The organism is Agrobacterium sp. ICMP 6402 (assembly GCF_009498615.1).
Taxonomy (GTDB): Bacteria; Pseudomonadota; Alphaproteobacteria; order Rhizobiales; family Rhizobiaceae; genus Agrobacterium; species Agrobacterium burrii.
Genome location: NZ_QSNV01000001.1, coordinates 1 through 57,671 on the forward strand (window position 1 = coordinate 1; position 57,671 = coordinate 57,671).

The 57,671-nt window shown below is 58.7% G+C and carries 53 protein-coding genes and 1 tRNA gene (1 of these 54 running past the window's edge); 35 read left to right on the forward strand and 19 right to left on the reverse strand.

Annotation, left to right across the window (positions count from 1 at the left end; genetic code table 11):
• The first annotated feature begins 322 nt into the window (after positions 1-322).
• The 6 genes from DXT96_RS00005 to DXT96_RS00030 all read left to right on the forward strand — a co-directional run bounded on the left by DXT96_RS00005 (position 323) and on the right by DXT96_RS00030 (position 5,905).
• Positions 323-1,354 carry a glycosyltransferase family 2 protein gene (locus tag DXT96_RS00005; protein ID WP_336510817.1) on the forward strand — a complete coding sequence of 344 codons (1,032 nt, stop codon included), beginning with the start codon at positions 323-325 and terminating at the stop codon, positions 1,352-1,354.
• Positions 1,323-2,057, forward strand: a complete 735-nt coding sequence (locus tag DXT96_RS00010) for a class I SAM-dependent methyltransferase (protein WP_153513131.1) — start codon at positions 1,323-1,325, stop codon at positions 2,055-2,057. Before DXT96_RS00005 ends, DXT96_RS00010 begins: the two co-directional genes overlap by 32 nt.
• Positions 2,054-2,443: a GtrA family protein gene (locus DXT96_RS00015; protein WP_174375266.1), complete on the forward strand. Its 390-nt coding sequence runs from the start codon at positions 2,054-2,056 to the stop codon at positions 2,441-2,443. The genes DXT96_RS00010 and DXT96_RS00015 overlap by 4 nt, the downstream gene beginning before the upstream one ends.
• A gap of 179 nt (positions 2,444-2,622) precedes the next feature.
• Entirely contained in the window at positions 2,623-4,422 is a 1,800-nt protein-coding gene (locus tag DXT96_RS00020; RefSeq protein WP_153513133.1) for a hypothetical protein, read from the forward strand.
• 412 nt (positions 4,423-4,834) lie between these two features.
• The gene (aqpZ, locus tag DXT96_RS00025; RefSeq protein WP_149898510.1) at positions 4,835-5,521 is read left to right on the forward strand and encodes an aquaporin Z; all 687 of its coding nucleotides are present in this window, start codon (positions 4,835-4,837) and stop codon (positions 5,519-5,521) included.
• 90 nt (positions 5,522-5,611) lie between these two features.
• A complete protein-coding gene (locus DXT96_RS00030; protein WP_174375265.1) occupies positions 5,612-5,905 on the forward strand; it encodes a hypothetical protein in 294 nt (97 codons plus the stop codon).
• A gap of 222 nt (positions 5,906-6,127) precedes the next feature.
• Here DXT96_RS00030 and DXT96_RS00035 read toward each other — a convergent pair whose 3' ends face one another.
• Positions 6,128-8,068 (reverse strand): glycosyltransferase family 2 protein, encoded by a 1,941-nt coding sequence (locus tag DXT96_RS00035; protein WP_194287508.1) that lies wholly within the window; start codon positions 8,066-8,068, stop codon positions 6,128-6,130.
• 170 nt (positions 8,069-8,238) lie between these two features.
• Here DXT96_RS00035 and DXT96_RS00040 point away from each other — a divergent pair, with 170 nt between their 5' ends.
• On the forward strand, positions 8,239-9,000 hold the full coding sequence (locus DXT96_RS00040) for a transporter substrate-binding domain-containing protein (protein WP_153513134.1): 762 nt from the start codon (positions 8,239-8,241) through the stop codon (positions 8,998-9,000).
• A 99-nt stretch (positions 9,001-9,099) separates the two neighbouring features.
• Here DXT96_RS00040 and uppX read toward each other — a convergent pair whose 3' ends face one another.
• Positions 9,100-10,392, reverse strand: a complete 1,293-nt coding sequence (gene uppX / locus DXT96_RS00045; RefSeq protein ID WP_174375263.1) for a Wzx-type polysaccharide biosynthesis protein UppX — start codon at positions 10,390-10,392, stop codon at positions 9,100-9,102.
• A gap of 289 nt (positions 10,393-10,681) precedes the next feature.
• Between uppX and uppY the strand changes: the two genes are divergently transcribed.
• Together uppY and DXT96_RS00055 are read left to right on the forward strand one after the other, a co-directional pair.
• Entirely contained in the window at positions 10,682-11,977 is a 1,296-nt protein-coding gene (gene uppY, locus DXT96_RS00050; RefSeq protein WP_153513135.1) for a Wzy-type polysaccharide biosynthesis protein UppY, read from the forward strand.
• A gap of 26 nt (positions 11,978-12,003) precedes the next feature.
• Complete coding sequence (locus tag DXT96_RS00055) at positions 12,004-12,756, forward strand: polysaccharide deacetylase family protein (RefSeq protein WP_153513136.1); 753 nt, start codon at positions 12,004-12,006, stop codon at positions 12,754-12,756.
• A gap of 47 nt (positions 12,757-12,803) precedes the next feature.
• Here DXT96_RS00055 and DXT96_RS00060 read toward each other — a convergent pair whose 3' ends face one another.
• On the reverse strand, positions 12,804-13,454 hold the full coding sequence (locus DXT96_RS00060) for a helix-turn-helix transcriptional regulator (protein ID WP_046800522.1): 651 nt from the start codon (positions 13,452-13,454) through the stop codon (positions 12,804-12,806).
• A 113-nt stretch (positions 13,455-13,567) separates the two neighbouring features.
• Positions 13,568-14,218, reverse strand: coding sequence for a response regulator transcription factor (locus DXT96_RS00065; protein ID WP_153513137.1), 651 nt, complete (start codon positions 14,216-14,218; stop codon positions 13,568-13,570).
• Positions 14,219-14,459: 241 nt separating this feature from the next.
• On the opposite strand from DXT96_RS00065, the gene DXT96_RS00070 reads away from it, so the two are divergent.
• Together DXT96_RS00070 and DXT96_RS00075 are read left to right on the forward strand one after the other, a co-directional pair.
• The gene (locus DXT96_RS00070) at positions 14,460-14,813 is read left to right on the forward strand and encodes a DUF952 domain-containing protein (protein ID WP_153513138.1); all 354 of its coding nucleotides are present in this window, start codon (positions 14,460-14,462) and stop codon (positions 14,811-14,813) included.
• The gene (locus tag DXT96_RS00075; RefSeq protein ID WP_153513139.1) at positions 14,813-15,904 is read left to right on the forward strand and encodes a quinone-dependent dihydroorotate dehydrogenase; all 1,092 of its coding nucleotides are present in this window, start codon (positions 14,813-14,815) and stop codon (positions 15,902-15,904) included. Before DXT96_RS00070 ends, DXT96_RS00075 begins: the two co-directional genes overlap by 1 nt.
• Positions 15,905-15,969: 65 nt before the next feature.
• On the opposite strand, the gene DXT96_RS00080 is transcribed toward DXT96_RS00075, so the two are convergent.
• Complete coding sequence (locus DXT96_RS00080) at positions 15,970-16,467, reverse strand: CAP domain-containing protein (RefSeq protein WP_153513140.1); 498 nt, start codon at positions 16,465-16,467, stop codon at positions 15,970-15,972.
• Position 16,468: 1 nt separating this feature from the next.
• A complete protein-coding gene (locus tag DXT96_RS00085) occupies positions 16,469-16,735 on the reverse strand; it encodes a DUF6460 domain-containing protein (protein WP_045022252.1) in 267 nt (88 codons plus the stop codon).
• Between the two features lie 167 nt (positions 16,736-16,902).
• Here DXT96_RS00085 and DXT96_RS00090 point away from each other — a divergent pair, with 167 nt between their 5' ends.
• The 3 genes from DXT96_RS00090 (at position 16,903) to DXT96_RS00100 (ending at position 19,314) form a co-directional block, all read left to right on the forward strand.
• Positions 16,903-17,844 carry a class I SAM-dependent methyltransferase gene (locus DXT96_RS00090; RefSeq protein WP_194287509.1) on the forward strand — a complete coding sequence of 314 codons (942 nt, stop codon included), beginning with the start codon at positions 16,903-16,905 and terminating at the stop codon, positions 17,842-17,844.
• A gap of 135 nt (positions 17,845-17,979) precedes the next feature.
• Entirely contained in the window at positions 17,980-18,591 is a 612-nt protein-coding gene (locus DXT96_RS00095) for a YitT family protein (protein ID WP_153514106.1), read from the forward strand.
• Between the two features lie 81 nt (positions 18,592-18,672).
• On the forward strand, positions 18,673-19,314 hold the full coding sequence (locus DXT96_RS00100) for a YitT family protein (protein WP_153513141.1): 642 nt from the start codon (positions 18,673-18,675) through the stop codon (positions 19,312-19,314).
• A 25-nt stretch (positions 19,315-19,339) separates the two neighbouring features.
• On the opposite strand, the gene DXT96_RS00105 is transcribed toward DXT96_RS00100, so the two are convergent.
• Both DXT96_RS00105 and DXT96_RS00110 read right to left on the reverse strand, forming a co-directional pair.
• On the reverse strand, positions 19,340-19,801 hold the full coding sequence (locus DXT96_RS00105) for a carboxymuconolactone decarboxylase family protein (RefSeq protein WP_153513142.1): 462 nt from the start codon (positions 19,799-19,801) through the stop codon (positions 19,340-19,342).
• Positions 19,802-19,915: 114 nt separating this feature from the next.
• Positions 19,916-20,419 (reverse strand): Rrf2 family transcriptional regulator, encoded by a 504-nt coding sequence (locus tag DXT96_RS00110; protein WP_153513143.1) that lies wholly within the window; start codon positions 20,417-20,419, stop codon positions 19,916-19,918.
• Between the two features lie 49 nt (positions 20,420-20,468).
• Here DXT96_RS00110 and DXT96_RS00115 point away from each other — a divergent pair, with 49 nt between their 5' ends.
• Both DXT96_RS00115 and pdeM read left to right on the forward strand, forming a co-directional pair.
• Complete coding sequence (locus tag DXT96_RS00115) at positions 20,469-23,060, forward strand: ligase-associated DNA damage response DEXH box helicase (protein WP_246670511.1); 2,592 nt, start codon at positions 20,469-20,471, stop codon at positions 23,058-23,060.
• A 22-nt stretch (positions 23,061-23,082) separates the two neighbouring features.
• Positions 23,083-23,811, forward strand: coding sequence for a ligase-associated DNA damage response endonuclease PdeM (gene pdeM / locus DXT96_RS00120; protein WP_207134815.1), 729 nt, complete (start codon positions 23,083-23,085; stop codon positions 23,809-23,811).
• A gap of 78 nt (positions 23,812-23,889) precedes the next feature.
• Here pdeM and DXT96_RS00125 read toward each other — a convergent pair whose 3' ends face one another.
• From DXT96_RS00125 to podJ, 4 genes are all read right to left on the reverse strand, one after another.
• On the reverse strand, positions 23,890-24,327 hold the full coding sequence (locus tag DXT96_RS00125) for a universal stress protein (RefSeq protein WP_149898523.1): 438 nt from the start codon (positions 24,325-24,327) through the stop codon (positions 23,890-23,892).
• A 159-nt stretch (positions 24,328-24,486) separates the two neighbouring features.
• Positions 24,487-25,314 carry a TIGR02186 family protein gene (locus tag DXT96_RS00130; protein ID WP_153513144.1) on the reverse strand — a complete coding sequence of 276 codons (828 nt, stop codon included), beginning with the start codon at positions 25,312-25,314 and terminating at the stop codon, positions 24,487-24,489.
• Positions 25,311-26,237 carry a sulfite exporter TauE/SafE family protein gene (locus DXT96_RS00135; RefSeq protein ID WP_149898525.1) on the reverse strand — a complete coding sequence of 309 codons (927 nt, stop codon included), beginning with the start codon at positions 26,235-26,237 and terminating at the stop codon, positions 25,311-25,313. The genes DXT96_RS00130 and DXT96_RS00135 overlap by 4 nt, the downstream gene beginning before the upstream one ends.
• Positions 26,238-26,501: 264 nt before the next feature.
• Entirely contained in the window at positions 26,502-30,248 is a 3,747-nt protein-coding gene (gene podJ, locus DXT96_RS00140) for a cell division protein PodJ (protein WP_153513145.1), read from the reverse strand.
• A 375-nt stretch (positions 30,249-30,623) separates the two neighbouring features.
• On the opposite strand from podJ, the gene DXT96_RS00150 reads away from it, so the two are divergent.
• From DXT96_RS00150 to DXT96_RS00180, 6 genes are all read left to right on the forward strand, one after another.
• A complete protein-coding gene (locus DXT96_RS00150; RefSeq protein WP_153513146.1) occupies positions 30,624-32,420 on the forward strand; it encodes an acyl-CoA dehydrogenase C-terminal domain-containing protein in 1,797 nt (598 codons plus the stop codon).
• A 37-nt stretch (positions 32,421-32,457) separates the two neighbouring features.
• Positions 32,458-33,666 carry an acetyl-CoA C-acetyltransferase gene (locus tag DXT96_RS00155; RefSeq protein ID WP_153513147.1) on the forward strand — a complete coding sequence of 403 codons (1,209 nt, stop codon included), beginning with the start codon at positions 32,458-32,460 and terminating at the stop codon, positions 33,664-33,666.
• 147 nt (positions 33,667-33,813) lie between these two features.
• Positions 33,814-36,030, forward strand: a complete 2,217-nt coding sequence (locus DXT96_RS00160; protein ID WP_153513148.1) for a 3-hydroxyacyl-CoA dehydrogenase NAD-binding domain-containing protein — start codon at positions 33,814-33,816, stop codon at positions 36,028-36,030.
• A gap of 166 nt (positions 36,031-36,196) precedes the next feature.
• The gene (locus DXT96_RS00165) at positions 36,197-36,628 is read left to right on the forward strand and encodes a hypothetical protein (RefSeq protein WP_153513149.1); all 432 of its coding nucleotides are present in this window, start codon (positions 36,197-36,199) and stop codon (positions 36,626-36,628) included.
• 285 nt (positions 36,629-36,913) lie between these two features.
• Positions 36,914-36,989: transfer RNA gene (locus tag DXT96_RS00175), tRNA-Phe, on the forward strand.
• A gap of 167 nt (positions 36,990-37,156) precedes the next feature.
• Entirely contained in the window at positions 37,157-37,747 is a 591-nt protein-coding gene (locus tag DXT96_RS00180; protein ID WP_153513150.1) for an alpha-ketoglutarate-dependent dioxygenase AlkB, read from the forward strand.
• An 11-nt stretch (positions 37,748-37,758) separates the two neighbouring features.
• On the opposite strand, the gene mnhG is transcribed toward DXT96_RS00180, so the two are convergent.
• From mnhG to DXT96_RS00215, 7 genes are all read right to left on the reverse strand, one after another.
• A complete protein-coding gene (gene mnhG / locus DXT96_RS00185) occupies positions 37,759-38,103 on the reverse strand; it encodes a monovalent cation/H(+) antiporter subunit G (RefSeq protein ID WP_111784629.1) in 345 nt (114 codons plus the stop codon).
• Positions 38,100-38,381, reverse strand: a complete 282-nt coding sequence (locus DXT96_RS00190) for a K+/H+ antiporter subunit F (RefSeq protein WP_080810635.1) — start codon at positions 38,379-38,381, stop codon at positions 38,100-38,102. Before DXT96_RS00190 ends, mnhG begins: the two co-directional genes overlap by 4 nt.
• Complete coding sequence (locus DXT96_RS00195) at positions 38,378-38,866, reverse strand: Na+/H+ antiporter subunit E (protein ID WP_194287510.1); 489 nt, start codon at positions 38,864-38,866, stop codon at positions 38,378-38,380. Before DXT96_RS00195 ends, DXT96_RS00190 begins: the two co-directional genes overlap by 4 nt.
• Positions 38,863-40,509, reverse strand: coding sequence for a monovalent cation/H+ antiporter subunit D (locus tag DXT96_RS00200; protein WP_188355952.1), 1,647 nt, complete (start codon positions 40,507-40,509; stop codon positions 38,863-38,865). The genes DXT96_RS00195 and DXT96_RS00200 overlap by 4 nt, the downstream gene beginning before the upstream one ends.
• Complete coding sequence (locus DXT96_RS00205) at positions 40,506-40,841, reverse strand: Na+/H+ antiporter subunit C (RefSeq protein WP_149898535.1); 336 nt, start codon at positions 40,839-40,841, stop codon at positions 40,506-40,508. Before DXT96_RS00205 ends, DXT96_RS00200 begins: the two co-directional genes overlap by 4 nt.
• Positions 40,841-43,759: a monovalent cation/H+ antiporter subunit A gene (locus DXT96_RS00210; protein WP_153513151.1), complete on the reverse strand. Its 2,919-nt coding sequence runs from the start codon at positions 43,757-43,759 to the stop codon at positions 40,841-40,843. Before DXT96_RS00210 ends, DXT96_RS00205 begins: the two co-directional genes overlap by 1 nt.
• Before the next feature lie 104 nt (positions 43,760-43,863).
• Entirely contained in the window at positions 43,864-44,229 is a 366-nt protein-coding gene (locus DXT96_RS00215) for a hypothetical protein (RefSeq protein ID WP_153514111.1), read from the reverse strand.
• Between the two features lie 517 nt (positions 44,230-44,746).
• On the opposite strand from DXT96_RS00215, the gene DXT96_RS00220 reads away from it, so the two are divergent.
• The 13 genes from DXT96_RS00220 to DXT96_RS00280 all read left to right on the forward strand — a co-directional run.
• Entirely contained in the window at positions 44,747-46,342 is a 1,596-nt protein-coding gene (locus tag DXT96_RS00220) for a globin-coupled sensor protein (RefSeq protein ID WP_246670512.1), read from the forward strand.
• Entirely contained in the window at positions 46,342-46,641 is a 300-nt protein-coding gene (locus DXT96_RS00225) for an STAS domain-containing protein (protein WP_153513153.1), read from the forward strand. The genes DXT96_RS00220 and DXT96_RS00225 overlap by 1 nt, the downstream gene beginning before the upstream one ends.
• Positions 46,638-47,003, forward strand: coding sequence for a chemotaxis response regulator CheY1 (gene cheY1, locus DXT96_RS00230; RefSeq protein ID WP_004439870.1), 366 nt, complete (start codon positions 46,638-46,640; stop codon positions 47,001-47,003). Before DXT96_RS00225 ends, cheY1 begins: the two co-directional genes overlap by 4 nt.
• 16 nt (positions 47,004-47,019) lie before the next feature.
• On the forward strand, positions 47,020-49,272 hold the full coding sequence (locus tag DXT96_RS00235; RefSeq protein ID WP_153513154.1) for a chemotaxis protein CheA: 2,253 nt from the start codon (positions 47,020-47,022) through the stop codon (positions 49,270-49,272).
• 13 nt (positions 49,273-49,285) lie between these two features.
• Complete coding sequence (cheR, locus tag DXT96_RS00240) at positions 49,286-50,194, forward strand: protein-glutamate O-methyltransferase CheR (protein WP_153513155.1); 909 nt, start codon at positions 49,286-49,288, stop codon at positions 50,192-50,194.
• Positions 50,191-51,246: a protein-glutamate O-methylesterase CheB gene (gene cheB, locus DXT96_RS00245; RefSeq protein ID WP_153513156.1), complete on the forward strand. Its 1,056-nt coding sequence runs from the start codon at positions 50,191-50,193 to the stop codon at positions 51,244-51,246. Before cheR ends, cheB begins: the two co-directional genes overlap by 4 nt.
• The gene (gene cheY2, locus DXT96_RS00250) at positions 51,246-51,635 is read left to right on the forward strand and encodes a chemotaxis response regulator CheY2 (protein WP_149898541.1); all 390 of its coding nucleotides are present in this window, start codon (positions 51,246-51,248) and stop codon (positions 51,633-51,635) included. The genes cheB and cheY2 overlap by 1 nt, the downstream gene beginning before the upstream one ends.
• Entirely contained in the window at positions 51,632-52,177 is a 546-nt protein-coding gene (cheD, locus tag DXT96_RS00255; RefSeq protein ID WP_046800555.1) for a chemoreceptor glutamine deamidase CheD, read from the forward strand. Before cheY2 ends, cheD begins: the two co-directional genes overlap by 4 nt.
• 14 nt (positions 52,178-52,191) lie before the next feature.
• Positions 52,192-52,575 carry a hypothetical protein gene (locus DXT96_RS00260; protein ID WP_153513157.1) on the forward strand — a complete coding sequence of 128 codons (384 nt, stop codon included), beginning with the start codon at positions 52,192-52,194 and terminating at the stop codon, positions 52,573-52,575.
• A 129-nt stretch (positions 52,576-52,704) separates the two neighbouring features.
• Entirely contained in the window at positions 52,705-54,387 is a 1,683-nt protein-coding gene (gene fliF / locus DXT96_RS00265) for a flagellar basal-body MS-ring/collar protein FliF (RefSeq protein WP_194287511.1), read from the forward strand.
• A 370-nt stretch (positions 54,388-54,757) separates the two neighbouring features.
• Positions 54,758-55,489 carry a transcriptional regulator VisN gene (gene visN / locus DXT96_RS00270; protein ID WP_174375241.1) on the forward strand — a complete coding sequence of 244 codons (732 nt, stop codon included), beginning with the start codon at positions 54,758-54,760 and terminating at the stop codon, positions 55,487-55,489.
• A 53-nt stretch (positions 55,490-55,542) separates the two neighbouring features.
• Positions 55,543-56,244 carry a transcriptional regulator VisR gene (gene visR, locus DXT96_RS00275; protein ID WP_174375240.1) on the forward strand — a complete coding sequence of 234 codons (702 nt, stop codon included), beginning with the start codon at positions 55,543-55,545 and terminating at the stop codon, positions 56,242-56,244.
• Positions 56,245-56,401: 157 nt separating this feature from the next.
• Positions 56,402-57,671: the 5' portion of a methyl-accepting chemotaxis protein gene (locus DXT96_RS00280; protein ID WP_153513159.1), read on the forward strand. The gene runs 578 nt beyond the window's last position; the window shows 1,270 of its 1,848 coding nt (coding positions 1-1,270); the start codon lies at positions 56,402-56,404; its stop codon lies beyond the right edge, outside the window.

Genomic DNA, 57,671 nt, shown 5'->3' on the forward strand with positions numbered 1-57,671 from the left:
TACGCCATGCTGGACGAACCAGCCATGGCCGCATAACTCAAACCAAATGGCCTCCGGCAAACCCGGTGCGGTTCAGTGCCACAAATGAGCCCCAGCCGGCCCGCTTGGGTATTGAGGCATGGCATAGGCGGCAAACAGGAGGCAAAAAGAATCCAGTTCGCTATCTGACGGAGCGGTCGGCGTCTTCTACCGCAGCTAAGGATACCCCCGCAGCTACTCGAAATGGATGGTCCAGGACAGGATATCCGGATAATCATCATTTAGTTGATGGATATGCTGGGTTGCTGTATAGGGCTCCAAACGCAGTAATCAAGAGACGCTCGTGGCTACTAAAAAAAACGAAGGCAAAGGCGATTCGAGGATGCTGTCGGTTGTCGTTCCTTGTTACAATGAAGTGGATGGCCTGGGTGAACTGCATCGTCGCGTGACAGAAGTTTGCGTGAGCTGTGTTTCTGATCAGTACGAGTTAATCCTTGTAAACGACGGATCTTCTGATGGGACTTGGGCCGCTATGTCTAAATTGGCAGAGCGAGACAGACACATCGTTGCCGTTAACTTATCACGCAATCATGGACATCAGCTTGCTTTGACTGCTGGGCTGAATATGTGCCGCGGTGACCGCGTATTTATTCTCGATGCGGATCTGCAGGATCCGCCCGAGTTATTGACAGACATGATGAGCCGTATGGATCTGGGTTGTGACGTTGTCTTTGGACAACGAATAAAGCGTGAGGGCGAAACAGCGTTCAAAAGAGCCTCAGCCTTTATTTTTTACCGCCTTCTCAATAGGATAGTGGATATAGACATTCCACCAGATACGGGCGATTTCAGGTTGATGAGCCGGCGTGCGCTCGATGTCTTGAACAGCATGCCAGAGCATCACCGTTTTATTCGCGGAATGGTTAGCTGGATTGGGCTACGGCAGGAGGCGGTTCAATATGAGAGAGCGCCTCGCTTTGTTGGTGAGACAAAATATCCGCTTCACAAGATGATTCGTTTTGCGATCGATGCCATCACGGGATTTTCGATCCGCCCGCTTCGAGTGGCGACATACGTGGGTCTAGGTTTTGGCTTTCTGGAATTGCTTCTGCTTGGATATGTGATTGTCGAATACCTCCTCGGGAACACGATTGAGGGTTGGGCGTCGCTTGCCGTAATTGTGCTTGCAGTTGGAAGCGTGCAGTTGTTTGTGGCCGGGATTATGGGTGAATACCTAGGTAGACTTTACATAGAATCAAAGGGGCGGCCCTTATTTATTATTCAGGACGTTCTTTGCTCGGAGGAACTAGTAGTCAATACGTCAACAGTAAAGGCGCTCGAACATGGACAACGAGACCAAGACGCAGGGCTCTAGAGGAGCACGCCTGCAAGCCGAATTCGACCTCCTGGCCGATGAGTATCGTAATGTTCACAAAGAAAACATAGCGATCACGGGCGAAGCTCCGGAGTATTTCTCAGAGTATAAAATCGCCGATCTCGCAAGGTGGTTCACACGAGAGAATAAACCCGTGGCGAGCATCTTAGATTTTGGAAGCGGTATAGGTAATTCCTTACCGTATTTCCGGAGCTACTTTCCTGGGAGCGAAATAAATTGCGCAGATGTTTCCGCACGCAGCATTGAAATTGCACAAACTCGATTTCCCGGCAACGAGAATTACCTGCTGATTGATGGAAACGTACCATTGCCAACGGATAGCCAGGACGTTGTGTTTTCTGCATGTGTATTTCACCACATTCCGCATGACGAGCACCTGCATTGGTTGGCAGAGTTGTGCCGCGTTACAAAGCCAGGGGGCGTTCTCGCCATCTACGAACATAATCCCCTAAATCCACTTACGCAGCGCGCCGTCAATACATGCGAACTTGATGTCAACGCCCATCTCATACGCGGAGGCGTGATGCGGGCTCGGGCTCGGAAAGCAGGTTGGGCGTCTGCTCAGGTAGCATATAAGGTATTCTTCCCTTCCGCTCTGGGAAAGTTGCGGCCACTGGAGAAACGCCTTGAATGGTTAGCTTTAGGGGCTCAGTACCGCATGCTAGCACGGAAGAGCGCATGATTGACGCTGTTTGGCAGGTTCTTCGCTTTGGCACAGTCGGGCTTGTTAATACTGCCGTTGGTCTCCTTGCTATCTATGTACTTATGTATGTATTTGATACGAATCTGCTGATCGCAAATGCCTCTGGGTATATAGTCGGTCTTTTAGTAAGTTTCTTATTAAATAGAACCTGGACTTTCAGGAGCGATCAGCGGACGACTGTGGTGTTGCTGCGGTATATAGCGGCGGCGCTTTTTTCGTATTCTTTGAATTTTCTTATTGTACTTTATGGCGACATGTATTCATCGGTGAATCAATTTTTTTTGCAAATTATTGGAATTTCATTTTATACGGTTTCCATGTTTATACTATGCAGATATTTTGTATTTGCTGTTCGGTCCCACTAACCGTGGCAGGAAGTGATAAATTGGAGATTCAATTAAATGGTGGATGATGACCTGCCGTCTCGCGTATCTGCTGATGAGTGCAATATTATACACGGTCTCAAGACGTCGACATGCCAGTGCAAGCCTGATAGACGGTTGGTGAACGAATTGCCCAACGGCGATCCTCTATCGAGATAGTGTTGAACAGTTATACGGATCACAGGACGGGGCATCAATTGCTGAAATTTTCGGACGGCGTTTCTCGACAAACCCCGAAGTCTCTACTCCAGATCGGCACCGCGCTTGCCTATGGTTTGGCCATCACTATATTTCTGTTAATCGCTCAGAGCGTCATTGACAATGTCCATATCACGACGACAAACGGACTTTGGAAGAGCATCGACATTAGAAGGTGGATCGAAAGCCCCTCCTGGTCGCTGATGCAGCCATCGAATGCAATTTTCTATCCGGTGTATGCAACTCTTGCGAAATTGCTGACAGAGGTCGGCGTGTATCCAGACTTGGTCTGGCGACAAATGGCTGTAATTAATGCGATATTCGCTGGAGTTGCGGGAGCTGTTGCCTTCGCATTCGTCGCAGCTTGGACGCGCAATCTCTTCGTCACCTTGTTGGCGGTAACGGCATATATGATGTCGGGCTACATTCTTCTGCACGGGCTCATCAACGAAGACATTATGCCAGGATACTCAATCGTTTTGACGAGCACGCTACTGGCTTGCGCCTGGTTCGGTCGGCCGTCGGCGCCGCGAATTATGGTTGTAGGAGTGCTTTTCGCAGTTGGGTGGTTGTTTGAATGGCGGCTCATGTTTCCAAGTCTGCCGCCATTGTTACTCGCGTTATTTCTGGCACCCGGTACTCGTTCGCAGCGCATCTTGAGGCCGTTTTTATTTCTTGCCGCGATGGCTGTCCCGCCGGCGATTGTAGCGATGCTTACGCTGACCGTGAATACGGCGGAACAAGCCATCACGTTGTTTACGACGTTGTTTTGGACTGGCAAGGGTGTCGGTAGCGGTTGGGGTGGCTTCTCTCTTAACAAGGTTTGGTTCGAATGGGCCGGGGTCGCGGAAGCGCTAATCGGCGGACGATATATTTGGGACCCTGCTTGGTTAATGACGACTCAGGCGACGGAAATCCTCGTTGCGACAGCGTTGTTGCTGGTGCTCGGCTGGTTATGTTTGCAGTATGCGTGGCGCAATCGGAGTAATCCGACAGTTTGCGCGGCCTTCGTGATCGTAGGGGGAAACGCCGGGTGTGGAATCGTTTTTAATCTCTATTCACAACCCCAAGACCCGCAGATGCAGATCAACGTTACGATCTGGTTGCTATTCGGTTGGGTGCTTCTGATAGATCGCCTGATACGGATGAGCAAACTCGGATCGTCAATAATTTTGCAAAGATTTGCACTAGCACTGGCAGTCGCTTCCCCGATCGTTTTGGGGAGCTATAACTTTGCTGTTGCTTACGCAGTGAAAGGTTATGACACTAGGACGATGAATCGGATCGCTGCCATTAATGCGCAGTTCGATCCGAGCAAAACAGTATTTGTGTACCATGACTTCGACGGCACGATCACATGGCAATCGTCGCTATACGGCATGGCTTCTTATGTCGGGATAGAGACGCTGCCGCCGGCACCTGCGCAAGAGCCCCTATTTAAGTGGATCGGGTTTGTTAGGGATGCCGTGCAACACCCGGAGTGGACTGCCGAGCAGCACGCTACAAAGGTGACTGCCGACATTGATCGCGCCCTTGAGCTTGGGTATCGTTTGGTGACGCCCGCGTATTGGACAGGCAGCGAGGACGAGTGGGTCCAAGGTTTTGCGACAGTTGTTGCTGATTCAAACAAATCGCGCGAGATCTGGCGTTTGTTGCACCAAAACTTTACAGCCACTAAAATCTGGAGTGAACCGGAGGGAGAGTCCTGGTATGAGATCACTCGCCGAGCGTGTATGTCGCAAAACCGGTCGGATTGTTCATAAGTCGCCGCTTCCTGAAGGTGTGGCTGCAGAAACTGGGTTGGGCGAGTCTTAATTGAGCCGCGTTTGTCTCATTTCGCCGGTTTTCGAAATGTCATAAATGATGACTGCTTGTGACAGGCTTTATCAAACATTGTAATGCCGATACTCGCGTAGCTAGTAAAAGAATATATCAGGACAAGGCAGCATTGGCGATGCCCTCGCTCAGCACTATCTCGCTGGAACCGTCGTGCTTGTTTCTGAAAGCAAAGGCTGGGTCCTTTTCACGCACTCCAGTTTCACGGTTTTCGAGATGCTTCCTAACTGAAAATATGGCGCGCCATTTTGTAGTTGCTATGCGAATATGCAATTTATCTTGACTACGATTAAATTGCACGTGATAGTTGATGCAGTCGTAACATTATGGGGAAGTGTTATGAGTCGCAAACTTCTTTCGGAATTTTTGGGAACTTTCTGGCTTGTCTTCGGTGGCTGCGGCAGTGCGGTTTTCGCTGCTGGGTTTCCTGAGCTTGGTATTGGTTTTCTCGGCGTTGCTTTTGCTTTTGGCCTGACGGTTCTGACCATGGCCTATGCGGTCGGAGGTATCTCCGGCGGTCATTTTAATCCGGCGGTTTCCGTTGGTCTGGCGGTTGCCGGCAAGTTCCCGGCATCGAACCTCGTCCCTTATATTGTGACGCAGGTCCTGGGTGCGATCGTCGCGGCGGCGGCGCTTTATGTCATCCTTACCGGCAAGGCGGGGGCCGAAATTGGTGGCTTTGCCGCCAATGGTTATGGAGAACATTCACCGGGCGGATATTCCCTCGTATCAGCGCTGCTGATCGAGGTCATCCTGACGGCGTTTTTCCTGATCGTCATTCTGGGATCGACGCATGGCAGGGTTCCGGCCGGTTTTGCGCCGATCGCCATTGGACTTGCCCTCACCCTTATTCATCTGATTTCCATTCCGGTCACCAATACCTCGGTCAATCCGGCCCGCTCGACGGGACAGGCATTGTTTGTCGGTGGATGGGCGCTGCAGCAGCTCTGGCTGTTCTGGCTTGCTCCGATACTCGGCGGCGCCATCGGTGCTGTGATCTGGAAACTTTTCGGCGAGAAAGAGTAAGGCCCAAGGCCAGCGCTCTCTTCGCCCGCGCAGACATGAATGGGACGTTTGTTTCCCTGAATGGTCGGGGAAACCAGTGAGGAGGATGACATGGATCTTACTTCGATATTGGCCCAAATCGTGGGCGGTGCGGTTGGCGGCACGGCTGGCGGGAAGATAGTGAAGGATTCCGATCTCGGCTCACTCGGCAACCTGATCGCCGGCGCCATCGGTGGCATCGGCGGCGGAACAGTGCTGGGCTCGCTGCTCGGAACCGCGGGAACTGCAGCGGCCGGCGGTGTGGATATCGGCGCTCTTGCCGGCCAACTGGTTGGTGGCGGTGTCGGCGGTCTGATCGTTCAGATCATTGTCGGCCTGATCAAGAACAAACTCGTCGCCAAATAGGGTCGTTCAGTCACCGTCGTGGTGATGTGACAGACCTTGCCGGAGGAGACACCTCATTCGGCAAGGCATTCTGGTCTATTGCGTATTGATAGCGGCAACGCCGCCAGAACCGGATTTTTGCGAGATGCAGTAGCACGGGTTGCAATGGTGGGACGTATTCTGCGGCCGCCGAAGAGAGGTGCGAAGACTGCATTCACCGATGTTGCGGATGCCGCGTCAGGCCTAATTCTTGACGGCCGGTATATGCGGTGTCTTGTTCCAGACGAAGGGTCTGGTTTTCAGTTCCACAACCGCGCGCCATGCCGCAAAAGACAACATCAGCCAGTAAAACGGGATCGCTAGCCAGCGTTTCCCGACCTGTTTCTTTTCATAGGGTATCATTCTGTTTCGGCCCATCAGCACGAAGATGGTGTAGCTTCCGAAAATATTCAGCGTATCGATGATGAACAGAATGCCCTGCCAGGAAAACAGTATATCTGTGCCGCTTTCCAGGATCGCCCTGGCCATGAAGGTGAAGGAAAGAAACAGCAGGGGGTGGGTCAGTGACGATAAAAGCATTCCGCCGATCAGCAGTTGAAAGACGATATAGTCGATCCATCCCATCTGGCGCGCAGTTGTAACCGGCGCACGGGTCATCACCAGCCAGCTTTGCAGCCAGCCCTTGTACCAGCGCGCGCGCTGGCTCAGCCAGACGGAGAGCGAGGTTGGCGCGTCCTCCAGCGTCTGCCGCCTAATGACACGGCAGCGATAACCGAGCCTGTGCAGCCTGAGGCCCATATCGGCATCTTCCGTCACATTATAGGGGTCCCACGCGCCAACGCGGCGCAACACGGCGGTGCGAAAATGGTTTGAAGTACCGCCGAGCGGCAGCGGCAGCCTGTGTGCGGCAAGAACCGGCAACATGCAGCGGAAGAGACCGGAATATTCCAGTGCGAAACACGCGCTGAGCCAGGAGGAGCATGCATTGCTGACAATAAGTGGCGCCTGCAGGCAGGCCACTTCATCCGGCTGGCTGCGAAAGGTGGCATGGGCTTCGCGCAATTGCTGCGGATGGGGACGGTCTTCCGCATCGTATACGACAACGAATGTACCCCGCGCCCCAGCGAGTGCATAGGTCAGCGCCTTGGGTTTGGTGCGCGGCAGGGATGGCGGCACTTTTATGACCTCGATATGCGGACCGGGACTGACACGCCTGATGGCGGCGATCGTCGCGTCATCATCCGCTTCGCAGACGAGCTTGATATCCAGCCGGGACCTGGGCCAGTCCAGACGCTCTAGCGCGCCGATGAGCTGCTCGACGACAGCCTCCTCGCGATAAAGCGCCACGAGAACGGTGTATACCGGCAGGTCGCTGTCGTTTCGGAGCGCGGGGAGGGTTTGTTTTTCGTTTTCCGTTGGAGCGTGCGGAACATTAACGAGCGCAAACAGCCTGAAAAGCAGGGTGAAGAAATAGAGCATCGTCAGGCTGACGTGAATGTAAGCCAGAGCCACTTCCGCATAAAACAGCAGCGACAGCATCAGCAGCGTAGCCAGAACACCAGTGTAGAAACCCTGCTCGCCCTGCAACGTGATCCTGGCGGAATGGTGCGGCGCCACGTTGAAAAGCCGTTGTTGCACCTCGTGGCTGCGGCGTGTCTCGCCTGCCTTCCAGATTGCGCTGCGCATGGCATGCGGCGTGGTGACGGCAAGTTCGTCGAAAAGATGCGGATGCCGATCGAGCACGGTCTTCAGCGATTCGATCTGTCCCAGCGCCGGCACGATCAGAAGTAGCGGTCTGCCATTCAGCGGCTTCAGCCGAAGCAATTGCGTTTCGGCAAGTTGCGTATCGAGGCTCTTGATATCCTCGACCCGTTCCGGATCGATTTCCGGGAAAAACGGTAGCCGCAGAAATCTGGCAAAGGCACCGAAATAAGCTTCCGGCTGGACAAGGCCACTTGCCAGCAATTCATCTTCCATCGTCGAGCCGTTTTTAAGAGCCCGCTGTTCGAATGCGTCGATATAGGGCTTGCCGAAGCCCAGCGAGGCGAGGAACTGCGCCTGTCCGGGTTCAGCCTGTTCAGCAGCGATCCACTGTGGGTCATCGCCCGTGAATGAAAATGCAATTTTCCGTTCCGTTGACGTCGTGCGAAACGATTCTCGTGTATAATGGCTAGATTGATCCATGCATCGCCGCCGCCGTCATGGTAATGTCCCACATTCTGCCACGGACAGTATAGATGAGAATGACGAATGTAACGCGAAATATAGGTATTGGCTTTACTTTAGCTGTCGCTTTACAAATTTTTGGTGTTATTGGCGAAACCCATGCCGAGGGTCTCTCGGACGGAAACCGCATGCCGGTGCTGTTCGATGCGCAGGAGCGCTTTCCGGGCGGCGATCTTTCCTCCGTGCCCCGGATCAGGTTTTTGATGTCGGTTGATTTCCCGCCGTTCAATTTTACCGATCAGGAGGGCCGACTTGCGGGTTTCCATGTCGATCTGGTGCGTGAAATCTGCGCCCAGCTGAAGGTGGAAAGCAAGTGCCAGGTGCAGGCATTGCCGTTTGACGAGCTGGAGGCGGCCCTGGAAATGGGAGAAGGCGAAGCGGTGATTTCCGGCATCGCCACCACCGCTGACCTGCGCAAAAGTTTTACCTTCTCGCGCCCTTATCTGCTGTTGCCGGCCCGTCTGGCGGTCAACAAGGCTGCGAAATTTTCCGGCACCGGCGCTGATGCCCTGTCGGGAAAAAAAGTGGGAGTTGTCGCCGGTTCGCGGCATGAACAGATGCTCAAGGCATTTTTCCCGAAAGCCGCTCCGGAAGGTTTCGAGGGTTATGAGCCCATGTATGAAGCCCTGAAGACGGGCAAGGTGGACGCCATCTTTGCTGACGGCCTGCGCCTGCCTTTCTGGATTTCGGGAAGCGCCGCCGAGGGCTGCTGCGCGCTCTTTGGCGGACCTTATATGTCCGACAGGTTTCTTGGCGAAGGCCTTTCCATCATGGCGGTCGATCCGGACAATGTGCTTGTGCCGGCCTTTGATCAGGCGCTTGCCGCACTTTCCCGCAACGGCAGGCTGGAAGAAATCTACCGCCGTTATTTTCCCTACGGGCTCTATTAGAGCATTCGGGAAAACGGTGTAGCCGCTTCACGCTCGGAAACGGTGCGGACGGCGATAGTTTCTGTGTCGATCCGGTTCAGATCGCCTGTGGCGTACATCCTATTTCGCGGGGGCAAAAGCCTCGTCACTGCGGCGCAATCGCAAAAGCGCAATCCATACCGCAGCGGCAATGGCGGTCTCAACCATGAAATAGCTGCCGATCGTTCCTGAAATGCTGAAAGACCAGGTGGCAAACGCGACGACGACGGAACCGATGAGGTTGCCGCTGTTCCATATCTTGGCGCGAATATCCTGCCGCCCGGATGCGCCGAGTGCTTCAAGCGCCGTTGCCGCAACAGCCATGGGTATCACCGCCCAGCAGAGAACACGGGTGATGACGGGCAGCGAAACATATTCGTCGCCGAACAGGAGGGGCAGGAATGGTGCGATGATGAAGATCGCCAATGCGCTGCCGGCTGCGATGACAAGGGCGGCCTTCAACACATTATAGGCACGTTCTATCGTCTTGCTGATGCCCTGCAGGGCGGCGGAGGCCGAGCCGGGATAGATCAAGCGGTTAAGCGCCTCAACGGAGAGATAGGAACTGTCGAGAATCCGCCGGGCAATGGAATAGCTGCCCAGAACCTCGGCGCTGGCAATGGCGCCGAGAACCAGAATATCGGCATTGCCGCGCACGGCCTTGAACAGGAACTGCGTGGAAAACAGAATGCCGATGCGGATTTCATCGCGCACGATCCGGAACACGGGCATGCCGAGCCTGCTGATTGCCTTCACGGAAATCACGGCCGCAATGGTGTGGGCGGCGAGGTTCCACAAGGCCCAGGCCTCCACCGTTTCCACCTTGAAGACGAGGCAGGCGACCACGGCGGCAATCGTTCGGGCCACGGCAAACATCACTTCCAGCTTGTTGGCCGAGGCGAAGTCGGAATGGGCGATGAAACTCTGTGTGGAAAGCGAAATGACCTTCAGGAGAACGAGGTTCGTGATGAGGATCAGAAAGGTGGTGATGAGCGTGTGCAGCAATGTTTCCGAGGTCGGGAAAAACACCGGGATCGTTACCATGCCGATGATGGTCAGCACCACGCCTGTCGCCGCACTCAAAAGGTAGCTGTGGCCGAGCATGACGGGAAACATGCTGCGATCCTGCGCCACGCGGCGGATGAGCGATTCCTGCGAGCCGATGCCGCAGATCTGCACACCCAGGTTGGTCACGGCGGTAATCGAGGCGTAAAGCGCGAATTGTTCGACACCGAGATGGCGGGCGAGCAGGGCAAACGTCAAAAGCTGGGCGGCGCTGGACATCAGCAGTGCCCCGCCGGATGCCATGTAGGTCAATCCCAGTCTGACTAGATGGCCGAACCGCGGCGTATTCAACGACACCTCATTCTCCATGTTTTTTCGACATTGCCGGGCAAATTCAACAATGACCGCCCTGCCTTGCAATATTTCGCGAACTGAAAAAGCCGGTGATCGGCCAGTAATCTGAATGCCAGTAACCTGAATGAATGGCAGTTTCTCCTGTCTTAGCCTTCTTGAGGTAAGAGAGGGTTAAAGCAATTGCACAATAATGATGATAATGACCGTTTATGGTTATTTGGACATGGCCCGGTTTCACAAGGGTTTTGTTGTTCGTCACAAGGCAGGCCAATGATCCGATTTTCCGTTCCCGATGCAGGCGACCATGCCGCGCTTTGCTGATACGCAGTCCATTTCTGCGGAAAGCAGCGCCATGTCGCTTTCGGGCGGCCGTCGTGACGCGATTTTTTTCGTCGTCACGATGCTCTATATCTGGATTTCGGTAGCGCCTTTCGAGAACCTTGCCGCTCCGCCTGTGCCGCACGCCGCTGCAAACCAGCTGACCGGACTGGTGATCGCGCTGATTTTAGGGGTGTTTGCCCTGCGCCACCGGTTGACGGGGCTTTTGCTGCGGCCGCGTCTGCCCATCCTGTTGCTGTTTGCCTGGCTGGTGATCTGCTCGGTGGTTGGAGCGGGGCCTGGCACCTCGCTGCAACGCCTGATTTTCACGGCGCTTCTGTGCTTCATCACCAGCGTCCTTGTCGTCATGCCAAGGGACCGGCGGCAGTTCGACCGGATGATGGCCGTCTTCGCCATCATTCTCTTGGCGCTTTGTTATTTCGGGGTGATCTTCGTGCGATCGCGTGCGATCCACCAGCCTTATGATCTTGAGGAAAAAGCACTTGCGGGTGACTGGCGCGGCATCTTCAACCACAAGAATGCCGCCGCGCCCGCCATGATCATTCTTTTCATGGTCGGGCTTTATCTGCGTAACGCCTGGTCAACGGTCGGCGGTATTGCGATCACGCTGCTGGCGGGGTTCTTCCTCTGGAAAACCAACGGAAAAACCGCCGCGATGCTGTTGCCCGTCACCATCGCGCTGATCTGGGTCATGGAGAGACATGCCGGTCGGACATTGCTGATGATCGGCAGTCTTCTGGCTTTCCTCAATATCCTCGCGGTCGGTTCGACCTATTTTCCGAGCATACAGAACCTCGTCGAAAGCCTGGGGATCGATGCCACCTTCACCGGTCGGACGGACATATGGCGTCTGTCCTTCGACACCTTTGCGCAATCCCCGATCTTCGGGCAGGGTTTTCAGGCGTTCTGGACAAGCGACCGGCTTTTATCGCAGGCCGATATTGCCGGCACCTGGGCGGTCACGGCCTTTCATGCCCATAATGGTTATGTCGAAAGCCTGCTGAATGGAGGCCTGCCGGCCTTTATCCTGACAGTCATATGGCTCGTCATCATTCCCGCAAATGATTTTCGCACGGCGGTCGACCGCGGCACGGATCCGGGCCTGACGCGGCTTTTTGGACGAATTTGGGTGTATGCCTTACTTTCTTCGTGTCTTGAGAGTAATTTCTTTACCGGAACAGGGCCTATCTGGTCGTCTCTTCTGATTGCAATCTATTGTTTGAGGCATCAGGCTTACGACATACTTGAACAGGGGCAGTAATTTGTTGACAGGCCGGGGGGCTGTGTATGACGCAAAAAATCGGAACGATTGCAGACCGGGTCAATAACCGGCTCGTGCGGTATTTTCCGGGACCGGCGGTGCGGATCGAAACATCCGAACCCATCGTCTCCTTCACATTCGACGATGTGCCGGCGAGCGCCTGGACAAGGGGCGCCCGTATTCTGGAAGAAGAGGGCGTGCGCGGGACGTTTTACATTGCCGGCGTTTTTATCGATGGGCACGATGAAGAGCAGGAGATGATTTCCGCACAAGGCTGTTCCGAGCTTGCAGCGGCCGGCCACGAGCTTGCCTGCCACACCTATTCCCATCGCAAACTGTCGAGCTTTTCACGGCGCGGGCTTGAAGAAGATTTCGACCGTAATGATGGCGTGCTCGGATCGTTCGACGAAAACCGGCACAGGCAGAATTTCTCCGTTCCTTTCGGCATGGCCTCGCCGGTCATGCAGCCCCTGTTGCGGCGCCGGTTCAGAACCGTCCGCGGCATCATGCCCGGCATCAACCGCGGCAGCGTCGATCCGCATAATCTTGCCGCCGTCGAATTGCGGTCGGATCAAAATTATCTCGATGCCGCTGACCGCTGGCTGGAGGATGTTTTGCAAAATGGCGGCTGGCTCATCATTTTCACCCATGATGTTTCGACCACACCAAGCTTTTACGGTTGCCCGGAAGAGCGGCTTCGGGGTCTTGTGCGTCGGGCGACGTCCGGAGGGGCGAAAGTCATGACGGTGGATGCCGCCGCAAATGCGCTCGGCCTCTGAACGTCTATTCTGCTTGGTATAGCGTCAGCGGCTCTTTATCCGCGCGCTTACTGGCTGGCCCAGATGATGCGGGCGATCCATTCCACATCGGCCATGTCGAAGCTGCGGTTCGGGTGTTCGGGATTGAGCGACAGAAGCTCGATGTTCTTGGGGCTTTGCCGCGCCAGCACCTTGGCCATCACTTCACCGTCACGGCTTTTCAGCACCACACGGTCACCGCGCCGCACCTGCGCGCCGGGTTCCACGATGAGGATATCGCCATCGCGGTAAAGCGGCATCATGCTCTCGCCTTGCACTTCCAGTGCGTAGACGCCCTGTTTGCGTTCGGGGGAAGAGGGGAATTCCACCACATCCCAACCCTGACCCGCCGGAAAACCGCCATCGTCGAAAAAGCCGCCGGAACCGGCCTGCGCGAAACCGAGCAGCGGAATGGCGTTGTCGGCACCGGAAGGCTGCATGGTCTGCGCCTTGCCGAAAGCGTAGCCGAAGAACTGATCGACACTCGCCCCCGTTGCCTCCAGCACTTTTGATACGGATTCCGTCGAGGGCCAGCGTTTGCGTCCGTCCGGGCCGAAACGTTTCGACTTGTTGAACGAGGTAGGATCGAGACCGGCACGCTTCGCCAATGCCGAAGGCGTCAGCTCATGGCGCTTGGCAAGCGTATCGATGGCGCTCCAGATCGTCTCGTGTGAAAGCATGATAGAAAGCCCGCAGATGGAGCCGATGGCGGAAAAGCTCCTGTCGTTTACCCATCGGAATCTAGACTATATCCGGTCTGGAGTAAAGAAAGGAAAGGAATAAAATCCTTTTGTCATGCCACCATGGCCGATGTATTTATCTTGGCGAGCTGGATGACGGCCTGCGTGCGGCTGTCGACCTTGAGCTTCAGGAGGATCGCCGAGACATGCGCCTTGATGGTGGCTTCCGAAACATTCAGCTCATAGGCGATCTGCTTGTTCAGCAGGCCTTCGGCCAGCATGCCCAGAACCCGGCTCTGCTGCGGCGTCAACGTTCTGAGCCGGCCGATGAGATCGGCGACGTCCGAATCCTGTTCCTTCTCGCCTTGATGACCCGCCGGTATCCAGACATCGCCTTCCAGAACCGCGCGGATGCCGTCCCTGATATCATCGATACCAGAGGATTTGGAAATGAAACCGGAAGCGCCGAGTTCGATGGACCGGCGTATGGTGGTTGCATCGTCCGTTGCCGAAACAATGACGATCGGCAGGCTGGAAAATTCCGCCCGGAGCGCCATCAGGCCTGAAAATCCGCTAACCCCCGGCATGGCGAGATCGAGAAGCATCAGATCGGTGTCGTGGCGCGCTGTTGCAGCGCTTCGGGCGGCTTCGAAATCTCCTGCTTCCATAATGGTCTGCTGCCCGTCAAGACCGGATACGGCCTGTTTGAGGGCACCGCGAAAAAGCGGGTGATCATCTGCAATAATAATGACAAGTTCCGACATTCTGGCCCCCTCCCAAGGGCGTTATGCGGTTCTTTTGCGGGTACTGGTGCACTCCCTTGCCGGTGGTCGAAACGCGCCCGGCTCCTCCGCTCAAGGTTGCGCCAATCGCTTGCGCATTACAAGAAAAAGCTTGTGGAGAGGCGGCCTTTGAAGCTCTCCGCAATAAAAATGCCGTGGAAACTGTGGACAATCTTCGAGCTTTGCGGCAAATCCCGCTGAGTGGAAAGCCTTGGAGAGCCCTATGCAGGAAACGCCCGCGATCATTTATAAAATCGTGCCGGAGACGTTGTGGAGTGCGGCGAGGGCAAAAGGCGTGTTCGAAGGTGCGGCTATCGACCTGACCGACGGCTTTATTCATTTTTCGACGGCGAAACAGGTGGCCGAGACCGCCGCGCGGCATTTTTCCGGCCAGGTCGATCTGCTTCTGATTGCAGTCGACGGCGCAGCGCTGGGCGACAAGCTGGTCTATGAACCCTCCAGAGGCGGTGATCTTTTCCCTCACCTCTATGTGTCTCTTCCTCTGACGGCCGTGCTTTGGGAAACGCCGCTCTCACTCGATCATGATGGCCAGCACCAGTTTCCGGAGATTTTGTGATGAACGGATTATTTTCCTCGATCGGCCGCAAGGGCCTGTTTCTGGTCGATCCGGAAAAGGCGCATGGGCTGTCCATCGCCGCGCTGAAAAGCGGCTTTTTGCCCACCTGCATGGTGCCACATGATCCGCGCCTGCAGCAGACGGTTGCCGGTCTCGTCTTCCCCAACCCACTCGGCATGGCGGCGGGTTATGACAAGAATGCCGAGGTGTCGGGGCCGCTTCTGCGGCTCGGTTTCGGCTTCACGGAAATTGGCACCGTTACGCCGAAGGCGCAATCCGGCAATCCGAAACCCCGTATCTTCCGTCTGGTTGAGGATGAAGGCGTCATCAATCGCCTCGGTTTCAACAATGAAGGCCATGCCGCAGCACTGGAGCGCCTGAAGCAGGCGAACCTGCGCGGCATCGTCGGCGTCAATATCGGTGCCAACAAGGATAGCGAAGACCGCATTGCCGATTACGTGCAGGGCATCGAGGCGTTTTATTCGGTCGCATCCTATTTCACCGTCAATATCTCCTCGCCCAATACGCCCGGCCTGCGTGACCTGCAGGCGCGTGAAAGTCTTGCAGCCCTTCTCACTGCCGTGCTCGAACGCCGCAAGGCGGAGACTGAGCGCTTCGGCAAACGCATTCCGATCTTTCTCAAGATCGCGCCCGATCTGACCGAAGAGGGGCTGGATGATGTTGCCGAAGAAGCGCTGGCCCATGATCTCGATGGATTGATCGTCTCCAACACCACGCTTTCACGCGAAGGCCTGCGGCCCGGTCCGCACAAAGGCGAAGCCGGCGGTCTCTCCGGCAAGCCGCTGTTCGAGCTCTCGACCACCGTTCTCGCCAAGATGCGCCGTCGCGTCGGCAGCAATATGCCGATCATCGGCGTCGGTGGTGTTTCATCTGCGGAAACGGCTTTGGAAAAGGTAAGGGCAGGGGCCGATCTGGTGCAGCTCTATTCCTGCATGGTCTATGAAGGCCCCGGCCTGCCGTCCACCATCGTCAAGCGCCTGTCGAAGCTGGTCGCGCGTGAGGGCGTTCAGTCTATCCGTGACCTGCGCGACAGCACGGTCGATCGCTGGGCCGACCGCAAGCTCGGCTGATTCTGGAACGGGGTTGGGCGCGCGCGGCGGCGCGCTTGCCCGTGAACCCCGCTTCCGTCATCTGATCAGGCGCAGAGCACCATCGCCCAATAGGGCCGGTTGCGGCTGGCGGCGTCATAGGCGACCGCGACGCCAAGGCCATTATAAGCCCCAAGCATGTTTTCGAGGTGATGCGGCGAGCCGATCCAGGCCTTGACTACACGCTCGACGCTGTCCTGCCCGGCGGCCACGTTTTCCGCAGCCGGAAGCGGCACCTTGCCATCCTTCATGCGGATGAGGAAACTGTCGGTGAGGCCGATCAGATGCGCCATCTTCTGCGCCTTGACCATGCGGCCGGCCTGATAGGCGGCAGCACCGCTTGCAGCGCCATTGATGGCGAGCGGCGAAAGCCCTTTCGAGCGGCGTAGATCATTGACCATCGGAAGCGCCGCCGCCGTCTCATCGCGGGTGCCGGATGGCATTCCCTTGTTGGTGGGCATGGAAACGCAGGCGGAAAGGACGGAGCCGGCGGAAATCAGCACGAAGCCGCGCCGGGTAAGCGTCTGGAATGATGTGTCGGTCATGTCAGCGGCGATAGCTCAGAAGGCGCAGGATGATGAAGATGGGAATGACGATCGTCGCGCCGAGGATCAGATAGTCGCCGATCGCGCCCAGCGCATGGAAACCGCTGCGCCACAGGTCGACCACGAAATCGCGTGCGCTGTAGATGATGTTCCACGGCGTCAATCCGAAGATCGCCATCAGAAAGCCGACGAGCAATGAAACCACCAGCAGCTTCACCACGGTGCGGGCCACCGTATCACCCAGCATTTTGTTGACCTCACCGGCCATCAGCAAGTCTCCTGTTTTGTCCTGACATATGCAGCACACCGCTTCGATGCAAGTTCGGCGCACTATATCGCGTCATATTCACCAATTCCACGCGTGCGCCATGAAATAGGACTTGAGTTTTTTTATGGCTTGATAAATGACAGCCGACATCTTCTCAGGAATCATTGATGGCCCCAAACCAGTTTTCTTCCGGTGACGTCATTGCCGACCGCCGGGCGGACTATGCCCGCATGTTGGCGGAAAGCGGTGAATATCCCGCCGCCGCCGAACTTATGGAACAGGCGCTTGAACTTGCGCCACGGTGGACGGCGGGATGGTTTCGCTTCGGGGAATATCACGAAAAGGCGGCAGAGACCGCAAAAGCGGTGGCGGCTTACGAGAAAGTCGCCGAGCTGGATAGGGAAGGGCTGTTTGCAGCCGAACTGAAACTTGCGGTTCTCGGCGCCGCAGAAACACCCGAGCAGCCGCCGAGCCGTTATGTGGAAGGGCTGTTTGACGATTATGCCGACCGCTTCGAAACCTCGCTTGTTGAGAAGCTGGATTACAGCGTGCCGCAAAAACTGGCGGAGCTGATCGGCAAGGCGGCGAAAGGCGGCGTCTTCGACACCATTGTCGATATCGGCTGCGGCACCGGCCTGCTTGGTGTCGAAATCCGCTCCCTCGCCAAACGGCTGGAGGGGTTCGATATTTCGCAGAACATGCTGGCCAAGGCCGAGGAAAAGGGTCTTTACGACCATCTCGGCCAGGCCGATCTTTCATTGAATGAAGAGACCTCGGGACTGTTCACCCCGGCACTTGCGCAACATCGCGCCGATCTCGTCGCCGCTGCCGACGTGATGATGTATCTCGGTAGCCTCGAAACCGTCATGCCGCTTGTTTCCGCCCTGCTCAAGCCATCGGGCTTTTTCGCCTTCTCGGTGGAGGATGCCGGAGATGGGGAAGGGTTCGTCCTGCGGGAATCCCTTCGTTACGCCCATTCCAAAAGCTACGTGACCGATCTTCTTGAGCGGACGGGCTTTTCCCTCATCGAAATCCGCAAAACCACCATTCGCAAGGATGCCGGAAAACCCCTTTCCGGCATTCTCTTTCTTGCACGCGCCCGAGGCTGAACATTCCGTTTCTTGCCTTTTTCATGATAGGTCAGCCTTGCTTACATATCCATCTTGATCCGGTATTTTTTGCAGTGCAAAATATGCAGGAAAATTGAGGGAAAAAGCGTGAGCAGAACGAGAAGCGTTTACAGCATGTGGAGTTCCGATCCGGCCAAACATGCGCCGGTGGAAGACGTGCAGGGCATTGTTACCGGTGCCATCGTCTCGGCGCTCGGCTTTTATCTCCTGAACAAGGTCGGCCTTCTGACCGGCGGCACTGCTGGCGTCGCTTTTCTCCTGCATTACGCCTTTGGCATCAGCTTCGGCCTGCTGTTCTTCCTCGTCAATCTGCCGTTCTATTACCTGTCCTTCCGCCGCCTCGGCCTTGCCTTTTCCCTCAAGACCTTCATTGCCATCGGCCTCGTTTCGGTGCTGACGGAGGTGGAGGCGCGCTGGATGGTCATCGACAGCATTAATCCGCTCTGGGCGGCGCTGCTTGGTGGTCTGCTGCTGGGTTATGGGTTGCTGGCGCTTTATCGCCACCGCGCCAGCCTCGGCGGCATCGGCATTCTGGCCATCTATATTCAGGACCGTTTCGGCATCCGCGCCGGCCTGATCCAGCTGGCATTCGATGCCTTTGTCATGCTCTGCGCTTTTCTCGTCATCGATCCGGCCACCGTTGTTTATTCGATTGTCGGCGCTTTCGTTCTCAACATCTTCCTCGCCATCAACCACCGCTCGGACAGATACATCGTCGTGCGTTAAGCTGAGTGCTTGAAATTCGTCGTGCTTGGGCGCAATAGCTGGGCAAGGTCGGGCCAGATCGGGCAAGTCAGGGGAAAATGCATGGACGATACCAGTGCGCGCAGGCGTTTGAACCTTTGGACGTCGGCGCCCGATCGCCATTCGCTGCTGGAAGATGCGCAGGCTATTCTGGCGGGCAGCATGCTCATTTCACTCGGCGTCACGCTGTTTTCCGCCGCCGGTCTTTTGACGGGCGGAGTGGTGGGGCTTGCGTTTCTGGCGCATTATGCCAGTGGCTTCAGCTTCGGCGCGGTGTTTTTTCTCGCCAACCTGCCGTTTTATTATCTCGCCTTCCGTCGCCTCGGCCTTACCTTCACAATCAAGACCTTCTGCGCCATCGCCATGACGGCACTACTGTCCGAATACATGCCGGGCTTTTTCGCTTTTGAGAGCATCAATCCGATTGCAGCTGCACTCTTCGGCGGATTGACGGTTGCCGCCGGCATGCTGGCTCTGTTTCGCCACCGCACCAGCCTCGGCGGTTTCGGCATATTGGCGCTTTATCTTCAGGATCGTTTTGGCTGGCGTGCCGGTCTTGTGCAGCTCGCCTTTGATGGCATGGTGCTGGCCTGCTCCTTCTTCGTCGCGACGCCTTTTGTCATCCTCTGCTCCATCTTAGGCGCGCTGGTCATGAACCTCACGCTTGCCGTCAATCCCAGGAACGACCGCTACATCGCCATGTAGCGGTCGTCCTTTTTAGATCGAAGGGTCAGGCTGCCTTCGCAGCCGCATCCACCGGGTGCTGCGAGCGGAAGCCCACGGCGATGCGGTTCCATGTATTGATGGCGCCGATCGCAACCGTGATCTTCACGATATCTTCGTCGGAGAACTGCGCCTTGAGGGTCTCGAAGGCATCATCCGGCGCACCGGTTTCGGCAATCCTGGTCACCGCATCTACCCAGCCGAGCAGCGCCCGTTCCTGTTCGGTATAAACGGTAGATTCCCGCCAGACGCTCATCAGGTTGATCCATTGTTCGGCAAGACCGTCGTGGCGGCTTTCCTTGACATGCATGTCCACACAGAAGGCGCAGCCGTTGATGATCGAGGCACGCAGCTTGATGAGGTGAACGAAGCGGCGGTCAAGGCCACTGCTCTGGACGTAATTTTCCAGCGCCATCACGGCCTTGAAGGCTTCGGGGGAGGCTTTGGCATAGTTGATACGGGTTTTCATCGGTCTCTCCAGTGGTTGGGGTGTATTTGAGGGCATGCAGTATCCGTCCGGAAAGCTGTCAGGCTCACCGGTATTGGCTTGGCAGGTCTGTAGGTGGTTCTGTCGTTTCGGATCTCAGCGCGTCATCGTCTTGCGCTCATTCAACTCCAGAAAGGCGCAGCCGCGCGCGGCAATCCCGCCATCGTCATTGGAGGCGAGATCACCCAGAATGTCGGCGATGCTGGTTTTGGCCAGTTCCGCGCGGTATACCTTCTCCGCTTTCAGCATCGCGGCATTGATGCCGCAAGGCTTGGTGAAATAACGCCCCGGCAAGGGGTTCGGTCCGCGCTGGCGGATTTCCGCACAGCGAAAGGCTGGCTGCGGTCCTTCGACCGCCAGCACGATATCGAGCAGCGTGATCTTGTCGGTCGCCCTGGCCAGACGGTAACCGCCTTTCGGCCCCGGCACGGTGGCGACAATTCCCGCGCTCGACAGTGATTGCAGGTGTTTCAGAAGATAGCTCGTGGAAACGCCGTGGAATTCCGCAAGCGCCGCTGCCGAAAGCACGCCGCCTTCGGAAAGTCCCGCCAGCATGCCTACGCTGTGAATGGCCTGTTCCACGCCGTCGCCGAGTTTCATCGGTCTTTCCCATGTTCTGGTGCTTCAGTATCGTGGATATTATTTATCCATGATTATGGTTTCCTGTCAAGCGGCCATGTTCCGCCCTTCTTTTTTGCAGCTTTTTCACTACCTTGAAGGCGTGAAACACACCGAGTCTCCCACTTCCGGCACACATGTCGGCACCTTGCCCCTTCCATTCCAGAAATGGTTTGCTGAAAAAGGGTGGTCTCCGCGCGCGCATCAATTGGAGCTGATGGCGCGGGCGCGGGGCGGGGAAAACATGCTGTTGATCGCGCCGACGGGCGCCGGCAAGACGCTGGGCGGCTTTATGGCTTCGCTCACTGATCTGGCGGAACGCGGCAAGGTGCCGCCCGGCTCCGGCTTTGTCGGCGTGCACACGCTCTATATTTCGCCGCTGAAGGCGCTTGCCGTGGATATCGAGCGCAACCTGACGAAGCCAGTCTTCGAAATGGACCTGCCGATTTCCATCGAAACGCGCACGGGTGACACGCCGCAGGCCAAACGTCAGCGCCAGAAGGTCAAACCGCCCGATATTCTCTTGACCACCCCGGAACAGGTCTCGCTGCTGCTCGCCAACAAGGAAGCAGAGCGCTTTTTCAGTGACCTGAAATATGTGGTGCTGGACGAGTTGCATTCGCTCGTCACTTCCAAGCGCGGCCATTTGCTGTCGCTGGCACTCGCCCGGGTGCGCCGACATGCGCCCGATGTGCGCTTCATCGGCCTTTCCGCCACCGTGGCGGAGCCGATGGATCTGCGCCGTTACCTCGCACCGCAGGGACAAGGCGAACCGCCGGCCGGTCTCATCACGGTCGAAGGTGGCGCAAAACCGGACATCGCCATTCTGCAGACGGAAGAACGCATCCCATGGTCGGGCCATTCGGCAAGCTACGCCATGAAGGACCTGTATCCGGCGCTGAAACAGCACCAGACAACGCTGATCTTCGTCAACACCCGCTCTCAGGCGGAGCGGATTTTCCAGGAACTCTGGACCATCAATGACGACAACTTGCCGATCGCGCTGCATCACGGCTCGCTGGATGCCGGCCAGCGCCGCAGGGTGGAAGCGGCCATGGCGGAGAACAAGTTGCGCGCTGTCGTCGCCACCTCCACGCTCGATCTCGGCATAGACTGGGGCGATGTTGATCTCGTCGTGCATGTCGGCGCGCCGAAGGGCGCGAGCCGCCTTGCCCAACGCATCGGCCGCGCCAACCACCGCATGGACGAACCGTCAAAAGCGATCCTCGTCCCCGCCAACCGCTTCGAGGTGATGGAGTGCCGGGCAGCACTGGATGCCAACTACATCGGCGCGCAGGACACGCCGCCGATCGCCGAAGGCGCGCTTGATGTTCTCGCCCAGCATGTGCTCGGCATGGCCTGCGCCGAACCTTTCGATGCCGACGAGCTCTATCGTGAAGTAACGAGCGCTTCGCCCTATGCGGATTTGCCGCGCGCCACCTTCGACCGGGTGGTGGATTTTACCGCGACAGGCGGTTACGCGCTGCGCACCTATGAGCGTTACGCCCGCATCCGTCAGATGAAGGACGGCCGGTGGCGCGTCTCCAATCCGGCGGTCGCGCAGCAATATCGTCTGAACCTCGGCACGATCGTCGAGGCGGCGGAACTGAATGTCCGCATGGTCAAGCGCAATGCCAAAGGCACGGTTGGCCGTGGCGGCATGTCACTCGGCAAGGTCGAGGAGCATTTCCTCGAACAGTTGGTGCAGGGCGATACATTCCTATTCGCCGGCAAGGTGCTGCGGTTCGAAGGCATCAGGGAGAATGAATGCCTGGTGTCGCAGGCCTTCTCCATGGATCCAAAAATCCCCTCCTATGCCGGCGGCAAGTTTCCGCTTTCCACTTACCTTGCGGATCAGGTGCGTTCCATGCTCTCCGACCCCGCCCGCTGGCAGGCGCTGCCGGATCAGGTGCGCGACTGGCTGGCGATCCAGAAAGAAAAATCGATCATTCCCAAGCGCGACGAGTTGCTGGTTGAAACCTTCCCCTTCCGCAAGCGCTTCTTCATGGTCATGTATCCCTTCGAGGGGCGGCTGGCGCACCAGACGCTGGGCATGCTTCTGACGCGGCGGCTGGATCGGGCGGGTGCAAAACCCATGGGTTTCGTCGCCACTGATTATTCGCTCGCCATCTGGGCCATGGAGGATATCGGCAGGCGGCTGAAATCCCGCCGCCTGTCGCTGGCAGACCTTCTTGATGAGGATATGCTGGGCGATGATCTTGAGGCGTGGTTGGATGAATCCTTCATGCTGAAGCGCACCTTCCGCAATTGCGCCGTCATATCCGGCCTCATCGAGCGCCGCCATCCGGGCAAGGAAAAGACCGGCCGGCAGGTCACGGTCTCCGCCGATCTTATTTATGACGTTCTTCGCAGCCATGAGCCGGATCATATTTTGCTGGAAGCGACGCGGCGGGATGCGGCGGCGGGACTTTTGGACATTGGCCGTCTTGGCGATATGCTGAAGCGAATCAAGGGCCATACCACCCACCGCGCGCTGGAGCATGTCTCGCCGCTTGCCGTTCCGGTCATGCTGGAAATCGGCCGCGAGACGGTGGCGGGCGAGGCGATGGATCAGGTGCTGGCCGAAGCCGCCGACGAGCTGATCGCCGAGGCGATGTCTTGAAAATAAAGGAACGAATGTAAAAGTGCTGAGCCGGCTGACATTGAGCGACAGGTTTTCCAACGGCTTCGAATGCCTCGGCAGCGAAACCGCTGTCAATGGCGTCGCCGCCTGGTGCGATCCTTTGGGCGGGCTTTACCTGCCGGACCTGTCGCTGCTCGTCGTCTCCGACCTACATCTGGAAAAGGGTGCGGCCTTTGCCCGGCGCGGGCGGATGCTGCCGCCATATGACACTATCGCCACCCTCAAAATCCTGTCGTCCCTCGTCAGCCGCTACGATCCGAAGATCGTCGTCAGTCTCGGTGACAATTTCCACGATCGCGTTGGTTCTCAGCACCTGCCGCTGATGCTGCGCGAACTCATCCGCGAGATGGCCCGTGGCCGCGAATGGATATGGATCAACGGCAATCACGATCCGGATGGCACGGTCGATCTGCCGGGGTCTTCGGTGGATGAGATGTTCTATGGCAGTCTCGTTTTCCGCCATGAGCCGAAGGTCGGCGATGCCGCCGGCGAAATCGCCGGGCATCTGCATCCCTCCGCCACGGTTCGCCGCCGCGAGAAGACGGTCCGGCGGCCGTGTTTCGCCACGGATGGTTCACGTCTGTTGATGCCGGCTTTCGGTGTCATGAGCGGCGGGCTGGATTTGCGCCACAAGGCCATGCGCGGCCTGTTCGATCATGCAGCGCTCGTCGCGCATCTGATGGGACGGGACCGCATCTATTCGGTGCGGTTTTCAAATCTGCTCGGTTGAGCGTATCATCGCCGTTGTCTTTTTGTTTTTACGCATTGTCCGGACGTAAAACCGCTACGCACTTTTGACGGAAATGCTCTATTGCCGGTAAACCAGCACCGGTATCTTCGAATTCTTCAGTACCTTTGCCGTGACGCTGCCGAGCAGCATCTCGATAAAGCTCCTGCGCCGGTGCGAGGCCATGGCGATGAGGTCGCAGCCGGTCCTGTCGGCGATTTCGACGATCGCTTCGTCCGGCCGTCCCGCCCGTGCCAGCAGGGCTTCGCAATCCAGCCCCATCGACGCTGCGTGCGCCTGCGTGTCTCTGAGAAGATGCTCAGCCTCCTCGCAACGGTGGAATTCTTCTTCGGCAATGGCGGCAATGTCTTCGACGTCGCTCGCAATCACGTGAAAGGGTTCCGATACCGTCACGACGGTCACCTTTGCGCCTGCCTCTCTGGCCAGAGCGAACCCTTTGTCGATTGCGATCTGCGCCAGCGGCGAGCCATCGGTGGGAATGAGAATGTGCTTGAACATGACATTTCTCCTTTTCATCCCGGTTACAACCGCGCTGCCGCCACTGTCTGGGTGCATGGTTGTAACGCCTTGAATTTTACCGCAAACAGTCAAAGGAAGCGAATGCTATCTTTGCCCTTGCGAGCGGCAAACGCTCTCTTTTTCGCGATGAAAAAGCTGTCAGTCCTTGCGGAAGATGATGCTGGCCCCCCAGCCGGTCACGACGGCCAGCAGAACGCAGAGCGCGCCATAGGCAAGCGGCGTCTGATGCGCCGCATCGGTGATGGCCTGCTCCATACCCGTCTTGACGACGCGCAGTTTCAGCTCACGCTGGGCGATGAATTTGCCGCTCTTGAACAGATAGGCGCGAGCTGTGTGCACGCCGTTCGGCACGTTGGCGGGCAGGCGAAGCGTCGCCCAAAACAGGCCGGTGCGCTCCAGCCGCACCCCTGTCGTATCATTGCGGTAGATACCGCTGGAAAGCTTCAGACGTCGATAGGCTTCCTGAAAATCGAAGACATTGTCGGGCACGCCGGAAAACACCGCACTCTTGAGCGACAGATGATCGACCCCCAGCCCCATGGCCCGCAAGGTGCCTGGGGAGGCGACATCCGTGATGTCGCGTGTACTGGCCATGGAATAGGATTCCGGCAGCGGCGTGAAGGTGATCGCACTTGTATTGATCCAGATGCCCGCAATACGTTCCTTTTTGCGCACGGTCATGTAGTCGGTCGGCCCTTCGAGCGTAACGACAATATCATATTGGCCGATCGCCAGCAGCAGCTGGTCGGTATTGTTCAACGCGCCGAAGAGGGTGAAATCCGCACCGCGAAAATCGGAGGCGATGGGAATTTCCGTCGTCGATGCGCCGATTTCGATATTTTCCAGCAATGACCGCTGCTGCGTGCCGGGAGGCAGGGCAAGCGGCGGTGTCTGTGCTGAGGCCATGCTCCCAAAGACAAGGCACGGCAAGAGCAGAAGGGCGGCGATGAGCAGGCGAGAGGTCAATAGCCCAGCCCTCCCACGGCAACCGAAAACAGGTCTTCCGGGCGCACCACCAGCGAGACCGCAAGACGAAGGGCGACCGCGAGCACGAGAAGGGCGAGAAGGGCGCGCAACTGTTCGCCGCGCAGTTTCTGTCCGACGCGCACGCCATATTGCGCGCCGATGACACCCGCCACCATCAGGATGAAGGCCAGCACCACATCGACGGAATAGTTGGTCGCCGCCTGAACGATGGTCGTATAGGCTGTCACGAAAATGATCTGGAACAGCGAGGTGCCGACGACGACATTGGTCGGAATGCGCAGAAGATAGATCATCGCCGGCACCATGATGAAACCGCCGCCGACACCCATGATCGAGGTGAGAATGCCGATGCCGAAACCAAGGGTGACGATGGGAATGATGCTGAGATAGATCTTCGATTTCTTGAACCGCATTTTCAGCGGCAGGCGGTGCACCCAGTTATGATGGCCCGGCCGGCGCAGCGTCACGGTTTCGTTGCGGGCGGCGCGGCGCAGCGCCGAAATGCTCTCCTTCAGCATCAGTGCGCCTACGGTGCCGAGCAGGATGACATAGAGCAGCGAAACGATGAGATCGAGCTGGCCGATGCTGCGCAGGAAGGAGAATATCCACACGCCGACCGTTGCCCCGACGAGGCCACCGACAAGCAGCACACTGCCGAGCTTGATATCCAGCGTGCCGCGCCGGAAATGCGTGATCGAACCGGAGACCGAAGAGGCAACCACCTGGTTAGCACCCGTCGCAACAGCCACGACTGGCGGGATATTGTAGAAAATCAGCAGCGGGGTGATCAGAAAGCCGCCGCCCACGCCGAACATTCCGGAAAGAAAACCGACGGCCGCGCCCATGCCGAGAATGATGAAAATGTTCACCGACAGTTCTGCGATCGGCAGATAGACAGTCACGGCTCGGACCTCGGGCAAATGGTTCCGGGCGGCAGGGCTTGTCCGGGTGAGGGGGCCGCGCCGCGATTTACACTTTCTGTCTGAAAAGACCGGGCATGCCCAGCCTTCATCCGTCATGCCCGCGAGGGCCTGACCTGTCAACATTCAACGGTAAATACGTTGATAATTTGGAAAGATAGCGGCTGTGTGTCGATGGCCAGCCACATTCCTGCGCCGAGTGGTGCAAAAGCGGCCAGGGCGGCCGCTTCACCTGTTCCGGAAGGCTTACTTGTTACGGGCGAGCAGTGCAGTCACCAGTTCATTGGTAATGCGCCCGTCGGGTGCCTGACCGACGGATTTCTGGAAATCCTTGATGGCGGTGACAGTGTTCTTGCCAAGCTTGCCATCCGGCTGGCCGGCATCGAAGCCGTTCTTGTTCAGGATCGCCTGAATGTTGCGGATCGCCTTTTCCATGTCCACGGAGGCGGTCTTCACACCTTCCTTGCCAGCCCATTCTTCAGGCGGGTTGACGCTGTTGGTGTCTTCCGAAAGCGGCTTGACCTTCCATGCGTCCACCTTGGACTTGGCGCTCTGAAGCTGCTGCGGGTTCATGGCTCCGGCAACTTCGTCACGCTTCTGGGCGGCGTCCGCATCGCCATCCTTGGCGGCAATCGCGAACCATTTGTAGGACTCCTCGATATCCTGCTTCACCCCGCTGCCGCGGGCATAAAGAATGGCGAGGTTGAACTGGCTGTCGCGCACGCCGAGTTCCGAGGCCTTGATGAACCATTGCGCCGCAGCGGTGAAATCCGGCTGGCCGGCCGCGTCGGATGCGAGCAGGACGGCGAGGTTGTGCATGGCGCCGGCATTGCCCTGTTCAGCAGCCAGCGTGTAGTAGCGCTTGGCCTCCGAAAGGTTGCGCTCCACACCGTTCGCCTTCTCGTAAAGATTGGCGAGACGGTATTGCGCAGGCGCCAGGCCACGATCCGCCGCAAGCTTGTACCATTTCGCTGCTTCCGCACGATCGGCGGCAACACCACGACCTTCGGTATAACGTGCGGCAATCTCGAACAGCGCCTGCGTTTCGCCCTTGGCAGCCGCTTCGGCCAGAGATGCGGGCTCAATGCCGGCGGGAACCGCGATGGCGTCCTGCGGTGGAACAACGGTGGTGACGGTTTGCGTCGGAGCCTGCGGTTCGCTCTTTGCGACCGTGTCTGGCGTTGCCGGGTCCACGACTGGCACATCGGCAACCGGCGGCTCGTCTGCGAGCGGTGCGCCGCCAATGGTGCGGGCATCGATGCTGTTCTGCGCCGGCGCATTCTCGATGCTGTCGGCCGATGCCGCCTGCTCGGGATCGATGGCGAGATCGGAGGGGATGGTCACGGCCTTGTCGCCGGTTTCGGGAAGTGCCGAGACCGGTGCATTGTCCATCTTCTGCTCGATGACCGGTGCCGGAGCTTCCGCGCCACCGATCATCGTCTTGACGAGCGGCATGGCCATCATGGCGAGAAGAATGGCGCCGATACCAAGCAGCAGCGGGCGGCGATAGCGCGACAGCGCCGAAGCGTCGGCCTTGCGGCTCTTCTTGCCGGTTTCAAGCTTTTCCGGCGATGTTTCCATGGCCGCAGCCTGCGCTGCGCGGCGGGCGGCGGCAATGAAATCCGTCCGTCCTTCGGCATCTACGGCCTTGCCGCTGGCAGCCACCTGGCTGGCGCGCACACGTTCCAGTATCTTCTTGATGTCAGGTGCGCCCGAACCCGGCTCCAGAAGTTCGTTTTCCTGGCCTGCGGGCAGCACGTCGATCGGGTCGAGCGACGGAGCCGGCTCCACCTGCGTGCGGGCAGAGGAGGCCGAGACCGGCTCTTCCGCAGCTTTGACGGTCTTCGCCGTGCTGGTCTTGAACCGTTTCGTTAGGCCGGCAAGCAGGCTCTTCTTTTCCGCCTTGGCGGGCTTGGCAGCGGCGGGAGGCACAACGGCCATCGCATCCGCTTCGTTTTCGTCGGCGTCGAGAATGGCCTGTTCTTCGGCGATGTAACCTTCTTCCGGGAAGATGGCGGCTGGCATGGCCACATCTTCGCGGGCGGGCGTGACCATATGCTGCGCAACCTTGCGGGGCGCGGCCTCTTCGCGATAGGCGGGAGCGTTGTCCAGGCTGTCGAGACGGCCGGCAATCTGCACCAGCGTCTCATGCAGCGCCTCGAAAGTGCGGTGCGTGCGTTCTTCGGTATTGCGGCTCAAGGCTTCGAGGCTGCGCAGATCGGTTGCAAGATCGGTCAGCATCGTCATGTCGGCAAGGTTTGCGCCGGCCGAGAGATTGTTGCGCGTATAGGCGTCCAGAACGGCTTCGGCCGCCTGTCGCGCCGCTTCGATGATATATTCGTCGTTCGACGACATATAGTCTTCGATCGCCGCCATGCGGGAGTCGAGTTCCGGCGACATGCCGGCCGGCTGGTGGTAGCCCGGCTGGCTGATTAGCGAGGAAAGGTGGGCGATCTGGTTTTCGAGGCTCGTGAGCGCGCCGCTATCAGCGGGGGCGGCGTGCGCGGTCTCGTCGAGACGGGCAGCGATATTGCCAAGCCGCTCTTCCAGACGCGAAAAGGCGCTTTCGCTGAGGCCCGATGCCGGCTGCGGCTGGCTGTAGCGATAATCGAGGTCTTCAATGCGGCGCGACAGCGTATCGAGCCGTTCTGCCAGACCGTCATTGACGGCGCCATGATCCAGCGCATCGATCTTGCGGGAGATATCGCTGAGGAAAGACGTCAGTTCCGCCTGCTGCGAGGGGCGCTGCGACCGCTCCAGAAGCAGCGAAAGCTGGTCCAGCCGCTCATGCAGCTGGGCGGCGTCGCGGGCGGTGCTGAGTTCGTCAATCTTGCCAGACAGCGCTTCAAGGCGGGCAGTCAGGTCCAGCGCCGGCTCAGGCTTGGCGACGGCGAGGCGGTTGATATCGCCGAGCTGTTCGGCAAGGCCGTTCAGACGGGTTTCCAGCCGCTGCGCCAGCGCGTTATCCGTGGCCTGCGTGTTGGAGCGGGTATTGGTCGCGGCAATGGCGCGGCTGATTTCGTCCAGCCGCTGGTCGAGACCGGAAAACTGTTCGGTAAAGGCGGCCTCATTGGGCTGCATATGCTTGCCGAGCTGCTCCACGGCGCTGGCAATCGCAATCAGCTTTTCCTCGAGCACACGCACGGCCGGATTGTTGCTCATGCCGCCAAGCTGGGTCTTGATGTCATCAAGACGATAGGCAAGCGACACGATCTCATCCTGCAATGAGGTCGCATCGAAACCGCGCAACGTGTCTTCCACATTGTTCCAGCGGCTTTCGATCCGGTGCACGCTGTCTTCGCGCGCAAGCTGGTCGATGGTGAGACGCAGGTCTTCGAACTCGTTGCGCAGCCCGTAGGCGTCAGGAGATGCGAGGTTGCCGAGCTGGTCGATGCTGCCGGCAAGCCGGGCGATGTCATCGCGCAGGTCGCCGATAAATTGCTGGTCTTCCGCCACCGCGCGAATATTGCGGATTTCGGTCCGCAGCCCCTGCGCTTCGCGGGCCACGCCCTCGGAAATATCGTGCTTCAGCTCATGGCGAAGATTGACGAGCGCCTGCGCGATCTCCTGCAGGGCGGCGTCATTGCGCTGCGGTTCCTGATATGGCGGAATGGAACGCGCGCGCGGAGCGGGGTTGGCCGTCGTGTTTTGAACGTTCGGCCGATATTCCGGTGCAAGCGGGCGGGTAATTGTCCGTTCCGGACGCGCAACGGGTTCCTGCGGGCGCTGGAAGCTCGCCTCGAGCAGGCGCTGGCGCTGGCGGATTTCGTTGACGGGGTCAAGTTGCGGCGGGGTCACCGTGGCGCGGGGTTCGCGCGGCGCGGCGTAAGCCTCGCCTTTCGGCTCGGGCGCGGGGCTCGGGCGCGGCTCGCGCGGAAATTTCTGACTCATCAGCCCTTCAATACGGGCTTCAAGACCTTCAATGGTGCGATTGAGAGCATCAAGAGACGACCTGTCGCTTGGCTGTTGGTTATTCGATCGCAATCCGTTCATCTTCTCGCTCGCTTCGCTTCCGCCCGCTATGCCCGGTTGTTGTCGCGACGTTGCCTGCCTGTGCATGCCGTCGCTGCAACATGCAGCAATTCCAGAGCCGGTATTCGCCCCCTTGGAGGAAAATGCGCCGATGAACGAAGCAGTTACCTCTTGTCGGAGAATTCACGAAACGTGGTAAAGAAGTGGTTAACTATGGTTGGAATTTTTTAACTTTTGTGGCGCGGGGGCGGGCTGCGCCGGGCTGAGCAGCCATTTGGGAGGAGAGGATCGGCGAGGTTCCGTTGAAATTTATTTGACGTTTACGCGCACGTCAAATATTGTCGTCCCATATCCGCCGGATTGTCTCCGGCCCCACGATGCGGAGGAACATCGGTAATGCCTGTTTACAAGGCCCCAGTCAAAGACACGCTTTTTATCCTGAACGACGTTCTCGGCCTCGAGCGGTATAACAACCTGCCCGGCTTTGAAGATGCAACCCCTGACATGATCGAGGCCATTACCGGCGAGGCGGCGAAGCTTGCTGAAGAGCGGCTTTTCCCGCTCAACCTTTCCGGCGATCAACAGGGCTGCAAGCGCGCCGATGATGGTTCGGTTTCCGTGCCTGACGGTTTCAAGGCCGCCTATGACGCCTATTGCGAAGGCGGCTGGATCGGTCTTGCCGTTCCCCAGGAATTCGGCGGGCAGGGCCTGCCCTATACGCTGCATGCGGCGATCGGCGAATATATGTCGTCTGCCAACCTGTCGCTGATGATGTATCCCGGCCTGACACAGGGCGCGATTGCCGCAGTCCTCGTGCATGGTACGCAGGAGCAGAAAGAAACCTGGCTGCCGAAGATGGTGGAAGGCACATGGTCCGGCACCATGAACCTCACCGAACCCCATTGCGGCACCGATCTCGGCCTGCTGCGCACCAAGGCTGTTCCGCAGGGCGACGGCAGCTATAAAATTTCCGGTCAGAAGATATTCATTTCCGCCGGCGAACATTCCATGACTGATAATATCGTCCATCTGGTGATTGCCCGTATCGAAGGCGCGCCTGAAGGCACCAAGGGCATTTCGCTGTTCATCGTGCCGAAGTTCCTGGTGAAGGACGACGGCACGCTCGGTGAGCGCAATGGCGTCACCTGTGGTGCCATCGAACACAAGATGGGTATTCACGGCAATGCCACCTGCGTCATGAACTATGACGATGCGACGGGTTATCTCCTGGGCGCGGAGAACAAGGGCCTTTCGGCCATGTTCGTGATGATGAACGAGGCTCGCCTCGGCGTTGGCCTGCAGGGGCTTTCGGTTGGCGAGATCGCCTATCAGAACGCTGTCGAATACGCCCGTGAGCGCATTCAGGGCCGCTCGCTTTCCGGCGCGAAATTCCCGGACAAGAAGGCTGATCCGATCATCGTGCACCCGGATATCCGCCGCACGCTGATGACCATCAAGGCCTACAACGAGGCTGGCCGGGCCTTCCTTCTATGGACCGCGCTGCAATCCGACATCGCCCATCGCTCGACCGACGAGAAAGAGCGGCAGGCGGCGGACGACCTGCTCAGCCTCGTTACGCCGATCCTGAAGGGCGTGTTGACCGACAAGGGCTTCGACCACGCGGTGATGGCGCAGCAGGTCTTCGGCGGCCATGGCTACATCGAAGAACATGGCATGAGCCAATATGTCCGCGATGCGCGTATCACCATGATCTATGAGGGCGCCAATGGCATTCAGGCGCTCGATCTCGTCGGCCGCAAGCTCGGCATGAATGGCGGCCGCGCCGTCATGGCGCTATTCAAGGAAATCGGCGATTTCTGCGAGGAAAACCGTGCCGATGAAAAGCTTGGCCTTTACACCAAGGGACTGAAGAAGGGCTTGAACGACCTGCAGGCCGCAACCATGTGGTTCATGCAGAACGCCATGGCCAAGCCCGACAATGCCGGTGCCGGTTCGACAGACTACATGCATCTCTTCGGCATCGTAGTGCTGGGTTACATGCAGGCGCGCATGGCGAAAGCCGCTAGCGAAGCGCTTGCGGCGGGTAGCGCTTCGGATGAGGATTACCTCAAGACCAAGCTTGTCACGGCAAAGTTTTACATGGAGCGCATCATGCCTGAAACGGCGCTGCGCAAGGCCCGCATCGAAACCGGCGCGGACACCATGATGGAACTGGCTGCGGAAGCATTCTGAGAAGGTTGGCGGTAAACACGCCATAGGGAGAGAGTTTATGACCGACGTTTACATCTACGACCATGTCCGCACCCCGCGCGGACGCGGCAAGAAGGATGGCAGCCTGCATGAGGTGCCCTCCGTTCGCCTTGCCGCCAAGACGCTGGAAGCCATCCGCGACCGCAACGGGCTGGATACATCGACCGTCGACGACATCATCATGGGCTGCGTCGATCCTGTCATGGATGCCGGTGCAGTGATCCCGAAAGCCGCCGCTTTCGAGGCCGGTTACTCCAACAAGGCCCCGGGCATGCAAATCTCGCGCTTTTGCGCCTCGGGTCTCGACGCCATCAACTTCGCGGCTGGCAAGGTCAAGGCGGGTTCGGACGATATCGTCATCGCCGGCGGCGTGGAAAGCATGTCGCGCGTCGGAATGGGCATGTCGGGCGGTGCATGGTACATGGACCCTTCGGTCAATTTCCCGGCCTTCTTCATGCCGCAGGGCGTTTCCGCCGATCTCATCGCCACGAAATACGGCTTTTCCCGCGACGATGTCGACGCCTATGCCGTCGAGAGCCAGAAGCGCGCGGCGCATGCCTGGGAAAAGGGCTATTTCAACAAGTCGGTCATTCCGGTGAAAGATTCAAACGGCCTGACGATCCTCGACCGTGACGAGCATATGCGTCCCGGCACGGACATGCAGGCACTCGCCTCCCTCAATCCTTCCTTCCAGATGCCCGGCGAAATGGGCGGCTTCGAAGCCGTCGGCATCATGGCGCATCCGGAGGTGGAGCGCATCAATTACGTGCACCACGCGGGCAACTCGTCCGGCATCGTCGATGGCGCGGCGGCCGTGCTGGTTGGCTCCAGGGCGGGCGGCGAGGCGATGGGCGTGAAACCACGCGCCCGCATCAGGGCTTTCGCCAATATCGGCTCAGACCCTGCGCTGATGCTGACCGGCCCGGTGGACGTGACCGAAAAGCTCCTGAAAAAGACCGGAATGTCGCTTGCTGATATCGACCTTTTCGAACTCAACGAGGCCTTCGCCGCTGTCGTGCTGCGTTACATGCAGGCTTTCGATATCAGCCACGACCGGATGAACGTCAATGGTGGCGCCATCGCCATGGGCCATCCGCTCGGTGCAACCGGCGCGATGATCCTCGGTACGGTGCTGGACGAGCTGGAGCGGCGCGATCTCAACACCGCGCTCGTCACGCTCTGCATCGGCGCGGGCATGGGCACGGCGACGGTTATCGAGCGGGTTTAAGAGGCTTCGGCTGATACCGCAACCGTTCCTCCGTCATCCTCGGGCTTGACCCGAGGATCTATCCCCGGTGCTTGGATCCTCGGGTCAAGCCCGAGGATGACGGAGAGAGCGAAGCGGCCACTAAGATTCAGGGAAGAGGAATCCCAAATGAGCACTTACACCAATTTCACCATCGAGACGGACGCAGACGGCATCGCACTCGTCACCTGGGACATGCCGGAAAAATCCATGAACGTCTTCACCTCTGAGGTGATGGACGAGCTGAACGCCATTCTTGACGCGACTGTCGCAGATGGCGCCGTCAAGGGCGTCGTCTTCACGTCAGGCAAGAGCACCTTTTCCGGCGGTGCCGATCTTTCGATGATCAAGTCGATGTTCTCCTTCTACAATGACGAGAAGACGAAGAACCCGGATCAGGCGGCGGCAAAGCTGTTCGAACTGGTCGGCCGCATGACGGGCCTGTTCCGCAAGCTGGAAACCAATGGCAAGCCGTGGGTCTCGGCCATCAACGGCACCTGCATGGGCGGGGCTTTCGAGCTGTCGCTTGCCTGCCACGGCCGTGTCGCGTCGAATGCCAAGAGCCTCAAGATCGCCCTGCCGGAAGTCAAGGTCGGCATCTTCCCCGGTGCCGGCGGCACCCAGCGCGTGCCGCGCCTGACGGACGCGCAATCGGCGCTGCAGATGATGACGACGGGCCAGTCGCTCACTGGCGCGCGCGCCAAGGCCATGGGGCTGGTGCATCAGGTGGTGGAGCCGGATCAGCTGGTCGCAACCGCAAAGCAGATGATCAAGGACGGCCTGAAGCCGGTCGCCCCCTGGGATGAAAAGGGCTTCAAGGCCCCCGGCGGCGGCATCTGGACGCCGGCCGCTGCCCAGCTCTGGCCCGCAGCTCCGGCGATCCTGCGCCGTGAAAGCGCCGGCAACTATCCGGCCGCCCTCGCTATCCTCAAATGCGTCTATGAGGGCCTGCAATTGCCCTTCGATACGGCGCTGAAGGTGGAGCAGCGTTATTTCACCGAAATCCTTCGCTCGAAGGAAGCCTTCGGCATGATCCGCTCGCTGTTCATTTCCATGCAGGAACTGGGCAAGGGCGCGCGCCGCCCGGCCGGCCAGCCGAAGACGGAGTTCAAAAAGGTTGGCGTTGTCGGCGCGGGCTTCATGGGCGCTGCCGTCGCTTATGTTACCGCCGCAGCCGGCATACCCGTCACGCTGGTGGACCGCGATCAGGAAGCCGCCGACAAGGGCAAGGGCCATTGCGAGGAAAGCGTCAAGGCCGCCATCGGCAAGGGCAGGCTGACGCAGGATGAAGGCAAGGCCCTGCTCGACCTCGTTACCCCGACATCCGATTACGCCGCACTCGCGGATGCCGATCTCGTCATCGAGGCCGTCTTCGAAGACCGCGATGTGAAGAAGGCCGTCATCGAGGCCGTGGAAGCGGTGCTGCCGGAAGGTGCGATCTTCGCCTCCAACACCTCCACCTTGCCAATCACGGGCCTTGCGAAAAACTCGAAGCGCCCGGCGGATTTCATCGGCATCCATTTCTTCTCACCGGTCGAGAAGATGATGCTGACGGAAGTGATCCTCGGCAAGGAAACCGGCGACAAGGCGCTCGCCGTCGCGCTGGATTACGTGGCCAAGATCAAAAAGACGCCGATCGTCGTTAACGATACGCGCGGTTTCTTCGTTAATCGCTGCGTGCTGCGCTACATGGCGGAAAGTTACGACATGCTGATCGAAGGCGTGCCGCCCGCCATGATCGAAAACGCCGCGAAATTCGCCGGCATGCCGGTCGGCCCGCTGGCGTTGAACGACGAAGTGGCGATCGATCTGTCCTACAAGATCCTGAAAGCCACCGTCGCCGATCTCGGCGAAAAGGCCGTCGATCCGCGCCATATGGAACTGGTGAAGAAGCTGGTGGAAGGTGAGGGCCGGTTTGGCCGCAAGAACGCCAAGGGCTTTTACGATTATCCGGAAAAGCCCGCCAAGAAGTCCCTCTGGCCCGGCCTGAAGGACCTCTATCCGCAGCAGAAGCCTGAAGACGTGGATATGGAGGTGCTGAAACAGCGCTTCCTCGTCACCGTGGCGTTGGAAGCCGCCCGCACGGTGGAAGAAGGCATCGTCACCGATCCGCGTGAGGCAGATGTCGGCTCCATCCTCGGTTTCGGTTTCGCGCCCTATACCGGCGGTGCGTTGTCCTACATTGACGGCATGGGCGCGAAGAATTTCGTCGCTCTGGCCGAAAAGCTCAGCGAGGCTTATGGCCCGCGCTTCAAGCCGACGCCACTCCTGAAGGACATGGCCGCCAAGGGCGAAACCTTCTACGGTCGCTTCGATCCTTATGCCAGCGCCGCCAAGGCGGCCTGAGGCTTTACGGCAGAACAATAAACAGGCCCTTCGGGGCCTGTTTTTTTGAGCCGAATCTACCGCGCTGATCGCTTTATGTGCATCCTTTGCCCGGCTGGGGCGTTGAAACGGCGAGACCGGGCAAAGACGCCCGCCGCCGCAATTCAGCACGCCCTAGGAGACAGCGATGAAAGCACCACTGCGATCCCACGGTTTCGACAAGCCCACGGACCTCGACGACCATCTGGCAGAGCTGGACGAAGAGGCTGAGGCGATAGCCGCGGAAGCAAAGACGGAAAAAACCACGGCGAAGAGTACCCGTGCTGAGAATACCGTTGATCCGTCGCTGCGCGCCGAACTGGAAGAGCTTCGCAAACAGGTCGACAAGATCCGCCGTGATGTCAAACGGCTGGAGGCGGCCCGGCATTCCCGTCACAGGCCCGCACAGGTGCACCATGAAAGAGACCGCGAGAATTCCCGTCTGATGATGGTGGTGCGCTCCGTTGCCGTTACCTCGCTTGCCAGCCGCATCTTCGCGTCCTCGCCCGTCATGGCGGCGCTGGTGGCCGTGGTGCCCTTCGCGCTTGGCCTTGCCGCACGACGCAACGAAACGGCCTAGCTGCCGCTTCCCATGCCGCTATGCCGGGTAGGACCGGCTGCTGCCGAACCCGGGTAGCGGCCGGATGCCGCAAGGCACGACACATGGCCGATAACGGGTTTTCTCCCGCAATCTCGCCAGCGCCGGGCAGACATTCCAGCCATCCACAGCCCTCGTGAAAAAACTGTCAAAAAACTTCGCGATGGCGCTTGCCATGTCCGAACAAGATGTTATAACCCCGCTCACTTTCGGGGCGCCAAAACGGCCCCGCCCGCCAAAAGCGGAGGTTCTTCAAGGACCTGAAGTGCCCGGATAGCTCAGTTGGTAGAGCAGCGGATTGAAAATCCGCGTGTCGGTGGTTCAAATCCGCCTCCGGGCACCATTTATCTCAATTTCACTGCTTGATGAATTGGTGGCGTGTTGCCTGTTCATTTGCCGCGCAACGGCAAATTTCAATCAACGGCTTTCTCCATCATACGCTTTTTGACCGGCCCGATGTAGACATGGGCCAAGTCTGATTGTTTCACGCGGTTGGAGAGCAACCCGCAAATGGATCATGCCGTAAGTGCATCTCTTCTACCGCCCGGAATCTTGTATTTTGATGGGTTCCTTTCCCCCGATGAGGAAGCTGCCGTTACTGCCCGATTGGATGCCGGGGAGTGGAGCACAGAGCTAAAGCGTCGCGTGCAGCATTTCGGTTACCGTTATGACTACAAAGTGCGCGCTGTTACCCCAGAGGCGCATCTCGGGCCGTTACCGCCTTGGCTCGGTTTGTTTGCGGAACGATTGGTTAGCGAAGGATATTGCCGGAATTTGCCCGACCAGGTTATCGCGAACGAATATCTTCCCGGACAGGGCATCAGCGCACACGTGGATTGCGTTCCGTGTTTCGACGACGAGATCGCGTCGATAAGCCTTCTTTCCGCATGTGAAATGGTTTTCCGCGATTTGCGCGGACCGGCCGTATGCGGCGTTTTGCTCTATCCTCGCTCCGGTGTCTTGCTTAGAGATTCCGGGCGCTATGGTTGGACCCATGAAATTCCGGCGCGCAAATCCGATATCGTGAATGGGATAAGGACGGCCAGAAGCAGAAGAATTTCCCTCACTTTTCGAAAGGTCATTTCTTCGAACCGGCTTTGATCGAAGCGAATTTACAAATGCTCCCTATTATCCGAATTCTGCTCAGCCCGATCCCGATAAAGCGCGGCCCGTCCCAGCAGCATCAGCGACACCGGCGTCGTCACCGTCATGAAAATACCGATGAAGATTTCGTGGAAGGCGAAGCGGTCGCCAGAGACGGAGAAATAGATGATCGAGGCCATGACGATGCCGCCGGTGCCCCAGCTGGTGCCGAGTGTGGGCGCATGCAGGCGCTCGTAGAAGCTGTTCAGCCTCGCAAAGCCGATGGTACCGATCAGCGTCAGCGACGCGCCTAGCAGCACGAAGAAAGCCACGAGAATGGCGGCCCAGAGCGGAAATTCTGCGGCGTTGTTCATTCGATCACCTCGCCGCGCATCATGAATTTGGAGAGGGCGACGGTGGAGACGAAGCCGAGGATGGCGATCAGCAGCGATGCCTCGAAATAGATGTCGTTGCCGGTGCGCAGGCCGAAGGTGAGGAGAAGCAGCATGGCGTTGACATAGAGCGTATCCATGCCCAGCACCCGGTCCTGGGCGCGGGGGCCGATGGCGATGCGATAGACTGATATTGTCATGGCGATGGCCAGCATGAACTGCGCCAGCGAAAAGGACCAGAAAAGGATAATCGAACTCATTCGAATATCTCCATCAACAGTTTTTCATATCGGTTCTTGATGAGGCTTATCCACGCGGCCTCATCCACATCGTCGAGAACGTGGAGGAGCAGCGTGCCCTGGCTGGAATTATATTCAAGCCAGGCGCTGCCCGGCGTCGAGGTCAGGATGGTTGCCAGCACGGCCAGCGCCATGGGATCGCGAATATCGAGCGGCACCGCCAGGAAGCCGGATTTGCGGTCTCTTTCGCGCTTGAACAGAATGATCTTCACGACCGAGATATTGGACCTGATAATATCATAAAGCACGATCAGGATCAGCAGCGCGAGCTTGTGCCAGTTGCGGATACGCGGTTTGGCTGGCCGCAGCGACGCCATCGCCCAGGAGGCGATGAGCGCAACAGCGGTGCCAAGCAGCAGATGTCCGGGCGAAAAGCTGTTGATTGTCATCCAGAAGAAGATCAGCGAAACCGTCAGCAGCGGGTAGGGGAGGAGACGGTTCATCATGGCTCCGCCTCCGGGTTGCTTCCCGCTCGCGGTGCGGAAATGACGCCCTGAATATAGCTTGCGGGCAGATCGAGGATACGCGCCGTTTCCTGCATGTAGCGCATCACCGGACCCGCCTGCACGGTCATGGCAAGTGTCAGGGCGAGCAGCAGCATGATGGGTGCTATTTCGATGACGAGAACACGCGGCACGGTGCCTTCTATGGAGGCCCAGAAGGTGCGGATGCCGGCGCGGGTCATCGAGATCAGCGAGGCAAAACCGGCAAAGACGATCAGGAAGACCAGCCACCAGGAAAGCGTGGAAATGCTGTCATTGGCGCCAAGCCCGGAAGGGTTGAGAATGGCTGTCAGCATCGAGAATTTGGCGATGAAACCCGAAAGCGGCGGCAGGCCGGCCAGAAGAATGCCGCACGCGGCAAAACAGGCGCCGAGTACCGCGATCGTGGCGGGCATCGTCACGCCGACTTCTTCTTCTTCCTCCTCCTCCTCGCCTTCGCCATAGGCTTCCATGGTTACGGCCAGAACGTTCGCGCCGGCATCCTGGCCGCGCTCCACCAGCTCGATCAGCATGAAGAAGGCGCTGATGGTGAGGGTAGAGCTGACCAGATAATAGAGCGCGCCGGCCGCAACTGTCGGATTGCCGGTACCCATGGCGGCGAGAAGCGTTCCCGACGATATCAGTACCGAAAAGCCGGCAAGCCGCCCGAGCGCCTGTGATGCCAGAACGCCGATCGCCCCGAAGATGATGGTGGCGATGCCGCCGACGAGCAGGGCATCATGGCCGAAGCCTGCCGATTCCCCCGCCGTCTGCCCAAAAAGCAGGAAGGACAGGCGGGCAATGACATAGATGCCGACCTTGCTCATGATCGCAAACAGGCCGCCAACCGGAGCGGAAGCTGAACCATAGGCCGATGGCAGCCAGAAATTCAGCGGCCACATGCCGGCCTTGACCAGAAACGCAATGCCAAGCACGGCAGCGCCGGTTTCCAGCAGCATGCGCTGGTCCGGGTTCAGCCCCTCGATCCGATGGGCAAGGTCGCCCATGTTCAGCGTGCCGGTGACGCCATAGATCAGGCTGACGCCGATCAGAAAGAACAGCGCCGCGACGAGGTTGATGGCGATGTAATGCAGCCCGGCCTTGACGCGCTGCTGGCCGGAACCATGCAGCAACAGGCCGTAGGAGGCCGCCAGCATCACTTCGAAGAACACGAAGAGATTGAAGAGGTCGCCGGTCAGAAACGCGCCGTTGACGCCCATCAGCATCATCTGGAACAGCGAATGGAAATGCGCGCCGGCCTTGTGCCATTTCGCCATCGAATAGATCAGCGAGGGAATGGCAAGCAGCGCCGTCAACAGTACCATCAGCCCGGAAAGACGGTCTGCGACAAGCACGATGCCGAAGGGGGCGGCCCAGTTGCCGAGCAGATAGACGCCGCTCGAAACCACAGCGGCGATTTCGGTATTGACCGTCGAATTCACCTCGCGGAACAGCAGGATGGCGACGATCAGCAATAGCACTGTCGAAGTAAGGCTGATGGCGGCCTTTGCCACGCGCTGGCGCTCGTCGAAGAACAGCAGAATGGCGGCGGTGATCAGCGGCAGAAGAATGGGCGCGATGACGATGTGGAAGGGGAATGACATCATTTCGTCTCCCTCCCGTCCACGTGGTCGGTGCCGGTGAGGCCGCGGGCGGCAAGCAGCACTACGAGGAAAAGCGCCGTCGTCGCAAAGCCGATGACGATTGCCGTCAGCACCAGCGCCTGCGGCACGGGGTCGGCCAGCGTGGAACTATCGACACCGTTGACCAGCACCGGCGGCGCATTGGTCTTGATGCCGCCGACGCCGAAGATGAACAGGTTGACGGCATAAGACAGCAATGAGAGCCCGACGATGACCTGATAGGTGCGCGGGCGCAGGATAAGCCACACGCCGGAGCCGGTCATCACGCCGATACCGATTGCGAGAATGAGTTCCATTACACGTCCTCCGCTTTTGCGGCTTCAGGCGTGCGAACGCGGTAGTTGCGCAACGATTGGTGTGCCAGTGCTATGAGAATAAGAACGGTGGAGCCGACGACCGCCGAAAAGACGCCGAGATCGAACAGCAGGGCGGATGCCGTCGGCATTTTGCCGATATAGGGTATCTCCGTATACTGGAAATAGGAGGTCAGGAACGGGTAGCCGAAATACCACGAGCCGATACCCGTCACTGCGGCCATCAACAGGCCGAAACCCATCCAGCGCAGCGGCAGGATACGAATGCGGTCCTCCGCCCAGCGTGCGCCGCCGGCCAGATATTGCAGCAGGAAGGCGATTGCCATGGTGATGCCGGCTGCAAAGCCGCCGCCGGGCAGGTCATGGCCGCGCATGAACAGGAAGATCGAGAAGGTGATGATGACCGGGAACATCCATTGCATCACGATCGACGGCACATAGAGATAATCGTGGACGGTATCGCCTTTGCTGCGATCAGGACGTTCGGCATCGAAGGCATTCTGCATCTTCTGCTGTTCCGGCAGCCCGATGCTTTCGTGCGCGGGGCGGAAACGGCGAAGCAGTGCGAAGACGGTGAGCGCCACAATCGCCAGCACCGCGATTTCGCCGAATGTGTCGAAGCCGCGGAAATCGACCAGAATGACGTTGACGACGTTGGTGCCGCCACCTTCGGTATAGGCGCGCTCCAGGAAATAGGTGGAGATGGCGTTTGGCACCGGCAGCGTCATGACGGCATAAGCGATGACCGACATGCCGATGCCGCTGGCGGCGGCGAGCAGAAAGTCGCGAGCGCGGCGAAGCTGCGCCGGCAGCTCGTCGCTGCTATCGACCTTCTCGAAACGTTTCGGCAACCACCGGAGACCGAGCAGGATGAGAACCGTAGTGACGATTTCGACCAGCAACTGGGTAATCGCTAGATCCGGGGCGGAAAGCCAGATGAAGGTGAGGCAGGTGACGAGCCCCGAAACGCCGAGCATGATGAGGGCGGCAAGCCGATGATATTTAGCCTGCCAGGCGGCACCGAGCGCGGCGATCATGCCGATCAGCCAGAGAATGGCGAAGATCGGATCGAAAGTCGTCACGCGCGGCAGCGACAGGGAAAATTCCGAAAGGAACAGGGGCGAGAAACCGGCGAGAAGCGCCACGAGGATCAGAAGTCTCAGCTGCGGCTGCAGACGCCGCGTGCCGAGCGTGCTTTCCAGCCACCGCGCCCACTTCCAGGACACGGTGACGAGAATGCGCTCGAAGATGCGCTGGCCTCGCAAATGCCGGAAGACCGGCGGACCGTCATCGCAGCGCGAAAAATAGCCGCCGAGCAGTGCATAGATGGTAACGCCGCCGATCAGCGCCGCGATACTCATGATCAGCGGCAGGTTGAAACCGTGCCAGATCGACAGGCTGTAAACGGGCGTCTGCGGCCCGAGAACGGAAAGCACGGCCGAATGCAGGAACGGGCCGATCGAAAGGCTTGGAACGATGCCGACGATCAGGCAGGCGAAAACCAGAAACTCGATCGGAAAGCGCATCCAGCGCGGCGGCTCGTGCGGATTGGGGTTCGGTAGATCGACCGGTTTGGGACCGAAAAACACCGTGTGGATGAAGCGCAGCGAATAGGCGACGGCAAATGCGCCGGACAGCGTCGCGACATAGGGCAGCGCCCGGTCCAGCAGCGAATCGGCGTGGGTTTCGACGGCCTCGGCAAAGAACATTTCCTTGGAGAGGAAGCCGTTGAACAGCGGCACGCCGGCCATCGCCGCACTTGCCGCCATGGCAAGCGTGGCCGTCGCTGGCAGATAGGTGTAGAGCCCGCTCAAGCGCCGCATGTCGCGGGTGCCGGTTTCATGGTCGATGATGCCGGCCGCCATGAACAGCGAGGCCTTGAAGGTGGCGTGGTTGACCATGTGGAAGATGGCCGCAACCGCGGCCAGCGGGCTGCCGAGGCTGAGCAGTGTGGTGATGAGCCCGAGATGGCTGATGGTGGAATAGGCGAGCAGCCCCTTCAGATCCTGCTGAAACATGGCGAAATAAGCGCCGAGCAGCAGGGTGATGACGCCGGCCATGCCCACCAGCCAGAACCATTCCGGCGTGCCTGCCAGCACCGGCCAGAACCGCGCCAGCAGAAACACCCCGGCCTTCACCATGGTGGCCGAATGCAGATAGGCGGAAACGGGCGTCGGCGCCGCCATGGCATTCGGCAGCCAGAAATGGAAGGGAAACTGCGCGCTCTTGGTCAGCGCGCCGCCGAGAATGAGGATAAGCGCCGGCAGATAGAGAGGATGGGCGCGGATTTGGGCGCCGGCCTCGATGATCTTGTCCAGATCATAGCTTCCCGCCATATGGCCAAGGATCAACAGCCCCGCCAAAAGACTGAAGCCGCCGATGCCGGTCACGGTCAACGCCATGCGGGCGCCGTCACGCGCCCCGGCGTTCTGATGCCAGTAGCCGATCAGCAGGAACGAGAAGATGCTGGTCATTTCCCAGAAGATCGACAGCAGAATGACGTTGCCGGACAGGACCACGCCGAGCATCGAGCCCATGAAGGCGAGGAAGAAGGCAAAAAACCGCGGGATCGGGTCTTTTGCCGACATGTAGTAGCGGGCGTAGAGGACCACGAGCAGGCCGATGCCGGTAATGAGGATTGCAAATAACCAGGCAAATCCGTCCAGCCGCAGGGTGAAGTTCAGGCCGAGTTGCGGCAGCCATTCCGCATCGTATTTCAGTGCGCTGCCATCGCTGATCGTCGGATAAAGAAAAATACTGCTGACAAGGCCGAAGAGGGCCACAGCGCCAGCCACGGAGGCGGGGCCTGCGGCCGCGCCGTCGCGCGGCATGAAAGCCGTTAAAATGGCGCCGACAAAAGGCAAGGCGACAATAAATGGAAGAATGGTTGCAAGTGTCATATGCGGCGGCGGTTTTTCTCTGGAATTGGAGTCTGCGGCGGGTTTCCGACGACTCCGATCCCTCAAGGCTCATAAGAACCGAATGATGAGGACCGCCGGAATGACTAATAGATAATATGCGGGGGCGCTCTTGGAACCACGCTCGCAAAGTCTCGGAAAGCTTGTGGCGCGATGGCAACAGATGTAACGGCCGGCCCGGCGTCAACGGTGATCCGCAAAGCGGGAGAGGGGAAGTTGCCGGGGCGAAGACCTGAACCGGCATCCCCGGCCTTGCAGCCGCTATCGCAATCCCTGTCGCCAAGAGTGAGGGAACGGCTGAGATCAACCGTCTCCAATCTCTCCAGACGGCTGGTCTTGGAAAGTGTCTTGATGCCGGAAGGTGCCTGAAAGCCGATCATGACGAGCAGGCTTGCGACCATGATGCCGATCAACACTTGCGGATGGCGCCTTGAACGGCGGCATGTCTCCATCCATAACAAGTTGGCATCTCCTTGATCGTAAAGGTCTCTTTAAAGCATCACCGCTCAGCGAATATCCCGTTGATTTGTTTTAGGGGAAGCCGCACGCGCTTGTCCAGCGCACAGGCCGGAAAAACCGCCCGCGATGGCCGATTCCTTTTCGGTTTTGCCGGTTTGCGGCAAAGTGAGGGCGGCAACGGCTAAAAGCTTTTACAAATTTCACCGTTTGACGCCGGAGCCGATGTTTCTTAACTTTCAAGCAAGGAATTAACCATAAAGATTGATGGTATTTCCACGGCGGAATGGGGTTCTCTCCCCTTCCAGGCATGACGCCGCACTGCCGTACCGGGCCCGATCCGGTATTTTCGTTTCTTGGTTCAAGAAGGTCTGGCAAGCGTCGATGCCGCATCGTCCGCGATGGGTATGTTCGTTCAAAAATCCGCGAAGGGTGCTGACGTTCTGAACCTTGGTCAATTTGGCCGGGTTCCTCCGGCCGTCATGGTGTTGGGGACGTCGGTTGGGGCAGGATTTGCCATCAGATCAAGCGCGCAGATCGGCAGGTGCAAGCCTGGCGGGACGGCTTCGCTTTGCCGGCCTCGACGAGACGCAATCCGATTTCCTGCGCAATTATCGCGGCATGCTCGAGCCTTACGTCAAGGCCGGTCTGCGGGACGTGATGAACCGTTTCCAGTCGATGCCCGACTGTTCACCGTCTTTCGAAAGCGAAAACCAGCTTGATCGCCTGCACGACCTGCAATCCTCGCACTGGAGTGTGCTGACGGATGCGCGTTTCGATGCGCTTTATGCCGAGCGGGTGAAGGTTCTTTCTGACAATGCCGGCCGCATGGGTCTCGATCCGCGCTGGCAGATCGCCAGTCACGCGGTCGTTCTTGAACATCTGCTCGGTGGGCTGGTGGCCGAACATGCGCCACGCTCCATCCTGCCCGGTAACCGCAAGAAAACCCGCGAACTGGCGGAAGCCGTGAAAAACGTCGTCCGTCTGGTGATGGTCGATACCGAGATCGCCGTCTCGCTGCGGTTTAATGAATTGCGCCTGCGCCATGGCCGCGAATTGGCGGAACAGCGCGACAGCGACCGTTCGGAAGCGGCAACATTGCTGGGTGCGGCGCTGACATCCTTTGCCGCAGGCAACTTGCAGGCCCGCATCGGCGGCGATGTGCCGGAAGCCTATCGTGATGTTGCATCCTCGTTCAATACGGCGCTGGCGACCATCGGCGCATCGCTGATATCGGCGCAAAACGGTATCGGCGAGGCCGAAGCGCTAAGCGCGCGGTTTGCCGAAATGGGTCGTTCCATGGCCGAGCGTTCCGGCCAGCAGGCCGAAGCGCTTGCGGAAACCTCCCGTGCGATCCAGACGATGATCAGCGGCGCGGCCGAAAACGGCGTTCGCATATCGGCGACGGAGACGGCGGTTTCCCGCGCCCGTGAGGCAGCGGTCGAAAGCGGCAAGGCGATCGGCGAGGCGATCGATGCCATGTCGCACATCGAGCAATCCGCCGAGCAAATCGGCAGGATCATCGGCACGATTGATGAAATTGCGTTTCAGACGAACCTTCTCGCCCTCAATGCCGGTATCGAGGCGGCACGCGCTGGCGACAGCGGACGTGGTTTCGCCGTCGTCGCGCAGGAAGTGCGAGCCTTGGCGCAACGGTCTGCCGACGCTGCAAGAGAGATCAAAAGCCTCGTCGGCACCACGAAAACCCAGGTCGAGGGCGGCGTGCGCATGGTCAACCGCACGCAGGAGGCAATCGGCGGCGTCGTCCGGCAGGTGTCCGGCATCAACGACATGATCGCCGAAGTCTCCCGCCATACGGCCGACCAGGTCGGCGAGCTGCAATCGGTCGCTGCTGACATGAGTGAACACCAGCGGCAGGCGGGGCGGATCGCCGCCGATATAAGCGGCGGCGCCTCCGAGGCCGACGCACTTCACACCGTCATTCTCGAACTCGGCCGCACCATCAGGGAGTTCCGCATCGCCCGTCAGGGTCAGGCGGGGGCGATGGCCGTGGCGGAGCGTCAGGACACATCATTTATGGCCCGTGGGGATGACCGCACGGATTACGGCCAGGATTACCAACAATTCAGACGCCAAGGAGTCATGTAATGGCAGCCAGAAAAGCAGCTGAGGCGACGCTGAAACTGTCACCGGTGCTGGATCTCAACGAGGCATCGGCGCTGCACGGCAAGCTGATGACGCTGAGAGGAGCACCTTTGTCGGTGGATGCGTCCGAGGTTGAGCGTATCGGAGCACTTTGCGCCCAGGTCCTCATGGCCGGTGCGAAGTCCTGGGAGGAGGACGGCAAACCGTTCGGTTTTGCCAAGGCGTCCGATGCATTCGACAAGACCATGAAACTGATAGGCGTCGAAATCGATCATTTGCTCCTGAAGGAGATCAAGAAGTGAAGAAAAAAGTTCTTACCGTGGATGATTCCAGAACGATCCGGAACATGCTCCTGGTCACGCTCAACAATGCCGGTTTTGAAACCATTCAGGCCGAAGACGGCGTTGAAGGCCTCGAGGTGCTCGAGCAGAGCAACCCCGATGTCATCGTGACTGATATCAACATGCCCCGTCTTGATGGCTTCGGCTTTATCGAGGGTGTGCGCCGCAACGAGAAGTATCGGGCTATCCCGATCCTCGTTCTGACAACCGAAAGCGACGCAGAAAAGAAGAACCGCGCCCGTCAGGCCGGTGCGACCGGCTGGATCGTCAAGCCGTTCGATCCTGCGAAACTCATCGATGCCATTGAACGCGTAACCGCCTGATACGGGACATTTCACGATGGATATGAACGAAATCAAGGAAATCTTTTTCCAGGAATGCGAGGAGCAGCTCGCTGAACTGGAATCGGGGCTTCTTAAATTGAATGACGGCGACCGTGATCCGGAAACCGTCAACGCCGTTTTCCGTGCCGTTCATTCCATCAAGGGCGGGGCCGGCGCCTTCGGTCTGGATGATCTCGTGGCCTTCGCCCACGTTTTTGAAACGACCCTCGACTGCGTTCGCTCCAACAAGCTGGAACCGAGCCAGGATGTTCTCAAAGTCATGCTGCGCTCGGCCGACGTGCTGGCGGACCTGACCAATGCCGCAAGAGATGGCGGCAGCGTTGATGAAAGCCGCACCCGTGGTCTCGTCAAGGAACTGGAAGCGCTGGCCAATGGCGAAACGGTGCAGGTTTCCGCGCCGGCGCCGGTTGCGATAAAGGCTCCGGTTCCCGTCGCGCCCAAGCCGACGGATGACAGCGGTTTCGAGCCGATCCCGTTCTCCTTCTCCGATTTCGCTGACGAAACCACGCCGTTGATGGAAGCGCCGACCTTCCAGGTCAAGTTCAAGCCGCACGCGTCGCTTTATTCGAAAGGCAACGAGGCGGCGCTTCTCCTGCGCGATCTCTCGCGTGTCGGCGAAATGAGCGTCAATTGCGACATGTCGGAGCTTCCCACGCTCGACAAGCTCGACCCTGAAGCCTCGTATCTCTCCTGGACGGTTTCGATCACGACCGACAAGGGTGAAGAGGCTATCCGCAGCGTTTTTGAATTCGCCGAATGGGATTGCGATCTCGAAATTTCGCCGGTTCTTTCCGATGCCGCCGCGGACGAGGAAGAACTTCCGATGATCCCGGTTCCGTTCGATCTCTCGGCTCTCGATAGCGGACCGGAAGAAGAGCCCGCCGTCGCGCAGGAAGCGCCTTTTGTTGCCGCAGCCGTCGAGGCAGCAGTTGCAACGACCCAGATTGCTCAAAGCGTCAATGCCGCCATCGAAAAGCGCGAGGCGGCGGCAGCGCCCGCCGCAGCCCAGGCAAACGCAAATGCGGCCGCCAATGCGAATGTCGGCCAGACCATCCGCGTCGATCTCGACCGTGTCGACCGCCTGATCAACCTCGTTGGCGAGCTCGTCATCAATCAGGCAATGCTGTCGCAGAGCGTCATCGAAAACGATGCGAGCGGCACCTCCGCCGTCAATATGGGTCTCGACGAGCTGCAGCAGCTGACGCGCGAAATCCAGGACAGCGTCATGGCCATCCGCGCGCAGCCGGTGAAGCCGGTGTTCCAGCGCATGTCCCGTATCGTCCGCGAAGTCGCAGACATGATCGGCAAGCAGATCCGCCTCGTCACCGAAGGTGAAAACACCGAAGTCGACAAGACCGTCATCGACAAGCTGGCCGAGCCCCTGACCCACATGATTCGCAATGCCGTCGACCACGGCATCGAAACACCGGAAAAGCGCGAAGCGGCGGGCAAGAACCCTGAAGGCACCATCAAGCTTTCGGCGAAGCACCGCTCGGGCCGCATCCTGATCGAACTTCAGGACGACGGCGCCGGCATCAACCGCGAGCGCGTTCGCCAGAAGGCGATCGACAATGATCTCATTGCCGCCGATGCGAACCTGACCGACGAGGAGATCGACAATCTGATCTTCGCGCCGGGCTTCTCGACGGCAGACAAGATTTCCGACATTTCCGGCCGTGGCGTCGGCATGGATGTGGTCAAGCGTTCCATTCAGGCGCTTGGCGGCCGTATCAGCATCTCCTCGCGCCCCGGTCATGGTTCGACCTTCACCATGAGCCTGCCGCTGACGCTCGCCGTCCTCGACGGCATGGTGGTGACGGTGGCCGGTCAAACGCTTGTGGTGCCTTTGACCGCAATCGTCGAAACCCTGCAGCCGGAAGCGAAGAACATTCATTCCTTCGGCTCCAACCAGCGGCTGATCTCCATCCGCAATTCCTTCTGCCCGCTGGTTGATGTCGGACGCGTTCTGAATTTCCGTCCGACACAGGCCGATCCGGTCGAAGGTGTAGCCCTTCTGGTGGAATCGGAAGGCGGCGGCCAGCGCGCCCTGATGGTTGATGCGATCCAGGGTCAGCGTCAGGTCGTCATCAAGTCGTTGGAAGCCAACTATACCCATGTTCCGGGCATTGCCGCCGCAACTATTCTCGGTGACGGACGCGTTGCGCTCATTCTGGATGTCGATGCCATTGTCAGCGCTTCGCGCGGACAGCCCCTGAAGCAGGAAATGTCGCTTGCGGCGACAGGTTGAAAGCGGATCATCCATGGCAGCACTTAATCTCAGCGACCAGCGCCAGTCTCCGGACGACGTTCTTGCCAGCGGCGAATACCCGCTGACAAGACGCGATCTGTCGGAGATCGCTGCGATGATCTATGCGGATGCGGGCATCTATCTCAACGACACCAAGGCGTCGCTGGTCTATTCCCGCCTCTCGAAGCATATCCGCAATCTCGGCCTCTCCGGTTTCCGCGAATATTGCACGCTGGTCTCCTCAACCGAGGGCGCCCCGGCGCGGCGCGAAATGCTGTCGCACCTGACGACGAATTTCACGCGCTTCTTCCGCGAGAACCATCATTTCGAACATCTGCGTGACGGGGTCCTGCCGGGTCTCATTGCAAGAGCAAAGAGCGGTGGACGTGTCCGCATCTGGTCGGCGGCCTGTTCCGACGGGCAGGAACCCTATTCCATTGCCCTTACCGTGCTCGCCATGTTCCCGAATGCGGCGGACTACGATTTCAAAATTCTGGCGACCGACATCGACCCGAAGATTCTGGCGCAGGCCCGCGCCGGCGTTTACGACGACAACGCGCTCGAAACCGTGTCTCCCGCCATGCGCAAGCAATGGTTTACGGAGGTTGATGCCGGCGGTCGCCGCAAGTTCCGCATCGACGACAAGGTCAAGCGTCTCATCACCTTCAACGAACTGAATCTGATGACGCAATGGCCCTTCAAGGGCAATTTCGACGTCATTTTCTGCCGCAACGTCGTCATCTATTTCGATGAGCCAACGCAGACACGCATCTGGTCGCGTTTCGCAGGACTGCTGCCGGAAGGTGGTCATCTTTATATCGGCCATTCCGAACGCGTCTCCGGCGACGCCAAGAACCTGTTCGATAACACCGGCATCACCACCTACCGCTACATTGGTCACGCATCCGGGAGGAAGGCATGAGCGCACTCGCACGGGTACTCGTCGTCGATGATAGTCCAACGATGCGCGGCCTGATTTCGGCTGTCCTCAAGGCTGATCCGGAAGTCGAGGTGGTCGGACAGGCCGGCAACGCCATGGAAGCGAGAGCAGCTATCAAGCAGCTCAACCCCGATGTCGTGACACTCGACATCGAGATGCCGGAAATGAACGGCCTTGAATTCCTCGAAAAGATCATGCGCCTGCGGCCGATGCCGGTCATCATGGTCTCGTCGCTTACACATCGCGGTGCGGATGCCTCGCTCGCTGCCCTTGAAATCGGTGCTTTCGACTGCGTCGGCAAACCGGCTCCGGGTGATGCGCGTCCCTTTGGCGATCTCGCCGACAAGGTGAAAGCCGCCGCCCGCTCCCAGCATGCCGCCTATCGCGCGGCTCGTCCGGAAAGCGCGGCGGCAGTGCAGCCTACCCCGGTCAGCGATTATCGGGCCGGTCGCAAAGTCGTGGCCATCGGTTCATCCACGGGTGGGGTCGAGGCGCTGATCGCCGTGCTGCAAAAATTTCCGGCCAATTGCCCGCCGACCGTCATCACCCAGCACATGCCGTCGACCTTCACCAAGAGTTTCGCCGAGCGGCTGAACCGCATCTGCGCGCCCGTCGTGGAAGAAGCGACGGATGGCGCACGGCTGCAAACGGGCAAGATTTATCTCGCGCCGGGCGGCGAGCGCCACCTGCAGATCGCCAACCGCGCAGCACCCTGCTGCCGGCTCATCGAGCGTGACCCGGTCAACGGCCATCGCCCCTCTGTCGATGTCCTGTTCGATTCTGTGGCCGAGCTTGCCGGACGCAACGCCGTCGGCGTCATTCTCACCGGCATGGGCCGTGATGGCGCGGCCGGACTGCTGAAAATGCGGCATGCCGGTGCGCGCACCGTCGGCCAGAATGAAAAAACCTGCGTCGTCTACGGCATGCCCCGCGTGGCGTATGAGCTTGGCGCCGTTGAACAGCAATTGCCGCTGGCCTCCATCGGCGAAGAAATCCTGAAACTAACCACTGCCCGCAAAGAAGGTACTGACTAATGTCTCTCGCAGAAAAGATCAAAGTTCTGATCGTTGACGATCAGGTGACCAGCCGGCTGCTCCTCAGCGATGCGCTGACACAGCTCGGCTTCAAGCAGATCACTTCCGCCGGCGATGGCGAGCAGGGATTGAAGATCATGGAGCAGCAGCCCCATCATCTCGTCATCTCCGACTTCAACATGCCGAAAATGGACGGTCTCGGTTTCCTGCACGCCGTGCGGGCCAACCCGACCCTCAAAAAGGCGGCCTTCATCATCCTCACCGCGCAGGGTGACCGCGCGCTGGTGCAGAAGGCGGCGCAGCTCGGTGCGAACAACGTGCTGGCCAAGCCTTTCACCATCGACAAGATGCGTGCAGCCATCGAGGCGGTTTTCGGATCGCTGAAATGATTGAAGCTGCGGCCAAACGCGTACATATCATTCAGGGCGAGTACAAGGTTGTCAGCGATCCCGACGTGGTCATGACGACGATACTCGGTTCGTGCGTGGCCGCCTGTCTGAGAGATCCCGTTGCCGGCCTTGGAGGAATGAACCATTTCCTGCTGCCGGGAACGGGCAATGTGACCGGGGGAGATGCGACGCGTTACGGCGTGCATCTCATGGAACTTCTGATCAACGGCCTTCTGAAGAAGGGCGCCCGCCGCGACCGGCTGGAGGCCAAGGTTTTCGGCGGCGCAAAGACGATCGCCAGCTTCTCGAATGTCGGTGAACAGAACGCCATCTTCGCCATGCAGTTTCTGAAAGATGAAGGCATTCCTGTCATAAGCTCCTCCACGGGCGGAGAGCATGGCCGCAAGATCGAGTTCTGGCCGGTCTCTGGTCGCGCGCGTCAGCATCCGCTCAGCGGCGCGGAAACCCAGAAGACGGTCGCCATGGAAACGCGTCCGGTGCCGGCCCCAAAGCCCGTCGCCAACGACATCGAATTTTTCTAGTCACGGAGTTTCCAATGCAGATTGCAGACCACGCCGGTACCGCTCCGTTCGAAGAAGCCCTGCCGGATGTTCTCATGCGCGTGGTGTCGGAATTGCACGACGTCGCCTATCTCATCGAACGTATCGAGCCGCAGCTGCTGGAAGTGACCAGCGGTCAATTGTCCGGCGACGGCATCAAGCTGTTGCAGGGTATTGATCTCGCCGTCCAGAAGACCCGCGGTCTTGCCGAATTCATCGACACCGTCACCGGTTCCATTCCCGGTGAATGGATCGTCGATGTCTCCACGGCGCTCAGCCTCGTCAAGCTTGCCGAAATGCAAAAAGCGCTGGGCGCCGCCTTCCGCCATGGCCATTCCCAGCCGCTGGACAAGGCTTCCGGCGACTTCGACCTGTTTTAGACCATATTCCCGCCGACGTTCCTTTCCTCGCTGAATGCGGAGAAAGGCAACGCTCGCGCAAGCTTCGCACCCTATTGTCATTACGGGGCCAAAAGGTCTCGGATTCTATGAATGACGGTGCGGAACAGAATGAATCTGTTAAATCAAATCCCTCAGGTCCTGAAAAATATCGCGGCGCTGGGTCAGACACGGTTGCTGATGCTGGGCGGCGTGGGCGTTTTGTCCATGGCCGTTATCCTTGCAGCAGCTCTCTACGTGAACCGTCCCGCTTACGAGACCCTTTATGTCGGGCTTGAAAAAAGCGACCTCAACAAGATCAGCATTGCGCTTGCCGAATCGGGGCTGGACTTTCAGGTCGGAACCGACGGTTCGAGCCTTCAGGTTCCCGTAGGGCTTACCAGCAAGGCAAGGCTGCTTTTGGCCGAGCGCGGTCTGCCTGATAGCGCCAATGCCGGTTACGAGCTTTTCGACAATGTCGGTTCTCTCGGCCTGACCTCCTTCATGCAGGAAGTGACGCGCGTTCGTGCCCTTGAGGGTGAGATTAGCCGCTCCATCCAGCAGATCGACGGGATTGCGGCTGCACGCGTCCATATCGTCATGCCTGATGTCGGCAATTTCCGCCGTGGCGAACAGAAGCCCACCGCATCGGTCATGATCCGCGCCAGCGCCACCGCAGGTCGCAAGGCGTCCGCCTCCATCCGTCACCTCGTCGCCTCGGCCGTTCCCGGCCTTGAAGTTGATGACGTGACCCTGCTCGATTCCACCGGCCAGCTTCTCGCTTCCGGCGACGATGTCACCAACGCCGCCATGAACCGCTCGCTGACACTGGCGCAGAATGTCCAGCAGGAAATCACCACCAATATCGATAAGGCGCTGGCGCCTTTCCTTGGCATGGACAATTTCCGCTCCAGCGTCACGGCGCAGCTGAACACCGACAGCCGCCAGATTCAGGAAACCGTCTACGATCCGGAATCGCGTGTCGAGCGCTCTGTTCGCACGGTAAAGGAAGACCAGAAATCCCAGGAGACGCAGCCGGATACGGCAGCGACCGTGGAACAGAACGTGCCGCAGGCTGCCCCTCAGGGCGGCGCTGGCGGCCCGCAGTCTTCCGACCAGTCGGCCAAGAAGGAAGAGCAGACCAATTACGAGATCAACTCGAAAACGGTCGCCACGGTCAAGAACGGCTATACCGTCGAGAAGATTTCAGTTGCCGTGGTCGTCAACAAGGGCCGTATTGCCAAGATGGTCGGCGAACCCGTCGATCAGGCCAAGATCGACGCCTATCTTGCCGAAATGCAGAAGATCGTGACGTCGGCGGCAGGCATCTCTTCGGATCGTGGCGATATCGTCACGCTGACGGCAATGGACTTCCTGGAAACGCAATTGCTCGACGAGGCCACCAGCGGTCCGGGCGTCATGGAAGTGCTGAGCCGCAATTCCGCCGGCATCATCAACTCGCTCGCTTTCGTCGCCGTCGCTTTCCTCGTCATCTGGCTCGGTGTGCGTCCCCTGGTCCGCACGGTTGCCGGCAATGGTGCGGCTGCCGGTCAGCTCAGCCAGGAGACCGCCGGTCTCGAACTGCCGGATTTCTCTCCCGGCATGGATGCAGGTGCTGGTGGTCTTATGGAAGGTTTCGGAGCGGATTTCGGCTTCGACAGCACCGACGATCTTCTGGCCGGTGGCGACAGCGAAGGCACCTTCAACCGCCGGGTTCGCGAAGGACCGGAACGCAGGCTCTCCCGCATGGTGGAAATCAGCGAGGAAAGAGCAGCCAAGATCCTGCGCAAATGGGCGGTGGAAAAAGCAGCGTGATTTTGAAAAGGCCGGGTTTACCCGGCCTTTTTTGCATTTTCCGGCTTTTTACTATCCTTGGTCGTCGGCCCGTGGCATTCTCGTTTCAGGACAGCATTTACAAATCATTCATCAACGATACAGTTTGCTGGGAATAGGCTGAGAATGCCGATTATGAATCAGCCAGCTTTTCAGTATGTTTTTTTAGCAATAGACGAATGAGGAAATACGTGGAAAGGCTGTTGTCAGGTAATGGCAAATTCCGGTCGGTTCCATAAAATGAAATGATTCGGTCTCCGGGGGCGCGCCATTCCGTTTTGGTAAGCTTCTTGAATGGAATGATTCCATCCCGAGGTATAATCTCCCGTTGGGAGCAAGAGGGCGTAGGCGATTGAAAGTCGATGTTGATATCCGCAGGCTGTCTGCCAAGCCTATGGAGGGCATGGGTAAGCCCTTGCCGCGCGACCAGCTTGCCAAAAATGTCGCAGCCACGGCCGCTGCCGGTAACGTTGCAGGTGCACTGGATCTGCTTGTAACTTACGCCGGCGCCTCGCATTATCTGCTGGCGCGGGATGATCTTCTCGAAGAAACCGGGCTGAAATTCATCGTCACATCCGACTGGCCTTTCGATCTGGTACGAAGGCTGGGTATTGAACTGACGAACAGCCAGAACAGATCGAGCGAAATGGAAAAATGCCTTTCGCTTCTGCGGCCACGATTATTGTTTCTTCCTGACGACGTTTCTGTTCCCTACGGTATCGACCGGCAATATTCCGCACTGTCCTTCTGCGTAGGCCGCATCCGGCTTTCCCTCCTGCTGCTGTTTCCCGAACACGTTGTTCCTTCACCGGAGCGTTTGCGCGAAATCGCCCTGCTAACAGGTTATTGCATCAGTTTCGGCATCGCCAGCGAAGCAAAGCCTGTGCGTGATATCGATCTTACCGAGCGCGAGCTCGAATGCCTGTTCTGGATTGCAGAAGGCAAGACAAGCGACGAAATTGCGATGATCCTTGGCATTTCGCGCAATACGATCAATAATTACATTACAAGCGTGATGCGTAAAACCGCGACAAAAACCCGCTCGGAGGCAATTGCCTACGCCGTGCGCAACAACCTCGTATAATGGTCGGACGGATGGTACAGACGAAAGACAATGAGGGTACAGGTCAAACGGGCATGTTTTACCGCACTCCTGTCGCAACGAGCCGGTCGGATCTGTTTCCGAAGCTCGTCGCCATGCAGAAGCTGGTCGGCGCGCGAAATTTCGTGGTGACGAAGGCTGCCGCTTCCGGTTTCCCCAACAAGAAGAAGATGACCTGCGAGCTGGAAAACTGGGGCATGAATGCCGCAGAGCAGAGCACGCAGTTCATCCGCGCGGTCGGTGATATTCTTCTCGATCATATCGAGACGTCGCTGTTGCCGGTTATCTGGCGCAACAAGAACGCCGGCGGCTTTGCCGATCTTCCGGATGTTCCGGCGTTGCTGCGCCGGATCGAAAACGACACGTTGCCCTATGCGGGGCTGGCCATGCCGGTGCGGCTCGGCACCATCGGCAATGGTTACATCGTTTTCTGCGGCACCAATCTCGTCCTCGACAACGAGGTCGTCATCGAGCAGCACATCAAATGCTGCGAGATCATGGTGGACATGCTGGCGCTCGACGAGCGCAAGGCGGCACCCTCGGAAGCACTGAGCGAGAGGGAAATCGCCTGCCTGCAACTGGCGGGTGACGGCCGTATCAGTGAAGAGATCGCGGTCAAGCTCGGGCTTTCCGTGCACACGGTCAATGCCTATCTCGGTTCCGCGACGATCAAGCTCGATTCCGTCAACCGTATTCAGGCAATCGCCAAGGCTATCCGGCTCGGCTATATCCATTGATTGCGGACGGGGTTTTCCCGTCCTGCAAATCCGGCCATCTCGAGGGTCGCTGACCGTGGTATTCCTGCCGACGGGGCATGATTCATGTGCCTTATTTCGCGTTTTTTAACAGTTGCCAACTAGAACTGTCGCAGGTTTGGCTTTGGGGAACTGTTTCATGCACAACCGGCTCTTTAAGACCGTTGCGAGTAAGGTCGTCGCACTGACGATTGGCTTGATCATGCTCAGCGTGGCGGCAGTTGGTTTTTCCACCTACATGCGCCTGAAGGACAATATCATTACCACCGCGCTGCGCGATACCAACAGTGCGATGCGCGGCATGGCGATCCTCTACGAGATGAAGGTCGGTGGCGTCACCCTCGACATGGGTGATGGACCGCTGAAGAGCGTCAGCCGCGCCAGTATCGGGACGCTGCGCGATAACGACCTTGTTGATCGCACCGCGGCCGGAAACGGCGGCATCGCCACAATTTTTGAAACCAAGGCCGGTGAATATGTCCGTATCACCACCAATCTGAAAAACGAGAAGGGCGAACGGGCGGCAGGCACCAAGCTTGCCACCGATCATCCTGCTTTCGAAAAAGTCAGCAAGGGGGAAGCATATTTCGGTCCGGCCACGCTTTTCGGCGTCAATTACATGACCGGTTACATGCCGGTTACCAACAAGACCGGAGCCACCGTCGGCATTCTTTTCGTCGGCGTTCCCATGGCCGTCTATGAAGCCCAGATATTCGGCCTGCGCGACCTGATGTTGATCTGCGGCGCGCTGGCCATGGTCGGTGTCGGGCTGCTCGCCTATTTCGTTATCAGGCGCACGCTGCAGCCGCTGGGTAAGCTGACCGATGCGGTGAAGTCTCTTTCTGAGGGTAATCTCGAAACGCCAATCCCCTATGCCACCAACACCAACGAATTCGGTAACATTGCCCGCGCGCTGGTGATCTTCCGCGAGAACGCACTTGAGAAACTCGCCATCGAAGGACGAAGCGCCGATGAACGCTCCGTGGCGGAATCCGAACGCCATCGTAACGACGCTGAAAAGCAGGAGCTGGACAGCCAGATCGAATTCGCGGTCAGCGAGATCGCATCCGGTCTCGGCAGGCTCTCGCGTGGCGATCTGAGCCGTACGATCGAGACACCTTTCGCCGGCCGTCTGGACCGTCTGCGCACGGATTTCAACGGTTCCCTGCTCAATCTGCGCGATGCGCTGGGACAGATCCGTGAGCGGACGCTGATCATCCAGCATAGCGGCTTTGAAATCGAGCAGTCCTCGGTTGACCTGTCGAAGCGAACCGAAAATCAGGCGGCCTCGCTGGAAGAGACCGCAGCTGCCGTCGAGGAAATCACCGCGACGGTCAGATCGTCGGCCGAGCGGGCGCGGGAGGCCAATGAGGCCGTCCGCATTACCAAGCAGAGCGCCGACAGTTCCG

Coding starts and splice junctions, on each gene's coding strand:
- DXT96_RS00080 (WP_153513140.1), bottom strand. CDS start 16,467: ATGACCGACACATCATTCCAGACGCTTACCCGGCGCGGCTTCGTGCTG.
- DXT96_RS00160 (WP_153513148.1), top strand. CDS start 33,814: ATGAGCACTTACACCAATTTCACCATCGAGACGGACGCAGACGGCATC.
- DXT96_RS00235 (WP_153513154.1), top strand. CDS start 47,020: ATGGATATGAACGAAATCAAGGAAATCTTTTTCCAGGAATGCGAGGAG.
- DXT96_RS00210 (WP_153513151.1), bottom strand. CDS start 43,759: ATGACACTTGCAACCATTCTTCCATTTATTGTCGCCTTGCCTTTTGTC.
- cheB (WP_153513156.1), top strand. CDS start 50,191: ATGAGCGCACTCGCACGGGTACTCGTCGTCGATGATAGTCCAACGATG.
- DXT96_RS00055 (WP_153513136.1), top strand. CDS start 12,004: ATGACGCAAAAAATCGGAACGATTGCAGACCGGGTCAATAACCGGCTC.
- uppX (WP_174375263.1), bottom strand. CDS start 10,392: ATGGAGAATGAGGTGTCGTTGAATACGCCGCGGTTCGGCCATCTAGTC.
- DXT96_RS00165 (WP_153513149.1), top strand. CDS start 36,197: ATGAAAGCACCACTGCGATCCCACGGTTTCGACAAGCCCACGGACCTC.
- DXT96_RS00200 (WP_188355952.1), bottom strand. CDS start 40,509: ATGATGTCATTCCCCTTCCACATCGTCATCGCGCCCATTCTTCTGCCG.
- DXT96_RS00195 (WP_194287510.1), bottom strand. CDS start 38,866: ATGATGAACCGTCTCCTCCCCTACCCGCTGCTGACGGTTTCGCTGATC.
- mnhG (WP_111784629.1), bottom strand. CDS start 38,103: ATGAACAACGCCGCAGAATTTCCGCTCTGGGCCGCCATTCTCGTGGCT.
- aqpZ (WP_149898510.1), top strand. CDS start 4,835: ATGAGTCGCAAACTTCTTTCGGAATTTTTGGGAACTTTCTGGCTTGTC.
- visR (WP_174375240.1), top strand. CDS start 55,543: ATGTTTTACCGCACTCCTGTCGCAACGAGCCGGTCGGATCTGTTTCCG.
- cheR (WP_153513155.1), top strand. CDS start 49,286: ATGGCAGCACTTAATCTCAGCGACCAGCGCCAGTCTCCGGACGACGTT.
- DXT96_RS00085 (WP_045022252.1), bottom strand. CDS start 16,735: ATGGCCGGTGAGGTCAACAAAATGCTGGGTGATACGGTGGCCCGCACC.
- DXT96_RS00040 (WP_153513134.1), top strand. CDS start 8,239: ATGCCGGTGCTGTTCGATGCGCAGGAGCGCTTTCCGGGCGGCGATCTT.
- DXT96_RS00260 (WP_153513157.1), top strand. CDS start 52,192: ATGCAGATTGCAGACCACGCCGGTACCGCTCCGTTCGAAGAAGCCCTG.
- DXT96_RS00100 (WP_153513141.1), top strand. CDS start 18,673: ATGGACGATACCAGTGCGCGCAGGCGTTTGAACCTTTGGACGTCGGCG.
- uppY (WP_153513135.1), top strand. CDS start 10,682: ATGCCGCGCTTTGCTGATACGCAGTCCATTTCTGCGGAAAGCAGCGCC.
- DXT96_RS00095 (WP_153514106.1), top strand. CDS start 17,980: ATGTGGAGTTCCGATCCGGCCAAACATGCGCCGGTGGAAGACGTGCAG.
- podJ (WP_153513145.1), bottom strand. CDS start 30,248: ATGAACGGATTGCGATCGAATAACCAACAGCCAAGCGACAGGTCGTCT.
- DXT96_RS00010 (WP_153513131.1), top strand. CDS start 1,323: ATGGACAACGAGACCAAGACGCAGGGCTCTAGAGGAGCACGCCTGCAA.
- DXT96_RS00225 (WP_153513153.1), top strand. CDS start 46,342: ATGGCAGCCAGAAAAGCAGCTGAGGCGACGCTGAAACTGTCACCGGTG.
- DXT96_RS00155 (WP_153513147.1), top strand. CDS start 32,458: ATGACCGACGTTTACATCTACGACCATGTCCGCACCCCGCGCGGACGC.
- DXT96_RS00115 (WP_246670511.1), top strand. CDS start 20,469: ATGATTATGGTTTCCTGTCAAGCGGCCATGTTCCGCCCTTCTTTTTTG.
- cheY2 (WP_149898541.1), top strand. CDS start 51,246: ATGTCTCTCGCAGAAAAGATCAAAGTTCTGATCGTTGACGATCAGGTG.
- DXT96_RS00065 (WP_153513137.1), bottom strand. CDS start 14,218: ATGTCGGAACTTGTCATTATTATTGCAGATGATCACCCGCTTTTTCGC.
- DXT96_RS00205 (WP_149898535.1), bottom strand. CDS start 40,841: ATGGAACTCATTCTCGCAATCGGTATCGGCGTGATGACCGGCTCCGGC.
- fliF (WP_194287511.1), top strand. CDS start 52,705: ATGAATCTGTTAAATCAAATCCCTCAGGTCCTGAAAAATATCGCGGCG.
- DXT96_RS00190 (WP_080810635.1), bottom strand. CDS start 38,381: ATGAGTTCGATTATCCTTTTCTGGTCCTTTTCGCTGGCGCAGTTCATG.
- DXT96_RS00125 (WP_149898523.1), bottom strand. CDS start 24,327: ATGTTCAAGCACATTCTCATTCCCACCGATGGCTCGCCGCTGGCGCAG.
- DXT96_RS00030 (WP_174375265.1), top strand. CDS start 5,612: ATGGATCTTACTTCGATATTGGCCCAAATCGTGGGCGGTGCGGTTGGC.
- DXT96_RS00150 (WP_153513146.1), top strand. CDS start 30,624: ATGCCTGTTTACAAGGCCCCAGTCAAAGACACGCTTTTTATCCTGAAC.
- DXT96_RS00060 (WP_046800522.1), bottom strand. CDS start 13,454: ATGCTTTCACACGAGACGATCTGGAGCGCCATCGATACGCTTGCCAAG.
- DXT96_RS00035 (WP_194287508.1), bottom strand. CDS start 8,068: ATGGATCAATCTAGCCATTATACACGAGAATCGTTTCGCACGACGTCA.
- cheD (WP_046800555.1), top strand. CDS start 51,632: ATGATTGAAGCTGCGGCCAAACGCGTACATATCATTCAGGGCGAGTAC.
- DXT96_RS00075 (WP_153513139.1), top strand. CDS start 14,813: ATGAACGGATTATTTTCCTCGATCGGCCGCAAGGGCCTGTTTCTGGTC.
- DXT96_RS00110 (WP_153513143.1), bottom strand. CDS start 20,419: ATGAAACTCGGCGACGGCGTGGAACAGGCCATTCACAGCGTAGGCATG.
- DXT96_RS00070 (WP_153513138.1), top strand. CDS start 14,460: ATGCAGGAAACGCCCGCGATCATTTATAAAATCGTGCCGGAGACGTTG.
- DXT96_RS00015 (WP_174375266.1), top strand. CDS start 2,054: ATGATTGACGCTGTTTGGCAGGTTCTTCGCTTTGGCACAGTCGGGCTT.
- DXT96_RS00180 (WP_153513150.1), top strand. CDS start 37,157: ATGGATCATGCCGTAAGTGCATCTCTTCTACCGCCCGGAATCTTGTAT.
- DXT96_RS00215 (WP_153514111.1), bottom strand. CDS start 44,229: ATGGAGACATGCCGCCGTTCAAGGCGCCATCCGCAAGTGTTGATCGGC.
- DXT96_RS00090 (WP_194287509.1), top strand. CDS start 16,903: ATGGCCCCAAACCAGTTTTCTTCCGGTGACGTCATTGCCGACCGCCGG.
- DXT96_RS00105 (WP_153513142.1), bottom strand. CDS start 19,801: ATGAAAACCCGTATCAACTATGCCAAAGCCTCCCCCGAAGCCTTCAAG.